67 protein-coding genes (1 of these 67 running past the window's edge) are annotated in these 53,996 nt (G+C 49.3%); 32 read left to right on the top strand and 35 right to left on the bottom strand.

Annotated features, from left to right (window positions below; translation table 11 throughout):
- Together ACO0LL_RS25955 and ACO0LL_RS25950 are read right to left on the bottom strand one after the other, a co-directional pair.
- Positions 1-681, bottom strand: partial view of a tetratricopeptide repeat protein gene (locus tag ACO0LL_RS25955; RefSeq protein WP_422953709.1) — the 5' end (the start) only. It extends 957 nt beyond the left edge of the window; only the first 681 of its 1,638 coding nucleotides appear in the window; its start codon is at positions 679-681; its stop codon lies beyond the left edge, outside the window.
- Between the two features lie 13 nt (positions 682-694).
- The gene (locus tag ACO0LL_RS25950; protein WP_422953708.1) at positions 695-2,257 is read right to left on the bottom strand and encodes a methyl-accepting chemotaxis protein; all 1,563 of its coding nucleotides are present in this window, start codon (positions 2,255-2,257) and stop codon (positions 695-697) included.
- A gap of 262 nt (positions 2,258-2,519) precedes the next feature.
- Between ACO0LL_RS25950 and ACO0LL_RS25945 the strand changes: the two genes are divergently transcribed.
- The gene (locus ACO0LL_RS25945; RefSeq protein WP_422953707.1) at positions 2,520-3,152 is read left to right on the top strand and encodes a hypothetical protein; all 633 of its coding nucleotides are present in this window, start codon (positions 2,520-2,522) and stop codon (positions 3,150-3,152) included.
- Between the two features lie 53 nt (positions 3,153-3,205).
- Here ACO0LL_RS25945 and ACO0LL_RS25940 read toward each other — a convergent pair whose 3' ends face one another.
- The 4 genes from ACO0LL_RS25940 to ACO0LL_RS25925 form a co-directional block, all read right to left on the bottom strand.
- On the bottom strand, positions 3,206-3,949 hold the full coding sequence (locus ACO0LL_RS25940; protein ID WP_422953706.1) for a carbon-nitrogen hydrolase family protein: 744 nt from the start codon (positions 3,947-3,949) through the stop codon (positions 3,206-3,208).
- A 104-nt stretch (positions 3,950-4,053) separates the two neighbouring features.
- Entirely contained in the window at positions 4,054-4,914 is an 861-nt protein-coding gene (locus ACO0LL_RS25935; RefSeq protein WP_422953705.1) for a hypothetical protein, read from the bottom strand.
- Positions 4,915-5,186: 272 nt separating this feature from the next.
- Positions 5,187-6,029, bottom strand: coding sequence for a hypothetical protein (locus tag ACO0LL_RS25930; protein ID WP_422953704.1), 843 nt, complete (start codon positions 6,027-6,029; stop codon positions 5,187-5,189).
- Positions 6,030-6,070: 41 nt separating this feature from the next.
- Positions 6,071-6,700 carry a hypothetical protein gene (locus ACO0LL_RS25925; protein WP_422953703.1) on the bottom strand — a complete coding sequence of 210 codons (630 nt, stop codon included), beginning with the start codon at positions 6,698-6,700 and terminating at the stop codon, positions 6,071-6,073.
- 918 nt (positions 6,701-7,618) lie between these two features.
- Between ACO0LL_RS25925 and ACO0LL_RS25920 the strand changes: the two genes are divergently transcribed.
- The 3 genes from ACO0LL_RS25920 (at position 7,619) to ACO0LL_RS25910 (ending at position 10,030) form a co-directional block, all read left to right on the top strand.
- Positions 7,619-7,975, top strand: coding sequence for a hypothetical protein (locus ACO0LL_RS25920; protein ID WP_422953702.1), 357 nt, complete (start codon positions 7,619-7,621; stop codon positions 7,973-7,975).
- Between the two features lie 668 nt (positions 7,976-8,643).
- Positions 8,644-9,267 carry a hypothetical protein gene (locus ACO0LL_RS25915; protein ID WP_422953701.1) on the top strand — a complete coding sequence of 208 codons (624 nt, stop codon included), beginning with the start codon at positions 8,644-8,646 and terminating at the stop codon, positions 9,265-9,267.
- Between the two features lie 328 nt (positions 9,268-9,595).
- The gene (locus ACO0LL_RS25910) at positions 9,596-10,030 is read left to right on the top strand and encodes a hypothetical protein (protein ID WP_422953700.1); all 435 of its coding nucleotides are present in this window, start codon (positions 9,596-9,598) and stop codon (positions 10,028-10,030) included.
- A 322-nt stretch (positions 10,031-10,352) separates the two neighbouring features.
- Here ACO0LL_RS25910 and ACO0LL_RS25905 read toward each other — a convergent pair whose 3' ends face one another.
- On the bottom strand, positions 10,353-10,637 hold the full coding sequence (locus ACO0LL_RS25905; RefSeq protein WP_422953699.1) for a DUF4148 domain-containing protein: 285 nt from the start codon (positions 10,635-10,637) through the stop codon (positions 10,353-10,355).
- A 244-nt stretch (positions 10,638-10,881) separates the two neighbouring features.
- Here ACO0LL_RS25905 and ACO0LL_RS25900 point away from each other — a divergent pair, with 244 nt between their 5' ends.
- Positions 10,882-11,880, top strand: coding sequence for a LysR family transcriptional regulator (locus tag ACO0LL_RS25900; RefSeq protein ID WP_422953698.1), 999 nt, complete (start codon positions 10,882-10,884; stop codon positions 11,878-11,880).
- A 256-nt stretch (positions 11,881-12,136) separates the two neighbouring features.
- Positions 12,137-12,595 carry a hypothetical protein gene (locus tag ACO0LL_RS25895; protein WP_422953697.1) on the top strand — a complete coding sequence of 153 codons (459 nt, stop codon included), beginning with the start codon at positions 12,137-12,139 and terminating at the stop codon, positions 12,593-12,595.
- 262 nt (positions 12,596-12,857) lie between these two features.
- Here ACO0LL_RS25895 and ACO0LL_RS25890 read toward each other — a convergent pair whose 3' ends face one another.
- Together ACO0LL_RS25890 and ACO0LL_RS25885 are read right to left on the bottom strand one after the other, a co-directional pair.
- Positions 12,858-13,463, bottom strand: coding sequence for a DUF4240 domain-containing protein (locus ACO0LL_RS25890; RefSeq protein WP_422953696.1), 606 nt, complete (start codon positions 13,461-13,463; stop codon positions 12,858-12,860).
- Positions 13,464-14,165: 702 nt separating this feature from the next.
- Positions 14,166-14,630 carry a hypothetical protein gene (locus ACO0LL_RS25885; protein WP_422953695.1) on the bottom strand — a complete coding sequence of 155 codons (465 nt, stop codon included), beginning with the start codon at positions 14,628-14,630 and terminating at the stop codon, positions 14,166-14,168.
- Between the two features lie 396 nt (positions 14,631-15,026).
- Between ACO0LL_RS25885 and ACO0LL_RS25880 the strand changes: the two genes are divergently transcribed.
- From ACO0LL_RS25880 to ACO0LL_RS25860, 5 genes are all read left to right on the top strand, one after another.
- Positions 15,027-15,452 (top strand): ExbD/TolR family protein, encoded by a 426-nt coding sequence (locus tag ACO0LL_RS25880; protein ID WP_422953694.1) that lies wholly within the window; start codon positions 15,027-15,029, stop codon positions 15,450-15,452.
- A gap of 65 nt (positions 15,453-15,517) precedes the next feature.
- On the top strand, positions 15,518-15,895 hold the full coding sequence (locus ACO0LL_RS25875) for a hypothetical protein (RefSeq protein WP_422953693.1): 378 nt from the start codon (positions 15,518-15,520) through the stop codon (positions 15,893-15,895).
- A gap of 205 nt (positions 15,896-16,100) precedes the next feature.
- Positions 16,101-16,595, top strand: coding sequence for a hypothetical protein (locus ACO0LL_RS25870; protein ID WP_422953692.1), 495 nt, complete (start codon positions 16,101-16,103; stop codon positions 16,593-16,595).
- 78 nt (positions 16,596-16,673) lie between these two features.
- Entirely contained in the window at positions 16,674-17,066 is a 393-nt protein-coding gene (locus tag ACO0LL_RS25865; protein ID WP_422953691.1) for a hypothetical protein, read from the top strand.
- 239 nt (positions 17,067-17,305) lie between these two features.
- On the top strand, positions 17,306-18,040 hold the full coding sequence (locus ACO0LL_RS25860; protein WP_422953690.1) for a lysozyme inhibitor LprI family protein: 735 nt from the start codon (positions 17,306-17,308) through the stop codon (positions 18,038-18,040).
- A gap of 811 nt (positions 18,041-18,851) precedes the next feature.
- On the opposite strand, the gene ACO0LL_RS25855 is transcribed toward ACO0LL_RS25860, so the two are convergent.
- Together ACO0LL_RS25855 and ACO0LL_RS25850 are read right to left on the bottom strand one after the other, a co-directional pair.
- Complete coding sequence (locus ACO0LL_RS25855; RefSeq protein WP_422953689.1) at positions 18,852-19,268, bottom strand: pilus assembly protein PilP; 417 nt, start codon at positions 19,266-19,268, stop codon at positions 18,852-18,854.
- 16 nt (positions 19,269-19,284) lie between these two features.
- Positions 19,285-19,851: an NUDIX hydrolase gene (locus ACO0LL_RS25850; RefSeq protein ID WP_422953688.1), complete on the bottom strand. Its 567-nt coding sequence runs from the start codon at positions 19,849-19,851 to the stop codon at positions 19,285-19,287.
- 166 nt (positions 19,852-20,017) lie between these two features.
- On the opposite strand from ACO0LL_RS25850, the gene ACO0LL_RS25845 reads away from it, so the two are divergent.
- Positions 20,018-20,401, top strand: coding sequence for a DUF3592 domain-containing protein (locus tag ACO0LL_RS25845; RefSeq protein WP_422953687.1), 384 nt, complete (start codon positions 20,018-20,020; stop codon positions 20,399-20,401).
- An 80-nt stretch (positions 20,402-20,481) separates the two neighbouring features.
- Here the strand turns inward: ACO0LL_RS25845 and ACO0LL_RS25840 are convergent, their stop codons facing one another.
- The 12 genes from ACO0LL_RS25840 to ACO0LL_RS25785 form a co-directional block, all read right to left on the bottom strand.
- A complete protein-coding gene (locus ACO0LL_RS25840) occupies positions 20,482-21,255 on the bottom strand; it encodes a hypothetical protein (protein WP_422953686.1) in 774 nt (257 codons plus the stop codon).
- A 280-nt stretch (positions 21,256-21,535) separates the two neighbouring features.
- Entirely contained in the window at positions 21,536-22,315 is a 780-nt protein-coding gene (locus ACO0LL_RS25835) for a hypothetical protein (RefSeq protein WP_422953685.1), read from the bottom strand.
- Between the two features lie 110 nt (positions 22,316-22,425).
- On the bottom strand, positions 22,426-22,848 hold the full coding sequence (locus ACO0LL_RS25830) for a hypothetical protein (RefSeq protein ID WP_422953684.1): 423 nt from the start codon (positions 22,846-22,848) through the stop codon (positions 22,426-22,428).
- Between the two features lie 16 nt (positions 22,849-22,864).
- Entirely contained in the window at positions 22,865-23,257 is a 393-nt protein-coding gene (locus tag ACO0LL_RS25825; protein ID WP_422953683.1) for a hypothetical protein, read from the bottom strand.
- Positions 23,238-24,854 (bottom strand): hypothetical protein, encoded by a 1,617-nt coding sequence (locus ACO0LL_RS25820; protein ID WP_422953682.1) that lies wholly within the window; start codon positions 24,852-24,854, stop codon positions 23,238-23,240. Before ACO0LL_RS25820 ends, ACO0LL_RS25825 begins: the two co-directional genes overlap by 20 nt.
- A 303-nt stretch (positions 24,855-25,157) precedes the next feature.
- Complete coding sequence (locus tag ACO0LL_RS25815; protein ID WP_422953681.1) at positions 25,158-25,469, bottom strand: hypothetical protein; 312 nt, start codon at positions 25,467-25,469, stop codon at positions 25,158-25,160.
- On the bottom strand, positions 25,466-25,618 hold the full coding sequence (locus tag ACO0LL_RS25810; protein WP_422953680.1) for a hypothetical protein: 153 nt from the start codon (positions 25,616-25,618) through the stop codon (positions 25,466-25,468). The genes ACO0LL_RS25815 and ACO0LL_RS25810 overlap by 4 nt, the downstream gene beginning before the upstream one ends.
- A 107-nt stretch (positions 25,619-25,725) precedes the next feature.
- Positions 25,726-26,163 carry a single-stranded DNA-binding protein gene (gene ssb, locus ACO0LL_RS25805; protein ID WP_422953679.1) on the bottom strand — a complete coding sequence of 146 codons (438 nt, stop codon included), beginning with the start codon at positions 26,161-26,163 and terminating at the stop codon, positions 25,726-25,728.
- A gap of 43 nt (positions 26,164-26,206) precedes the next feature.
- On the bottom strand, positions 26,207-26,335 hold the full coding sequence (locus tag ACO0LL_RS25800; protein ID WP_255431517.1) for a hypothetical protein: 129 nt from the start codon (positions 26,333-26,335) through the stop codon (positions 26,207-26,209).
- Positions 26,332-26,646 (bottom strand): hypothetical protein, encoded by a 315-nt coding sequence (locus ACO0LL_RS25795; RefSeq protein WP_162060350.1) that lies wholly within the window; start codon positions 26,644-26,646, stop codon positions 26,332-26,334. Before ACO0LL_RS25795 ends, ACO0LL_RS25800 begins: the two co-directional genes overlap by 4 nt.
- Positions 26,643-26,990 (bottom strand): hypothetical protein, encoded by a 348-nt coding sequence (locus ACO0LL_RS25790; protein ID WP_422953678.1) that lies wholly within the window; start codon positions 26,988-26,990, stop codon positions 26,643-26,645. The genes ACO0LL_RS25795 and ACO0LL_RS25790 overlap by 4 nt, the downstream gene beginning before the upstream one ends.
- Before the next feature lie 550 nt (positions 26,991-27,540).
- Entirely contained in the window at positions 27,541-27,756 is a 216-nt protein-coding gene (locus ACO0LL_RS25785) for a hypothetical protein (protein WP_422953677.1), read from the bottom strand.
- Between the two features lie 267 nt (positions 27,757-28,023).
- On the opposite strand from ACO0LL_RS25785, the gene ACO0LL_RS25780 reads away from it, so the two are divergent.
- Together ACO0LL_RS25780 and ACO0LL_RS25775 are read left to right on the top strand one after the other, a co-directional pair.
- Positions 28,024-28,302 carry a DUF1778 domain-containing protein gene (locus tag ACO0LL_RS25780; RefSeq protein ID WP_422953676.1) on the top strand — a complete coding sequence of 93 codons (279 nt, stop codon included), beginning with the start codon at positions 28,024-28,026 and terminating at the stop codon, positions 28,300-28,302.
- A 15-nt stretch (positions 28,303-28,317) separates the two neighbouring features.
- On the top strand, positions 28,318-28,818 hold the full coding sequence (locus ACO0LL_RS25775; RefSeq protein ID WP_422953675.1) for a GNAT family N-acetyltransferase: 501 nt from the start codon (positions 28,318-28,320) through the stop codon (positions 28,816-28,818).
- A 379-nt stretch (positions 28,819-29,197) separates the two neighbouring features.
- Here ACO0LL_RS25775 and ACO0LL_RS25770 read toward each other — a convergent pair whose 3' ends face one another.
- Together ACO0LL_RS25770 and ACO0LL_RS25765 are read right to left on the bottom strand one after the other, a co-directional pair.
- Positions 29,198-29,764 (bottom strand): GNAT family N-acetyltransferase, encoded by a 567-nt coding sequence (locus ACO0LL_RS25770; RefSeq protein WP_422953674.1) that lies wholly within the window; start codon positions 29,762-29,764, stop codon positions 29,198-29,200.
- A 208-nt stretch (positions 29,765-29,972) separates the two neighbouring features.
- Positions 29,973-30,665, bottom strand: coding sequence for a S24 family peptidase (locus ACO0LL_RS25765; RefSeq protein ID WP_422953673.1), 693 nt, complete (start codon positions 30,663-30,665; stop codon positions 29,973-29,975).
- A 1,121-nt stretch (positions 30,666-31,786) separates the two neighbouring features.
- On the opposite strand from ACO0LL_RS25765, the gene ACO0LL_RS25760 reads away from it, so the two are divergent.
- The 10 genes from ACO0LL_RS25760 to ACO0LL_RS25715 all read left to right on the top strand — a co-directional run bounded on the left by ACO0LL_RS25760 (position 31,787) and on the right by ACO0LL_RS25715 (position 40,060).
- Entirely contained in the window at positions 31,787-32,641 is an 855-nt protein-coding gene (locus ACO0LL_RS25760) for a hypothetical protein (RefSeq protein ID WP_422953672.1), read from the top strand.
- Positions 32,628-33,416: an ATP-binding protein gene (locus ACO0LL_RS25755; protein WP_422953671.1), complete on the top strand. Its 789-nt coding sequence runs from the start codon at positions 32,628-32,630 to the stop codon at positions 33,414-33,416. The genes ACO0LL_RS25760 and ACO0LL_RS25755 overlap by 14 nt, the downstream gene beginning before the upstream one ends.
- A 461-nt stretch (positions 33,417-33,877) precedes the next feature.
- Positions 33,878-34,303 (top strand): hypothetical protein, encoded by a 426-nt coding sequence (locus ACO0LL_RS25750; RefSeq protein WP_422953670.1) that lies wholly within the window; start codon positions 33,878-33,880, stop codon positions 34,301-34,303.
- 401 nt (positions 34,304-34,704) lie between these two features.
- Complete coding sequence (locus tag ACO0LL_RS25745) at positions 34,705-36,384, top strand: hypothetical protein (protein ID WP_422953669.1); 1,680 nt, start codon at positions 34,705-34,707, stop codon at positions 36,382-36,384.
- A gap of 210 nt (positions 36,385-36,594) precedes the next feature.
- The gene (locus ACO0LL_RS25740) at positions 36,595-37,026 is read left to right on the top strand and encodes a hypothetical protein (protein WP_422953668.1); all 432 of its coding nucleotides are present in this window, start codon (positions 36,595-36,597) and stop codon (positions 37,024-37,026) included.
- Positions 37,027-37,053: 27 nt separating this feature from the next.
- Positions 37,054-37,485: a hypothetical protein gene (locus tag ACO0LL_RS25735; RefSeq protein ID WP_422953667.1), complete on the top strand. Its 432-nt coding sequence runs from the start codon at positions 37,054-37,056 to the stop codon at positions 37,483-37,485.
- A gap of 26 nt (positions 37,486-37,511) precedes the next feature.
- The gene (locus ACO0LL_RS25730; protein WP_422953666.1) at positions 37,512-37,655 is read left to right on the top strand and encodes a hypothetical protein; all 144 of its coding nucleotides are present in this window, start codon (positions 37,512-37,514) and stop codon (positions 37,653-37,655) included.
- 884 nt (positions 37,656-38,539) lie between these two features.
- Positions 38,540-39,166: a hypothetical protein gene (locus ACO0LL_RS25725; protein WP_422953665.1), complete on the top strand. Its 627-nt coding sequence runs from the start codon at positions 38,540-38,542 to the stop codon at positions 39,164-39,166.
- Between the two features lie 76 nt (positions 39,167-39,242).
- Entirely contained in the window at positions 39,243-39,647 is a 405-nt protein-coding gene (locus ACO0LL_RS25720; protein ID WP_422953664.1) for a hypothetical protein, read from the top strand.
- 116 nt (positions 39,648-39,763) lie between these two features.
- Positions 39,764-40,060, top strand: coding sequence for a hypothetical protein (locus ACO0LL_RS25715; protein ID WP_422953663.1), 297 nt, complete (start codon positions 39,764-39,766; stop codon positions 40,058-40,060).
- Positions 40,061-40,115: 55 nt separating this feature from the next.
- Here ACO0LL_RS25715 and ACO0LL_RS25710 read toward each other — a convergent pair whose 3' ends face one another.
- The 3 genes from ACO0LL_RS25710 to ACO0LL_RS25700 all read right to left on the bottom strand — a co-directional run bounded on the left by ACO0LL_RS25710 (position 40,116) and on the right by ACO0LL_RS25700 (position 42,250).
- A complete protein-coding gene (locus tag ACO0LL_RS25710) occupies positions 40,116-40,766 on the bottom strand; it encodes a DUF6624 domain-containing protein (RefSeq protein WP_422953662.1) in 651 nt (216 codons plus the stop codon).
- A gap of 11 nt (positions 40,767-40,777) precedes the next feature.
- Positions 40,778-41,290 (bottom strand): hypothetical protein, encoded by a 513-nt coding sequence (locus tag ACO0LL_RS25705; RefSeq protein WP_422953661.1) that lies wholly within the window; start codon positions 41,288-41,290, stop codon positions 40,778-40,780.
- 246 nt (positions 41,291-41,536) lie between these two features.
- Positions 41,537-42,250 carry a GNAT family N-acetyltransferase gene (locus ACO0LL_RS25700; protein ID WP_422953660.1) on the bottom strand — a complete coding sequence of 238 codons (714 nt, stop codon included), beginning with the start codon at positions 42,248-42,250 and terminating at the stop codon, positions 41,537-41,539.
- A 649-nt stretch (positions 42,251-42,899) separates the two neighbouring features.
- Here ACO0LL_RS25700 and ACO0LL_RS25695 point away from each other — a divergent pair.
- The 3 genes from ACO0LL_RS25695 to ACO0LL_RS25685 all read left to right on the top strand — a co-directional run bounded on the left by ACO0LL_RS25695 (position 42,900) and on the right by ACO0LL_RS25685 (position 44,291).
- A complete protein-coding gene (locus tag ACO0LL_RS25695; RefSeq protein ID WP_422953659.1) occupies positions 42,900-43,235 on the top strand; it encodes a hypothetical protein in 336 nt (111 codons plus the stop codon).
- Between the two features lie 127 nt (positions 43,236-43,362).
- The gene (locus ACO0LL_RS25690; protein WP_422953658.1) at positions 43,363-43,698 is read left to right on the top strand and encodes a hypothetical protein; all 336 of its coding nucleotides are present in this window, start codon (positions 43,363-43,365) and stop codon (positions 43,696-43,698) included.
- A 266-nt stretch (positions 43,699-43,964) separates the two neighbouring features.
- Entirely contained in the window at positions 43,965-44,291 is a 327-nt protein-coding gene (locus tag ACO0LL_RS25685; protein WP_422953657.1) for a phage tail protein, read from the top strand.
- 102 nt (positions 44,292-44,393) lie between these two features.
- Here ACO0LL_RS25685 and ACO0LL_RS25680 read toward each other — a convergent pair whose 3' ends face one another.
- The gene (locus ACO0LL_RS25680; protein WP_422953656.1) at positions 44,394-44,933 is read right to left on the bottom strand and encodes a DUF4399 domain-containing protein; all 540 of its coding nucleotides are present in this window, start codon (positions 44,931-44,933) and stop codon (positions 44,394-44,396) included.
- A gap of 294 nt (positions 44,934-45,227) precedes the next feature.
- Here ACO0LL_RS25680 and ACO0LL_RS25675 point away from each other — a divergent pair, with 294 nt between their 5' ends.
- The 3 genes from ACO0LL_RS25675 (at position 45,228) to ACO0LL_RS25665 (ending at position 47,406) form a co-directional block, all read left to right on the top strand.
- A complete protein-coding gene (locus ACO0LL_RS25675) occupies positions 45,228-45,767 on the top strand; it encodes a MolR family transcriptional regulator (RefSeq protein WP_422953655.1) in 540 nt (179 codons plus the stop codon).
- A gap of 95 nt (positions 45,768-45,862) precedes the next feature.
- Entirely contained in the window at positions 45,863-46,327 is a 465-nt protein-coding gene (locus ACO0LL_RS25670; RefSeq protein ID WP_422953654.1) for a hypothetical protein, read from the top strand.
- Positions 46,328-46,365: 38 nt separating this feature from the next.
- Complete coding sequence (locus ACO0LL_RS25665; protein ID WP_422953653.1) at positions 46,366-47,406, top strand: hypothetical protein; 1,041 nt, start codon at positions 46,366-46,368, stop codon at positions 47,404-47,406.
- 300 nt (positions 47,407-47,706) lie between these two features.
- Here the strand turns inward: ACO0LL_RS25665 and ACO0LL_RS25660 are convergent, their stop codons facing one another.
- Positions 47,707-48,480 (bottom strand): hypothetical protein, encoded by a 774-nt coding sequence (locus ACO0LL_RS25660; protein WP_422953652.1) that lies wholly within the window; start codon positions 48,478-48,480, stop codon positions 47,707-47,709.
- A gap of 170 nt (positions 48,481-48,650) precedes the next feature.
- Between ACO0LL_RS25660 and ACO0LL_RS25655 the strand changes: the two genes are divergently transcribed.
- Positions 48,651-49,139, top strand: coding sequence for a hypothetical protein (locus ACO0LL_RS25655; protein ID WP_422953651.1), 489 nt, complete (start codon positions 48,651-48,653; stop codon positions 49,137-49,139).
- Between the two features lie 87 nt (positions 49,140-49,226).
- Here ACO0LL_RS25655 and ACO0LL_RS25650 read toward each other — a convergent pair whose 3' ends face one another.
- Positions 49,227-49,898 carry a hypothetical protein gene (locus tag ACO0LL_RS25650; protein WP_422953650.1) on the bottom strand — a complete coding sequence of 224 codons (672 nt, stop codon included), beginning with the start codon at positions 49,896-49,898 and terminating at the stop codon, positions 49,227-49,229.
- A 399-nt stretch (positions 49,899-50,297) separates the two neighbouring features.
- On the opposite strand from ACO0LL_RS25650, the gene ACO0LL_RS25645 reads away from it, so the two are divergent.
- The gene (locus ACO0LL_RS25645; RefSeq protein ID WP_422953649.1) at positions 50,298-50,927 is read left to right on the top strand and encodes a hypothetical protein; all 630 of its coding nucleotides are present in this window, start codon (positions 50,298-50,300) and stop codon (positions 50,925-50,927) included.
- 44 nt (positions 50,928-50,971) lie between these two features.
- On the opposite strand, the gene ACO0LL_RS25640 is transcribed toward ACO0LL_RS25645, so the two are convergent.
- The 4 genes from ACO0LL_RS25640 to ACO0LL_RS25625 all read right to left on the bottom strand — a co-directional run bounded on the left by ACO0LL_RS25640 (position 50,972) and on the right by ACO0LL_RS25625 (position 53,785).
- Entirely contained in the window at positions 50,972-51,169 is a 198-nt protein-coding gene (locus ACO0LL_RS25640; RefSeq protein ID WP_422953648.1) for a hypothetical protein, read from the bottom strand.
- A gap of 149 nt (positions 51,170-51,318) precedes the next feature.
- Positions 51,319-52,443: a hypothetical protein gene (locus ACO0LL_RS25635; protein WP_422953647.1), complete on the bottom strand. Its 1,125-nt coding sequence runs from the start codon at positions 52,441-52,443 to the stop codon at positions 51,319-51,321.
- Positions 52,444-52,729: 286 nt separating this feature from the next.
- The gene (locus tag ACO0LL_RS25630; protein ID WP_422953646.1) at positions 52,730-53,095 is read right to left on the bottom strand and encodes a hypothetical protein; all 366 of its coding nucleotides are present in this window, start codon (positions 53,093-53,095) and stop codon (positions 52,730-52,732) included.
- Positions 53,096-53,254: 159 nt separating this feature from the next.
- Positions 53,255-53,785, bottom strand: coding sequence for an REP-associated tyrosine transposase (locus ACO0LL_RS25625; protein WP_422953645.1), 531 nt, complete (start codon positions 53,783-53,785; stop codon positions 53,255-53,257).
- Positions 53,786-53,996 lie beyond the last annotated feature (211 nt).

Below are 53,996 nucleotides of genomic sequence, written 5' to 3'. Positions count from 1 at the left end.
ATAGACACTGCCCAAACCTAAAACTGCGGTGGTTAATGTTGCATTATTTTCCGTCAGGGATTGCTCGCCGATAGCGATAGCGCGCTGGTAAGTCTCTTGTGCCTGCTGGAATTTAAATTGCAAGACATAGACCTTACCCAGATCATTGAGCTTGCCGACAAGCATAACAGGAAGCCCTTTGTGTGTTTTTTCCAGGATAGCCAGAGTGCGGGCGTAGTTTATCTCTGCCTGCAGGTATTTCTTGGCGCCTTTAAAAAATTCTCCCTGCATGTCTAAAGTCTGCAGCACATCGCGATGCTGGGGACCAGGCATTTTTTCTTGTATTTCCAGAGCCCGCTCAAAAAGCGTTTCAGCCAGCGCATATTTGCCCAGTTTGTAATAGACCCGGGCCAATTCGCGCATTAAATAGCTCACATTCAAAGGTTCAGGCGGGGATGCTTGCTCTGCCAGTGACAAAGCTTTTTCCAGATTGCTCCCGGCCTGATCGAATTTACCTTGAATGAACAGGCGGAAGCTTTCATTTCTCAAAGTTTGCCAGGTTTCATTGTCCGCTACTGCGACATTGCTGCCCAACAAAAGAGTGCTGATGAACAGGCTTGATAACAGCTTTAACAACAACTTCGATAGCAGCTTTGATACCAGGCCTGAATGCAATTTCAATTTAGTTCTTTCTTTATCCATTTTTCTCTTGTTTTTATCTTCGCGTTGCCGCATAAATCCCGTTCGCCCCGCCACTTTGCCGCGTCCTGAACACTGACACCGCATTCATCAATTCACCCGACTGGTCATTGAGGCTGGCTGCTGCTGCGGCCATTTGTTCTACCAGGGCGGCGTTTTGCTGGGTGGTCTGGTCCATCAGGGTCACGGCCTGGCCGACCTGGCCTACGCCTGTTGATTGCTCTGCACTTGATGCGCTGATCTGGGCGACGATTTCACTGACCTTGCGGATAGAGCTGACTACTTCGGCCATGGTGCTGCCTGCCAGATCGACCTGCTGCGTGCCTTTGCCCACGGCTTCTACGCTGGTACCGATCAGTGACTTGATCTCTTTGGCGGCCTCGGCACTGCGGCCTGCCAGTGAACGCACTTCGCTGGCGACCACGGCAAAGCCACGCCCCTGTTCACCGGCGCGAGCGGCTTCTACTGCCGCATTCAGGGCCAGGATATTGGTCTGGAAGGCGATGCCATCGATAACGCCGATGATGTCCTGGATTTTTTTGGATGATTCATTAATGCCGCGCATGGTACCCACGACTTGCTCGACCACGTCACCACCTCGGCTGGCAACTTCAGATGCCTGGGCGGCCAGCTGGTTGGCCATCTTGGCGCTGTCGGCATTGTGATTGACGGTGGAATTCAACTCATCCATAGCCGCCGAGGTTTCTTCCAGCGAGCTGGCCTGGCTCTCGGTGCGGTTACTTAGGTCCATGCTGCCAGAGGCAATTTCATTGGTGGCCTGGGCTATGCCACTGGCCGAGCCGCGCACGCCATTGACGAGCGATTCAAGCGAGGTCTGCATCTCTTGCAACACACCCATGAGGCTGTCGTCACCGGCATTATTGTCTATGTTTTGCGCGAGGTTGCCCCTGGCGATATTTGACAGCGCATTCCTGGCTTGCGACGGGTCACCACCGAGTTCTTTGTGCAGGGTTTTCTGGCAATAGAATGTCAGGAACACCGCCACCAGGCTGGCCAGCACCGCCAGGATCAGTGACAGCGTGACGGTGAAGCTGACCTTGCTGTTGACATTCGCATGTTCTTGCGCCGAGCGCTTGCCCGCCTCATCGCGCTGTTTTAATAATTCTGAACGCAGGTTGCGCCAGGCCGGGGTTTCTTCGGCATTCAAGACCGGGGCAGCATCGCCTTTTTCTTTGAGGATGGCGACGATTTTTTCCTGCGCCTGTGCATGGGCTGCGCGCAGCTTGGGCAGCTCTGTCAGGCTTTGTGTGGTGTTATTGCTGGCCGATATTTTTTTTGCCTCTTCAAAGGCCTTGTCATAGGCAGTTTGTGCGGCCTGGAAGTTCTCTACGCCTTTTTTGTTCGATGGATCAAGCACCACATTCCGCAATGCCTGCCCCATCTGCAAACCCTGGGCATACATCTCAGAAATACTACGCTCCCGCGCCTGTTCAGTTGAAATATAGTTATCAAACTGGCTGCGCGTCGCCATCAGCGAAGTGATGGCAGTGGCCAGGCCTATAGCAAACAGGACAGCAGGGATGGCAGAGCAGAGGACGATCTTGGCTGAGAATTTCATGCTGACTCCATTATCTTGCCCGTTTTTGGCAGGCAAACTTTAAGTTTGTATGGTATTACAGCTAATGTGCGTGCCCAATGAACGGCAGACGTTTGCTGAGTGTAACTGATGAATGTGACAAGAGGTGTTGCGGAGATGTGAAATATTTTTCCAGGGTAATAGTAAATAGTAGGTCATTATTGTCTCTGGCCCCACGTTGTCCGTGTTGGGCATTTGGTACAATCAAACTTCTCCAGACAAGGATTTTTGCGAAAGACCAGGCATGCGTTCAGACGACTATACCGCCCATCATATTTGCCAGGCCATGGGTATGCCAGGTTTTGCTGTGGACCCTGTCCTGCAGTCCGCTGCAGAGGCATTGCGCTTATTACTGAAGCCCTCTTTTGATCCAGAAATCTGCATCACCATCATCAGCGATGGGCAGCGTGTTGAGGCAAGGGTAGTCGCTGCCCGATGGATGATATGGCACCTGTTCGAAATGGCTCCCATGATGACGTATAGAGATCAGTGTGAATTACCTATGGCGTGCTTTCAGGAATGGGTAAAAAGTGCAATTGTCTCTGGCAAGAGTGCCGACGCCTCAGGCATAGCTATAGACGGGATGTCAGTCGAATCCATCCTGATAAAAAATGGAGAGCTTGTCGCACAAACGGGGCGTGATTTAGGAGAACCCTATTTTTCGCGTAAGCTCACTGGCCAGATCATTCAGACATTGTGGGCGGCCTTGCAAGATGCAAACTGTAAAAATGCGTTGGCCCTGGCAGCAAGGTATGAGCAAGTCAGCTTGCCCAGCTTGACTGCTCCAGCACCTAAAATGCCGATTCAAACTGCCATAATTGGGACAGAACAAGACAGAATAGAATTACTGAAGGCGATGAAAAGGCAATTTGGTTGATGGGCGATACATTTGCCTGAAAGATAGGGGCTCGCAAAATTCAGAGACTGCATTCAGCCTATATCGAATACCACAACCCCGGCTTGCCCTTCTGCCACACGGGCAACAATACTGCCATCCGGTGCGATGATGCAGGTACAGCCATGGCTGATCTTGTCTTCATTCTCACCCAGGACCGTGCCAACCACGTCCGCTGATACTACCCAGCAGCCGGTTTCGATGGCCCGCTGGCGCAGGTTATCGAGGCTCTTGCTGCGCCACTTTTCTGCGGTGGCCGGGGCCAGCATATTGTTCAGGGGGTAGCACAGCAGGCGCGCACCTTGCTGGCTGAGCTCTGCCGCGCAAGCAGGGTAATTGGCATCATTGCAGATATTGATGCCGTAAGTGTATCCAGATTTTTCAAATACCGGCGAGGCATTGCCAGCCACTACGCCGCGTTCATTGGGGTACTGCTTTGCATATACACCCATGAGCTGACCTTGCCTTAGCACGGCGGCAGAATTGTAGATGCCTGCCACTCGCTGCTCAAAAAATCCCAGAATGAAGTCGGTGTTGAAGACGGATAATTGCTGTCGTGCTTGTTTGAAAACCGGGCTGTCAGTGGCGATGGCACGTCGTGCAACCACCTGCGCATCGGTCGAATAACCCGGCAGATAGCATTCCGGGAAGAGGGCGAGTTCAACGCCTTGTTCCTGGCACCATTGCAGATCAGTATGTAACTGAGCTATTGTTGCTTGCAGATCGTCAAATACAGGGTAGCGCTGGAAGGCGGCGATGCGTAATTTAGTGTTGGTCATTGTGCATGTATTAGTAGGGTGCGCCGTGCGCACCAGTTTGATCACGTCAGACGGTGCGCACGGCGCACCCTACTTCACGGTGATGTTCACACTTGGGCGCATCTTCATTCACCCGGGCTCAATATCGTTACCGTCGCATCATCGGCCTTCTTCACCGTCATGCCACCTGCCTTGCTCGCTTCATGCAAGCGCAATTCCTGCATCATCGCCTCCAGCCCACGTGTTGAGCAAGCCTGCATCAGGCTTTGATCGTCGTAGAGATGGTAGCTATCAACCAGCCGGTAAAAACCATCCGTCATCATGAACAGGCGCTCTTTGGCAGCCAGGCTAAACCTGTATTCACGCGCCGCAAAGCGGCCCTGTGGGTGCAGGCAAAGTATCGATGGCTGCGGGCTGTTGTTCTGTGCCACACGGCGCTCGCGCAGCATGGGCAAGAGCCTGGCCCAGCGTGCCTGTTCATCGAGACCTTCCTGTTTTAATTCTTCTATCACCGTCTTGAGTATGCCTTCCTGTGGATTTTCATATGGGTCAAGGTCGCGTGCCTTACCCTGCGCATCCAGTAAAAAACTCTTGCAATCACCCAGTGCATACAGGCTGCACTCTTCACCATTCGCCTGCACGCGCAGCCAGCTCAGAGCGGCAACCGGCCAGGCATAGGCGGGCATGGCTGCGGTTTGCAACAGGCTGCTGTGCTGTGTGCACAAGGTTTGCAAGGCCAGCATGATGCAGTCTGCCTGGGTGTGTGCCGGGTTGGCCGTTTGTTGCAGCGCCAGCGCAAATTGCTGCACAAACCAGGCCGGGTCACCTAGCTCGGTATCAAGATAATGCTGGTCCGATACTGAACTGGCACCATCAAAAATCAACACATCGAGGGTGCCGTCAGCGTGTGTGAAGTGACAGGCCAGGTCTTCGTTTGTTTTGTCAGGTTTATTGCCAGCGGCGGTGGAGAGGGTATTGATCTGCATAATTGTGGAGCCTGGTTTCTGCATGTTTATTGATGGCAGAATATAGCATTGGTATGGCGTGGGTGTGGCAAATTGTGAGAATGCGCCTCACATGCAGCTTCTGCGCAAAAACGTCCGTTTTAAAGCGATGCCGCCAAAATCGTCATGCCGGACTTGATCCGGCATCCAGCGGCGTTGGCTGCGTACGGTCAGCGAAAAAAGGGGAGACAGTCCGAATAGATACTGGCGATCTATTAGCACGCGACAAGTATTGGAGACAACACTTGTATATGTCAAGGTCGTAACCGCATCTCCGCAACCCATACCAGCATTTTATTTATGGTGGCTTTAATCTTGGCTTCTTCCTGCCGGTTCAACATATCGTAAGCGAGTCTTTCTTCAGCTTTGGCCACCGTAACGCGCTGTATTCTGGGACGTAAATTTGCCAGCTCGTCTTCATTGAGCAGGGCTTTGTATTCGGCAATTTTATCGCACGTATACTCATTTAAGGGCTGGTTTTTGCGTTCATAATAAATCAGCATTTCGGCAGCATGCCATTTTTCCCTGGCCCATGCGCGGGACTCATCGTCAAGTATTGACTTCCATGCAGCGCGTCTCGCAAATAATTGTCGGATCAAGTCTATGTCTGGGTGGGATACATCTTCAATTTCTTTGCCGCTCCCCTGAAGAGCTTCAACGACATCTTCGTTCCTGTACCAGATCAGATTATGCGCGACTGACTGGTTTGATAAATATGGATAGCACCTGACCTTTCCAAGCTCTTGCAATATGGCTGGAATATTATCAGCATCCATATTCGAATCGAGACCGAAGCGATAGTCCAGATAACCGAACATTTGCAAGTACCCCGCAGACCTCAGAAAATCTTGTCGATTCAAAGGTATATTGCCATTGGTACCTGGTCCAAGTTCTGGATTCAGAAAGAAAATAAAATTTTTCCCGCGCAAAATGGAGCCTTTATACCAGCTATGGTCGCGCATTACGTAGTAGCAGAATTGATCAATCTGCTCATCACTTGGCATGGGCAGCGACGCAATTTGAGCCAGATAGTCATCGAGTGGCCGTATATTGCGGTAAATAGGATCGGCACTAGAAAAATTCGGGGGAAGGCTCATTTTGTAAACTCATTTTTTCTCAGTTATTTTATTTACGCATGCTATCCGAATCCGAAAACAAAACGTACTTTACCGTGAAGTGTTTTCATACGGCGGACTTCATCAACGAAATAGGCAAAATCTTGAGTGAAATCATAATCCCATTCAATGACAACAAATTTTGTATCTGCATCAACTTTGTCTGGCCTGGCAAAGCCTTCTTTATCCCAATCACTACACCATGCCTGCCATTCTTCTGGCAATGACTTTCGATCCCATCGACTGAATATGCCAATTGGCACACTTATACAGCGCATGCATCGGGGTGTGGTGTTCAGAATTTCATCAGCATATAGCCATGAAAAGCTATGAAATCCCATGAAAATTTTCAAGTACCAAAGGGAACTGGGATTAGCAAACGATGCATGGGCTCTTTTCCAGGGAGGGTGTATGTCATTGTGTAATATGGGATGTGTATTTTCAAATTCATCGTTGTTGAGAATTTCAAAATCATCAGGGAAGCCGCGTAGCTCATGCAATGGCTTTATAAAGAATGTCCCGGCCCTATCTCCTGAACCAAGTGCGAGCCAAGCGAAAAGAGCTGAGTCACGATTTTCGTTATACTCACTTGAGATATCAATCCACCGTCCATTTTCATTTTTCTGAAATACTCCTGAGATGTCAGTTCCCAATATTTCTCCCAATGTTATCAAGGCCGCTAGGTTGCAGATGAATGAATATTATATTTTGCACCGTTCCATTGTTTTAATAATCCCTACCTGATTTTACCGGACTATTGTGGTGGTAAAGATCACGAGCCCGCGGAGGTGCATAGTGTAATCGTACGCATGATAAACCTGAAATAATGATAGATGCCAGAAATATCCAGGCAACATTCCCCGCTTATTTCAGCACGCAGGTGCCCTGTACCTGATGCTTGATTGGCTGCTCTACTTTAGCAATACTTTTCAAGAAAGACGATAGTGACGGCTGACATGCGTACGATTACGCTGACGCTAATCGTACCTCCGCTTGCTGAATTCAGGAACAGAAGCGCGTAGCACCAGGCGGCCTGGCGAGCAGCGATCAAGCATCGCAACTGCCCATCCTTATTTTTCTCTGGTCAGCATTTTGGTTATTGTCTTTTAATATAACTATTTATGCAATATTGAATGAGCACCTCCACAAAAAAACAACCGAAGGCTTTTCGGTATGAGAGCTGGAGCCGACGTGGCGAAGCAGGCGGTCTTATAAGGAAGTATGGAGTTTTTTGGGCGGAGTGAGGTGTTACATGCTGAAATTGAATAAATGTAGCGATATCGGACCTGACTCTGCCTTCAATGCAGATAAGATAAGAGTTCAGTTTGGGATGTTATTATTCATACTGGAGGACCTAAGGGGAATCGAATAAGTGAGTAAAGATACCTGTTCCGTCCGCAATTAATTTGAATTTATTCATTCAGGCTTACATAAGCCTACGTACACTTAAAATTACATGGGCCCCAAGCTAGACCGTAGCTTTAGAACCAGGCTCAGAAAAATTATCAAAATACCTATTTACTATGTCGCTAAAAAACAGAATACAAGTTATTTCAGCTGGATTCCTGATTATGGGGTTGTTCGAGGGTATAGATGGATTTTTCGAAAACTATGCTTTCAACAATCATGGAAAAACCGGTCTGGTCGAACCACTTAAAAAAATATCTGAACCAGCGAACAATGAAACTGGCGTCCGTTTGACTTTCACTACTGAACAGGGGCGGAAAGTAACTATAACCACAAACATTGATCAGGCAACATCCCAAACACTGCACGGTGGGCAAGGAATGAAGATCATTTATTTAGAGGATGATCCTTCACGTACTAGATGGCCATGGGAATCCAGGAGCGTGAAAACGGGGCTATTACTTGCTTTGTTGGGTTTTTTCGTTTTGGGCGGTGCCCGGATATTTACGTTTAGTCGGTAAAACTAAATTAGCAATGCGCAGAAAAGTGATTGGAACTCATTTCATCAATTGGTGTGTTATGACGCACCCTGCACATAGCGCTGAGAAGTCTTCCTTTTTAAGATCAACTTTTGAAAAAACAAAACCCGGCTGATCATCGATCACCGGGTTTTATCATTTCTGCTGCCAGCCAGTTATTACCTGGCCTTCGCATCAGCACATGGCCAACACAATTAGTTTTGTGTCGATTTTTGTGTTTTGGATGTCGCTACTTTGTCGCTATTGGCTTTGTCAGCAGCCAGGCGTGTTTCATTGGCTTTGACGAGAGCTGCTTTCTTCCGGGGGCCACTCAAGATACCATTCTGTGCCGCATTCTTTACATACAAAAATATTGCCCGTTGTGTCAATGAAATCGTCTTCAGTTGTTTCCAACAGAGCAGATGAAAAAATGGTCGGGTATTTTTCACTGTTCGCCTGGACTAGACTACGTAGTGTCGAGTCACAACGATATGTCGGATCAGCGAAGCTTGGCGAGGATTCAAGGCAATGGCACATAGCAGCATGATGTGTTTTGAGGAATGGGTGAATATAATCCTTATATATTGGTATGACAACATGCGTACGAATACGCTGGGCTATTCGTACCTACATTTGCGAAAATTCTAGACGCAAACATATTTGAGGTATACATGCGCACATCGCTTATAGCAATTTATTGGATGGATTTGGGCCTATCGACGGAGATTAAAAAAAATGAAGAGTTTCATGTTTTTCAATCTATGTTGCAAATAATATTTCCCAACTTGAAAGCTGAGTCATTATTCGAAAAGCCCTCAAAAAGACGTTTTCAGTTTATATCGAAAGATTGGTGTGATACTGTCAGTATAGAGTGTGAAGAAACTTCTATTCCAACTCTAGCGCTCTATTTATGGGAGAGATGCTCGATTATCAAAGATGAAATACAGTGCGATATATCGGAAGATATGTTGACGGATTTAAGAAAGATAATAAGTTCTGTTTCTGGTCGTATTGCGATTTTACCGAGACGAGCATTCGACCAAATTAAGGTCGATAAAAAAAAACGTGCATGGGAAAATATGATTTTTTTGGGGACGGAGGCGAACATCTACATATTTCTTCAATCGGAGACGCGAAAATTGTTCGATACAGAGATTAAGCAATTTGATGAAAATAATCGTCATGCGCAATTGTTTTATCTGAATACTATTCAAAAAAATCTTGATAATCAAATGCTAGTTGAAATTTTATTTGCTGATGAAGAAAAATTTATTGAAAATTGCAAAAAAAAGTGAGGCGGTAATTGAGTGTACGAAAAATAGGGTTGCTGCCCTGTGAGCTTCCCTCTGTAATTAGTTCACCATCAGGTGAATGTTATGCAGCCCGCGTCGGTGCGATTAGCGCAGCGTAATCGTACGCATGATAAGTCTGAAATGACGGTAGATACCCGGAATATCGGGGGCACTATTTTTCCAAGGAAAATGATGGTGACGGCTGACATGCGTACGATTACGCTCGCGCTAATCGTACCTTGCTGCTTAGGTGAAATTTTTACCCGATGTGATTTAGATGGCCAGAGAACCAAATCGAGGTAGTATGTGCTGATATTTATAAGGAGTGTCAATGACGGATCTTGTTTTTGAACCTTTCGTTGGAGTAGGGGCGCTGAAATTTGGCATGTCGAAGTCGGAGGTTGAGCATGTGCAAACGACGATTGATGGTATTGATGGTTGCAAGTATCAGGAAGGAAAGCTTGTCTCGTTTTGGATTTATCCAAGTAAGGTAAGACACTTATTTTTTTCTGGCGAAGATGTTCTACAAATGGGTAAGCTTGCTGCCGCGCTCTATGTTGCAGGCCACAGTTCTTACTATGGGCAAGCCCAGGGCGGATCGCTGTATTTTATGGATTTGGGCTGCGCAATTCTGCAGTATGAGTCTGACATTAGAATGTTCTCTTTTTTTGCGCGCGAGTATGATCCAAGTGAGCCTTTAATGGGAATGACACTAGAAGATATCGAGTCCTACTATAAAGTGCAAACTTCTGGACGATCAGACTAAGCGTTTTTGCATGATTGCAGAACCACTGGATGCCAGATCAAGTCTGGTTTGACCTAGAAAAGGGCAGAGTAATTGCAGGAGCGGCTCCAGCTGCGAATGGTCGATACGGTGTAAATGTTCGCGGCTGAAGCCGCTCCTACAGGAGTTTGCATGGCATCTTAGGTTTTCTCTGTGCCCCCTCTGTGACTCTGTGCCTCTGTGTTGAGAGGTCTTCCAAAAGAACCGTAACATCAAAAAAACAAAACCCGGCTGATCACTGATCACCGGGTTTCATCATTCCAAAGACTAGCCAGTTAATGACTTTGCCAGCCGAACCGACAAATTAGTTTTGTGTCGATTTTTGTGCTTTGGATGTCGCTACTTTGTCGCTATTGGCTTTGTCAGCAGCCAGGCGTGTTTCATTGGCTTTGACGAGAGCTGCTTTCTGGGCTGGGTACCAGGAGAAACCTTCCAAGCCGATTTCTTCGCCGTTAGCGCGGGCTTCTTGCAGTTCTGCCAGAACCTGGGAGCGGGTTTTTGGGGCTGTAGTATCTGTATCTGCAGCAAAAGCGGCTGTAGCTGTCAAAAATGTCAGGCTAGTTGCCAAAAAGAGTTGTTTCGCATTCATGATCGTTCCTATCAATAAGTAAGTTTAAGAGATAGCCGCCTCGGTGATCTTGCTCAATTGTCATGAGAAGTGAAATTTCACTTCCGATAACAACTGAAACAATTCGTCGCCAGCGGCGCGGTGTAGAGCTTGATTTATGTTGCACTGCACCGATGGAAAGAAGTGTAGGCTTTTCGGATTCAACAATAAAGTATGAAAATGGGAATATACTATTGCTGAATCAGGAACAATAAGGGGCTTGAAAATGGACAGATTGCAATCAATGCGTACTTTTGCCAAGGTGGTGGAGCTGGGCAATTTTGCCAAGGCAGCTACGGCACTGGACATGTCTAACGCAGTTGTGACCCGTTATATCGCAGATCTGGAGACCCATCTGGGCACGCGATTGCTGAACCGCTCTACCCGTAAATTGTCGCTGACGGAGACGGGTCTGGTGTATCTGGACAGGGTGCGTGCCATCCTGAGCGATATCGACGACGCTGATGCCATCGCCTCCTATGCGGCCAAAAAACCCAGCGGCACCTTGCGCATCTATTCTGTACCGCATTTCGGCAAAGCGCAACTGGCGCAGCTGTTGCCCGAATTTGCCAGGGATTATCCCGACGTCATGCTCGATATCAAAATCACTGACCACCAGGTTGACCTGGTCGAAGAGGGGATTGATGTCGGCTTTTACCTGGACTTGCAAAAAATAGACGGCAGCATGATCTCACGCAAGCTGGCCACGTCTGAAGTACTGCTGTGTGCCTCGCCCAGCTACCTGAAGGAACATGGCACACCCACCACGCCTGAGGATATCTCTGGCCACCGCTGCCTCAATTTCAATTACGACTTTTTACGCGATAACTGGATGGCCTTTGACAAACGTGTAGGCCGCGATTCTTACCGCAGCATCCCTATACAGAGCAAAGTCATCAGCAATAATGCCGACGTGCTGCGCGCCTGCGCCCTGGCGGGCATGGGCCTGGTCTTGCGCACGTCTTTCCAGATTGATGATGACCTGGCGCAGGGCCGGCTGGTCAGGCTGTTTCCTGAACACTGCTTTGGTGCGGTGTCGATTTCCATGGTCTATCCCAGCCGCCGCCAGTTGTCGGCCAAGGTCAGGCGCTTTGTCGATTTTGTCGCCAGCAAGTTCCCGCGTCCAGACGAAGACATGTGGCTGGGCACTTGCCCTTTCCGCATCCATGAAGAAAAACTCAGGGAACTGGGCATACCGCATCCGGGCAAGATGCGGATTGGTTGAGATGACTATACGCGGCCTTGCAGCAGAGATGCATTGAGCAGCAGACACAGACAGGCTTAATTACATGCTTGTGAGCAATTGTAAAATATCGTCGTCATACTTGTGTAACATTAATCCGATATCCTATGATTGTTGTGTCTCCTTAGGTATTTTGCCGCCACGGAAATCCCCCTTCCGTGGCGGTTTTTTATTTGGGGAAGTGATTCGTGCGCGTTATCATGCAGGCATGATCAATTGCTGATTTGCAGGGTGCGCCATGCGCACCGAAGAATGTCTATCGCCAGACTCCAGAACGGTGCGCACGGCGCACCCTACTCATCCACATTTTTACAAGATGAAATTCTTTGAATCACAGCAGGTAGGGGAATATGACTTTGATTTCTCGTCTTATCAACGATACTTGCAAGAGCATCGTGATCTTTTTCCGCCAGACGTGTATGCCTTCGCTATTGACACGGGCAATTATGACCTCCGCAGCCACCAAAGCCTGCATGATGCCTGGCTGGAGCGATTCTGTATCTCTGAACCGGCAACTGGTGAACGTTCAGAAATTCGCGCTATCCAGATAGAGGCAAGTTTTCTGGGGCCGTACCATGATCTGAAAATCCACCTTGTTTATTCGGGCGTGATTGAATACAGCATCATGACACCGCAAGACTTTGCTCATCCCCATTTGCGACAATTGGCCACGGCGATTTATGGATACACGAAGTGAGCCTGACAGACGATCATCAGGCTGTGGTTCATGAATGGTATTTTTCACGCGGCAGCGTGTTCAGGATAGTCTGCGAAACTTTCAGGCATTCGGTTGAGATAATCTAGCAGCAGGGATATTTACATGCCTGGGCAAACTGCCTATACCGTGCAAGATACCTGCATGCTGCGCATTACAATGCGCCCTACGAGCTGGCGCTTACCAAATGTAGGAGCGGCTTCAGCCGCGAACAGGTGCGCCGTAGCAGCCAAACTCAAGCGGTTTAACCCTCACCGCTGATGCCTTCGCTGCTTACGGTAAATACCTTGCGGGCTGCGGCCTTGTCAGGCTGACTGGACAGATAATTTTGCCAGAGCGTGGGGAATTTTTCTGCCATCACTTCATGGGTGTAATAACCCCAGTCAAACCAGGCGGGTTCTACACAGTTTTTTTGTGATTCGCGCAGGCGCAGATCATCGTAAATCTCTTTACCTGCAACTTTTTCATAGGCCTTGTAGATGGCGTAACAATAGTCTTCATCATTAACAAGTGGATAGCCATCGCGATCATGAACAATGTCCAGTTTTGCCATGCTGCCCGGATTGCGTAATGCCTCTTCATAGGCAGCCTGGCCCATGGAAACCAGCCAGTAGCGGAAGTATAAGAATCCATCATCGCTCATGTAGTCCCAGTTCAACAGACAGCCAGCGCCATAGACATCACCTGTTTCAGCCTGATAGACCAGTCTGCGGAAGTGAAGTTCAAATTCAATGATTTGTTCAGGCGAAAGTCTGCAGAGTTGGTATTCCAGACTGTCCGCTACGTCACGCTGGGTGCGCGCAGTTTGTCTGGCAAGGGCAACGATGGCCCAGAAATATGCTTCGTTCATGAACATGCGCTTTGTTGATCTGGCCGTTATTGTAAAGCACGCGGGGACGGCAATACATTCTGCATCGCGGCTTTGTGCAAACAAGCGAAGATTTTTAAGATGGCATGCCCCAAACCCGTCATGCCGGACTCGATCCGGCATCCAGCGGCGTTGCTAGCATGCTGATACAGCTTATTTGGAGGCAGATCAAGAAATCATTGTTTTGCTGCGAACATGGAGTAGCGCACTAGCACGGCTCAAAGACTCTGGATGCCAGATCAAGTCTGGCATGACGATGTTGGGCTGGTAGCTACAGGTGGAGGATTGCTGTGTGCCAAGTGACAGAAGTGACAGATATGAATCAGCCAGTCATGTAGGGTAGGCTATCACGCACCATCTATCGTCAAAAATAATTTACATCTTGTTTGCGAATGAGAATGCGATACTCATCGTCATGCAGCATGATGTATCGCACAGGGTTCAATTCCAAAGCCGGTGCGTTATACAGCACCCTACGCATCCTGCCGGGCTGCTGCTTGCATATCGTATTGCGATTGTAAAGCAGCTTTGATATTGTGAGATGAAGCATGCGGTAGCATAACGAAGCCCATGGAACCAGCAGTAGGGTGCGCCGTGCGCACCGTTTTTATCTTTCGTGACTTATGGACATTGGGACACGGGGACATGGACGAACATGGTGCGCACGGCGCACCCTACAAAACATCAATCCACAAATTCCGTCTTGAAATCCCATGCATCAAAGCCGCCCACATTGGCAGCGATGCCGCCTGTGTGTTCCAGGAAAAAATGCACAGTGCGTAAAAATTCGCGGTAGTCTTCCAGCGATGCAGCCTTGATTTCAAACGAGGCTACGCACAGGTTTTTGGCTTCTTGCACATTCTTTTTTTCTTTGTACTGGCCATCATTGCGGTATTGAAAATAGCGGGCTAGCTCATGTGCGGCATCGCCAGTTTTTTCGCGATGTACATACAAATGAAAGTCACTATTGCGGCCATTCGCATAATGCTTGGTCAGCTTTAGCGTGGTCCATTCCTTCGATTCATCATCGCCATAAAAATCGCCATCTGAATCAAATTCTTCTGCCTGCCAGAACGCCGGACAAAAATCATCTTCGCCAGGCATGGCGACGTGGTCATACAGAACGATGATTTCAGAATAGATTTTCATGCTTCTCGCCTTTACCGGGATCAGACTGACTTATTGACTTCAGGGCTACTTGTATTTTGTTTCTGGTTTGCTTAGTGTTTGCTTATTGCTTGCTTCGGCTTACTCTGCATTACTTCTAAAATATAATGCCACAGTCCCCAGAACTTGTCTTAGAACATCAAGATGAATTTCTTTTGCCTGCCGGGCTGATGCTAAAAACGGACAGGCACGGGCAGGTTTATTGCCCGATAGTACAATGGTCTTTGGTGCTGGCAGTCAGGCTACCCTTGCCCTGCACTTGAGCTTGCCCACTTTGCAACAGCTTTACAAAATGTGTAATATGACTGCAGCAGCAAATCCGGCAGTAATCCGGTAGTAATCCGGCAGTAATCCAGCATTAATAATCAGGATAAAGACATGATGCACGCACAGGCAACCCAGGGCAGGCAAAGAGAAGATGAAGTCTTGCTGACTATGGACAGCACGCCCATGATAGGTATCATGCTGGCGCTGATTGCCATGCTGGTCATGACTGTACCGCCAGCAAGACATTTCCTTGACTATGGCGCAAGCGGCTGCGCCTTTTTTGACCCGAATGCGAATGCCCATTTCGTTGACATTGATTTCGATGGCAGCCTGCAATTGAATGGCGAGGTGCTCACGAAGACACAGTTGGAGCAGCGTTTTAAGGCACTCGCGCTGCGCCACGACCATCGTCAGTTTATCTTTCTGCGTGCCAGCCATGCTACCACTTACCAGCAAGTGACTTCAGTGCTGGCATCGACCCGGCGTCATGGGCTGGACTACGTCCACATCGTCAACGATGGCCTGCTGCCTTCCTGAATGAAGACAAAATTTCAGACAAAAATTTCAGATAAAAATTTCACCTGGCACGGAGAAACCAAATCATGAGCATGGTTTTGCGGATACAGCTTGAAAGCGACAGCGACGACGTCGCACCAGACGACCTCGGTTATTTGCTCGACGAGCTTGAAGACATCGACGCCCACTGCCAAGAACTGGGCGTGCAAGCCTTGAGCGAGTTTGTCGATTATTCTGACGTTGAATACAACATCAGCGAAGAAGACCTCGATGAAAACTGGCCTGCCGAAAACGCCAAATGGGTCAGCCCCACCGAGCTGCTGATCAGCATACGCGCACTCGAAGCGGCGCTGAGCGAATCAGGCGACAACAACGAAGTACTCGAAGAATTGCAGATTATTGGCCAACGTTGCAAAGAAGCAGAAGAAAACGCAGTGCAAGTGCGGCTGATTGCGGTGATGTAAATACGACGGTGCTAGCTCGCAGAGGGCGCCATGCGCACCGGCTTTTATCACGCAGGCACTCTCGTTATTCAACGTTGGTGCGCTCGGCGCACCTTACGCAATGGCAAACATCGCCGTGAACGACGCACACATGCGGCGCACTATAATGCGCCCTGTGACTGACCCTGCTAACTGATACAAGCAATTTTTTAAATGCCAAACAGCCATGCATGTCTTTAAACACGCCCTGCAACCCATGATATGCCTGCTTGCCGGCGCTGCCCTGCTGTATTCAACATCAGTACTGGCCAGTGAGGTGCAGCTGTCGCTGCAAGAAGAATACAAAGACCAGAAAACCAATTACACCGTTAGCATACCCGACATTAGGCTGCATAAAATTGACTCGATTACCGGTGCTGAATTACCCCAGATAGCAAAGTATGTGTCAAAGAACAGAAAATTAATGCTTGATGATGCCGTTCTCGCTGATGCTGACAATGTCTTGTTTCAATGTGAATCGGATGGAATGGATATTGTCGTTATCCGTGAAGAATATAATTCATTTTTCGGCCCGCTAAAACTGTTGAGTGCCATGAGTGGGCACCCGATACAAGTGAGCAAAATTTTTCTGATCGTCATAAAAGACAAGGTCGTTGTCGATAAAAAAGAAATCAAAAGAAAAGAGTCGGCATATACTTGGTTAGTACTTATTTACAAATAAAAATTGATAACGCCCTGGTGAATTTAAGGTTATTGATCAAGATTTTTACCACAACGCTGACGAAGCGATGAGAAATGTATGCTTAAATTTATAGTTGCCGTGAGTGTTCTCTTTTGTACCAGCATTTGTCATGCAGGGCCAGCGCCTTTTTATGTCAGTGGAAAATACAATTTCTGGATAGGTAACCGCCTCATGCCTGAGTATGGCGACGGCGATGCTAATCGCACTGTACTTAACGAAGTCATGGTGCAGAATAGGGGAGAAGAAAAACCGCTTCCAGCATGCTTTGCCATCAGTGAACGTAGCACCGTCGTTCTAATTTATTGCGGTGAACATTCAACATCTGAACTCAATGGTGCTGTGTGGGCTAGCCGGAAAGATATCAGCAAAACCAATAGCAACAGCGCATTGTATTGCGTAAAGTCTTGCCGCAAAGGCGTTCCTAAAGTCCTCACTGTTGACTATGACTAAACGGTGTTAATGCCCGCCCCAACTCATGACCGGCCTGGGTCTTGCACGGATATCCCACAATTCTATCAAGATACCATCGATGGCAATGTCGGTCAGTATCATGGGTATGTCACTGCCATCATGATCAATAGATAGTCATGATGATTATCTGGTTGATTTTATGGTTTAAAAATAAGTGACAGATAGTACATGAATTGACATAAAATTAGTTTTTTAGTCACATCTTGCTCCTCCAGTCTATGCGCCTACTTTTCATTCTCGCTTTATTCTCCACCCTGGCAAGCACCACGCAAGCCGCCAGCTTTGATTGCAGCAAGGCCGCCAAACCGGTGGAGCGCATGATATGTGACACGGGAAGTCTCTCGACGCTTGATGAGCAGCTTGCTGGTGCCTACAAGGCCATGATGAAAGCGGCCAGCCCGGCCACAGGTACTGATACCAGTGAGTTACTCAAATCCAGCCAGCAACGCTGGTTGCGCACTACCCGCGATGCCTGCAAGACTGTGCAATGCCTGGAAAATGCCTATGTCGGGCGTATCGCATTTCTTGTGCAATGGAATGAGGACGCACAGGCAAACAGCAAGATCGACGGCAAGCTGGATGGCAACTACGAATTCAGCCATGACATGGAGTTTGCCAACGGTAGCCATACGACAGTGCAGGATTGCCTGACTATCAAAAGCACAGGCAATGCCCAGGCACAGGTGAATACCATACTCGTACAATCAAATGGCCACAATTGCAGCCTCAATGGCAAGTTCGCGCTGGCTGGTAATGTGTATAGCTATCTGCCAGGCAAAGGCGAAAACGATATCCAGAATTGCCAGATCAAGCTGACTGTCAAACAACACCAGCTCGTCTTGTCAGCCGCGGGTGATGGATGCAGTTCACACTGCGGTGCCCGCGCCAGTTTTGCGAACGGCGCCAGCTTTTTGCGCACAGACAAGACTAAGCGGGCTTGTGTGGCGAATTGAGATTTGTATGGCGGATTGAGATTTGTGTGGCAACTGAGTGTAATGCGGATAGGCTGAAGTAGGGTGCGCCGTGCGCACCACATGTATCACTAATTGCAGGTTTCGCAAATCATGTCATACATCTGCTGTTGAATTGTATTGTAGAGTAATGCCGGACAACATTGGCAACGCGCATAACCCCACCACCCGTCATGCCGGACTCGATCCGGCATCCAGTGTCGTTAGTCTTCAAGCCGTGCGGTGTTTATCTGCAAGGATAGCGGCAGGGCAGCGCATTGCGGCACGGTGAATAAATGCGCCATCAGTACGCAAACAAAGCCTCTGGATGCCGGATCAAGTCCGGCATGACGGGGTGGGGGGCGCCACTTAAAATGGACATACGGAGATGTGACGCAGCAAAGTAGGGTGCGCTGTGCGCACCACATGTATCACTAATTGCAGGTTTCGCAAATCATGTCATACATCTGCTGTTGAATTGTATTGTAGAGTAATGCCGGACAACATTGGCAACGCGTATAGCCACCACCCGTCATGCCGGACTCGATCCCGCATCCGGTGTCGTTAGTCTTCAAGCCATGCGGTGTTTATCTGCGAGGACAGCGGCAGGGCCGCGCATTGCGGCACGTTGAATAAACGCGCCATCAGTACGCAAACAAAGCCGCTGGATGCCGGATCAAGTCCGGCATGACGGAATGGGAGCCGCTTCCTAAAATAGACTTACTGGAATTTTGAAGTAAAGGATAGCGTGCGTTGCAACGCACCGCATGACCCATGTTCGGTTTAATGGGCAGGATACAAGGCAGCAAGCGCGCTAATCCTGAAGGTGAGAAGGATAGTGCCACCTCTTGTCAGGCGCAGCTATCCATTTACATTCTGCACTCAGTGTCTTGTCACTCACCACAGGCCAAAACAATTTTCTTTCAAACCACTCGCTAACATTGAGTTGCACCGTTTCTGCCAGATAGATACCTTTGGCATCAATTTTCAGGATGCGGCCAAGCTGTGGGCCTAGCGTATCTCCTTTTTTGACTGTGACTTGTTTACCGTCACTGGTTTTTATACAGGCTATCCATGCTTTCCCGGGTTGTGCGGTGCCCGTCAACAGCATCTTGTCGTACGTGAGCAGTTCAAGTTCACTGATGGGGAAGGTCGCACTCGATGGTGCCGCCATAACCAGTAAGGTCAGTGGCAGCACGAAGCGCAATGCAAGCCTGATTTTCATTGCCATGCCTTTACCTGCACCTTCATTTGACCGTCGCTACATCCATCAACCCTGACACCCCCAAACTTTTCCTTGCCATCCTGGCGACCGACGCATTGCCATCCTCTGCCGCCAGCGTTGCCAGCGGCACCCAGGCCAGGGCATGTGACTCTTCGCTGACATTAAAATCCACTTGCTGCGCCTGGAATAAAAATCGAACGTCGTAATGATAGTGTGCAGGCTCGCTGCCTCTGGCAGGGATGGGATGTACATCGACATCAAACAGGGCATCGCTCAGCAGGCGCAAGTCAGCCATGCCGCTTTCTTCCCGCGCTTCGCGGGCGGCAGCGGCTTGTACGCTGGTGTCGGCATCGTCGGTATGCCCGCCGAGTTGCAGCCAGCGATTGAGTTTCTTGTGATGCGTCAGCAGAGCAGACTTGCCATCGGGGTGCAGTATCCAGGCGGATGCGGTGACATGCCCGGCCAGGGTAGCACGGTTGGCGCAGTCGGTGGTGCTGCGCACGAAGTCCAGCGCGGTTGTCAAGTGCATGGCTTCTGTGGCGTCGCTGGCCGTATGTGCCTGTAGCAGGGCGGTGAGCTGGTCTTGCATGATGTGATGTGCGTTTCAAAACGCAGATTATAGCCGAGGGCTGCCCACCTGCATCTTTGCACTGCCCTTGCGCAGCATAGCGGCATGGCACAATGCAGATGTTGTTGCCATCCTCATCATGATGCTACACTGGCATGATCATTGTGGATTAGGCATGGATTTGAGCATGGCAAAAAAGAGCATAGTCTTCAAAATCCTGGGCGTGGTCGCTGGTCTTGCATTCATGGCGGCGGGTTTCTCTGAGCGCTCATCCCTGGCACATATGAAGGCCATAGGCAAAACTGCCGTGGTTGATCCTATCAAGGACTACACCAGGCGCAAATCGATTTACACTGCCGAGTTCAGCTTCACCACTGAAAAGGGTGAAAAAATCACCGCTAAACATTCTTTCCCTTCTGAACTGATCGCCGATTTTGAAGCAGGCAGACCAGTCAGCGTCTTGTATGACCCCAATCGTCCACATGAGTTTGTCTTTGAAAAAGAAAAAGCATCCTGGTATATGGTCATTGGTGGAATTGTCTTTGCGATTGCCGCCTTACTGTTTGCGTGAGTGGCAGTATTATGTTTTAGAGATGACGAATCAGCCAGTCAAGCTGCTGCAAAAAAACTGACTGGGACAAGTAAAGAAATTCATGTCCCCCATTGTTGCTGCAGTAAGCGTATCGCCGCCAGGTGCCTGTCTGTCAGCCCGGTATAGCGTGATGTGATCCCCTCAGTTTCATCACCGTCGGCCAGGCGACTCTTGATGAAATGGACGCTGACCTCGCTCCCTGAAAACATGGGATTGCCATACTGGTTAATCTCTATCGCATCACCAAGCTGATGTGGCCCCAGCATGTACTGGTAATATTTTCGCTGCACCTCGCTTTTAACCTGTAAGACGGATGCCTGAATCGCCGCCGTTGTCTGTACTTGTGAGGGCAACTCCTTACCATTGAGCATGACAATTCTTTTCGCGCCTTTGCCATTTTGCCTGGCAGATGATGCCGTCAATTGCAGATCTGCATACCGCTTGGATAATAAGCTCAATAATTTCTTGGGCATAGCCAGCGATAGTTCAAAAATAATGTCTGTGTGCTCGTCCGCAACGGCGATCACGGCGTCACAAACATCTTCACTGATTCCCCAGTATTGCTTGCACCAGGTACTGGCATGCCCATGCCCATAGTGATCAAGGTTGGATTTGAATAATTCTCCAAGCGATAGCCTGGTCTCACCAAATTCACCCAGGGACTTGATGCAGTTCAACACTTGTTCTTGCGTTGCAAGAGGGAATGGGTAGCCATAGCTTGCCGCTGCATCTTTGAACATCCACCGGCCCGTCAGGGTATGCCAATCCCCATATAGGGCAGCGTAACCATCATCGACAAAGTTATTGAGCTCGAAATTCAATTCAGCTGGCATGTGTACAATTGATGCAAATGAAAAGTTATTCTCCGTTAGGTGATTTTGAAAAAACAATTTCATTGATGCGGCTGGCCCTTCTACCCGCAAGTGCACATCATAAAAATCTATATAGGCCATATGGTCATTCTCTATTTTTTCGAGGTTGTTGCAAAAATTAAAAACATCAATCATATGCGTATCAACCCGCCATTTTCTAGCGGGTGGAGTGGACAGGGTATGTTTTTGCAACTTACTCTGCGTAGGCTGTTACTAAACCTCAAGGGCACTAAGCAACATCTCACTTACCCCGGCCAGCAATATATACCAGCGTTTTAAGGTCGTTTTCACTGGCAATGGTTCTTTCAAAAATACTGTCACTGCCAATGACACAGCTGGTATTTCTATTGTAGTAAAGCATGAGGTTGATTTCACCTTGTGCAGGACATTCTGGCGCAGAGTCATATCTCCTGCCCAGCAGGGTAGATGTACCTGCATGTCCCCAGGACCATGTTGCGCCAAATGCATGCGTCAATAGTGGATGGCCAACTTCATGCGCCGCTGTCATGGCATACGAGCGCTCAGGGTCTGGTCCGTCATTCTCATCGTAATATAAAGTGCCGGTAAAAAACGGGTATGGATTGCGCGAGCGCCTGCTCAGGTTGCCAAGCAGGCGGCTGCCCGGGTTTGCCAGTGTCAGGGGCATGCCTTGCGCGGATCTTTCCGGCCTTACCCTGACATCCCATGCTTCACCCTTGAGCGTGATGGTTCTGCTCCAGTATTTTGCTATACCCTCATCGGCCAGCCTCGCATAGTATTCAAACTGCGCGTCGCCGGGCTTTTTGGCGAGTCCCAACAGACAGGTTACCAGTGATGGCTTGCCATAGTTCATGCATAAGCGGATGTGGATGATTTTATGCTCGTCATCCATGCTCGCAGTGGCATAAGTCAATGCACGCTTGTTGCCATTGCGTATCTGCTCATCGTTCACTGCGCCGATAGGCTGTGGCCTGGCTCGATATGGGGCAGGCAGGATAGCGCCAGGATAGTTGTTCTTGCCATTGCGGGAATTATTTGCCATATCTTTGATTATCTACACTGGAATATCTGCAGTCGGTCGTCAAATCAATGTCAGCATTCTTGTATATGGAAGTCCCGATGGGGGAAGTTCGCTCAACAAATATGGCCTGTTCAGAGATGTTTGCCTGCTGGCTTTTTTTCATCGCTACATACGCGCTGATAGCCTTCATCATTGATTGCCATTCTATAATAGATCATACTTCGACCATTATTTTCCTGTACAGGAGGCGTGCCAATCCTGCTCAGGGGCACTTTTTTTCCACAAATCTCGATGGTAGTACCATATAACCAGCGGTAAAAATTGGGAACTTGTTCCCCGTTTGTGATGTACCCATTTTGATAGGTATCTCCCGGGATTATTTTTTTGCATTCTGTCGGATTATGGTCGCATATCTCGACTACCTGGGCAGTGGAGTTAACTACAGTGAAGAGAAGGTCGAATTTTTTCTCCAAAGCTTGCGCTTCCGGCGTGGTGAGCAGCAGATTACTTGCAGCGGCCAGCAAGATGAATGAGTGTCTTAACGTCGTTTTCACTGCCGATACTCCAAATTCAAAGGGGCTTTCCTGTAGTCTGCCTGGTATCCCGGCATAGTTGCTGAGTGCTTTCTTCAGTGATGCTCATTCTGTAAAAGACAATGTCGCTGTCGTTTTTTTTCGGCACGGGTGTCGTGACCACCCTGCTTAGCGGCACAATTTTTCCACAGATTTTGATGGTCGTGCCATATAACCAATAATAAAAATAGTTAATTTGCTTTCCGTTTGTGATTTGTCCATTTTCATAGGTATCTTCTGCAGCGATAGTTTTGCAATCTGATGAATGAGTGTCGCAAAAATCAATGGTGTGTTTTGTTGAATTGAGTACCCTGAATTCGAGATCGAACTTTTGCTCCCACGCTTGTGCTTCCGGCGCGATGAATAGCAGCTTACTTGCGGCGGCCAGCAATATGTATAAGTGTCTTAACGTCGTTTTCACTGGCGATACTCCTATTTATATATTGGCCTAGTTTTACTTGTGGATGATCATTGTAGTACTGCATGAGATTGATTTCTCCCGTTGCCGGATACATGGGCGCTTTTTCGTAGGTGTCACCATAGAAAGTTGATGTGCCTTCATGACCCCATGAATAATCTTTGCTGAGTGCATCTGTTAATACAGCATGCCCAAATTCATGTCCCGCAGTTCTCTTAAGTATGGCATCAGCATCTTTACCATAATCTGTGTCGTAATACAATTTTCCTGATCCGGTCGGATACGGATTGCTTGAGCGCTTGCTCAAATCACCATAGATCGTCTTGCTTCCAGGATTGGCCAGGGTGAAAGGCATGCCATCTTTTGATCTTTCAGGCCTGACATTGACTTTCCAGTCTTCTCCATTGAGATTGACTTTCCTGCTCCAGTGGTTTGCTATGCCTTCATCGGCCAGTTTCGCATATTTTTCAAACTCCTGGTCATTGACCTGTTTGTTCAAACCAATAAAGCGACTGAATAAGGATGGCTTTTGATAATCCGTGAGGACCTTGACGTTGATGATTTTATTTTTTTCGTCAATCTCTGCGTTGGAGTAACTGACGGGTCTGTCTCTTCCCTTGAGTATTTGATGCCCATTGTATGGCGTGATCGGATGTGCATTCCCACCAAATGGCAAAGTCCATGAGCCATCTGAATTCTGTACTTCCGGTATAGACGGATCATTACCCGGAATTTGTTCCATAGGATTGCGGAATCGGGCATCCTGTCCTTTGGCGCTAAATCCATTACCCTCTTTTCTCGCAAGAGTATCGGTAAACTGACTTAACAGACCTGTTTTCTTTGCCTGATTTTTCTCACCAGTTGATTGTCCCGAATAAGCACTGGTCTGATAGCCTTGAGTCGCTGGCGACTCAGCAGTGTCGTCAATGCCGCGGTCCGGCGAATCTTCCCATCCCTCGTCGTCTTCTCTGTCAGAGTAGGTATCGCCTTCATTGTCAACTTGCGGGGACCGTTCAGTATCGTCACCTGCATCATCGCCAGCCGCCATGGCGCGCAAGAGCAAGCCTCTGACTGGTGTGGCCGCTTGCATATTAACCCCACTGTCCTCTAGCGCGGCCAGCTTTTGCTCATAATCCGGGTTTGGCCTTTTGGAAAATTGGAGGCCGGAAAATGGATCTGCGTCTGCGCTAATAGTGCCTGGTAATAATTGTATATATTTGTCTTTTTCTTCGGGACTTAGCCCTCTTTGGATATAAGGGAGTATCTCGGACGCTGCCAGGCCTGGCATGTCGGAAGGGAATCTATACACGGCATGGTCAATAAACTGTTCATTGTCTTCGCTGCTTGTGGTCCTGTCTGTGGCCCCGTTCATTGCAACCGGAAAGTATCTCATGAGATTGTCGAGCTTCGCGCTGCTACGGGGTATGCCAGAGAATGGGGCCAAACTGCTTGCATCCTCCATGGCTGGCTGAAAACCGGGGCTGCCCCAGTTATTCGATTGCTCGTCGTCTTCCTGTGTATCGATGAGGTAGGGCAGGCCGTCCGGGTCGGTGATGCGTTTCATTGGCATGATGTCCCTGTGGTGATTTTTATTGGTTGGTGTTTTTGCTGCATCTTCCAGGCAGGTTTGGGCATGCAGTAGGGGGCGCCGTGTGCACCGCATTTTTTCAGAAATGATTGCAAAGATAGCGATGAGAAATGGTGCGCATGGCGCACCCTACTTGCTGATGCAGCCCGTAGGGGGCGTTGCAACGCACCGCATGCAAGCGTCGATGATGACAATGCGCATAGACCTGGGGAGCACAGAAATTACATGCGGCGTACAGCAGTGAGCCCTGCATTCCCGCCTTGAGCAAAGCGCACGAGGTGATCGTCAGGCTTCACCATACAAGGCGATCATCAGCGGATCGGTGCGGCGGATTTTATCGGCGGCAGGCCTGATCTGGCGGGTATAGATGGTGGGCGCGGGCTTGCCGCTGTGCCAGCCAAACTGCAGCTTGCTGCGGCCACGGGGCGTGGGCGTGGCGCGTTGTACGACGTGACCTGAGAAGCACAGGTCAGCAATCAGCTTTCGCGCATAATTTTCTGATGTGCGCAGCTCGCGCATGATGTCTTCGATGAACAGGAATTTGTCACTCAGGATTTGCGCCACCTGGGCATAGCGTACGGCGATGTCGTTTCTCATATTGTGTCCTTTCGGCGGTTGTTTGGTTTGTTACTTCTTTCCCTGGCAAGGGTGATCGTTGCGGTTTCGCAAAGCATGCTTTGCTCTATCCATTTCCAGGCCGCCTGCTGGCAGCGCGTTGAAATGGCGGGGATGGCGATGGTTTCCATTTGATTGACTCATCATCGCATTGCACAAGAAACCTATCCTCACCCTGGCCCTCTTCTTGAAGGAGAGGGAATTACTACATTGTTATCCAGGCGGTTTTTAATGCTGATTAAAACGGTAAATCATCATCCATGTTGTCCCAGGTCTCAGGTGCGCGGGCTGGCTGGCGGGGTTTTTGCGGTGTGCCATCCGTGCCATCTGCCTGGGCTGCTGATCTGCTGCTGAGCATCTGCATGGTGTCGCCGCGCACTTCAGTGATGAATTTTTCCTGGCCATCCTTGTCTGTGTATTTGCGGGTGCGCAAGCTGCCTTCTACATACACGGATGCGCCTTTCTTGAGATGCATGGCGACCACTTCTGCCAGGCGGCCAAAGAAGCTGATGCGGTGCCATTCAGTGCGCTCCTTGCGTTCACCAGTTGTTCTGTCTTTCCAGTTGTCGGTGGTGGCAATGGTGATGTTGCTTACGACTTCGCCACTGGGGGCATAGCGGGTTTCAGGGTCGCGGCCCAGGTTGCCAACGAGGATCACTTTATTGACGGATGCCATTCGTGTTATCGCCTTGTGTGAAAATTTTTAAAAATTTCAAAAATCAATGTTGCAACGCTGTCTTGCATGCTGCCAGGCGGCTGTAACCGAGGTCGCGTATCATGCGATATACAGCGCACTTGATGCGCACACGCATGTGCAGGTGGTTGATGAGGGCATGTGTATCGTTCATGTTGTGGCTTTCTCTAAAGACAGGCAAAGTTCGCGCAGGGCTTGCGCTTCATGGGCAGCAAACCAGTGATCATCTTGTGGCAGCCTCGCTGCCAGGGCCTGCGCCTTGTCCAGCAGCTCGGGTGCCTTGGCCCACAGGCGGGCGTTGGCAATGGCTTCGTCAGACGGTTGCAGGGCATCCGGGTTGCAGATCTTGCCGCTGGCATCGTAATGCGCCTCGGCCTGCCAGCCGTAAGCGATCGCCATGCACTGGCTGCTGCGTGTATCGAACAGGGCATTTCCCACGGCATGTAACTGGCGGCTATGCTTCATTGCACCCTCGCACCAAAGCCGGTCATGCGTTCTGCTTCTTGCGCCAGCAGGCTCAGCTCGCTACGTGCAGTGCCTTGCTCAGGTATTTTTTTGGCGAGCTGTGTATTCATTGATGCATTCGCAGATGCAGCCGCTGAGGTAGCCGCTGAGGTAGCCGTTGAGGCAGCCACTGAGGCATGCAGTCTCGCCGCAGCCCGGCTGGCAGGTGCTGCCTGTTTTTCAGGTTGCTCAAGCTGTTCAGCGCCTGGTATTTTGTCTTCTTCATTATTGATGATGCTGAGCACAGTGCAGATGACGATATACGCCAGGGCAGTGACCAGCCAGTCTGTCAGGGATGTTTTCATACTAGTCCTCACAAAATTTTGGGCGAGCGCGTACGCACAAAAAAACGCACTCGTTCTCGTGTTAATCAATGTAGTTTTTGGGTGATACTGTAAGAGTGATGCTTGAGGGTGATGCTAGGTGATGCCGGGTGATACTTTGTTGTTGATGCTGTACTGCTGATACTGTGTTGCTCATGCTGTGCTGCTTTAGCTGGCCATTGCGGCTGGCTGTTGATGCCGGAAAAAAACAGGTGACAATGTGATGCGCTGGCCTTGCCCGCCGCGGGTGAACGCGGCAGCAGAAGGTGCAAGGCCAGCGCAGACAAGGTGCCGGACGCCACTCCGGCAAGTGTGAAATGGGCCGCGAACCGATTTCACCAGCGTATTCTTTTTTGCGTGCTGTGCGCTCAGATGCAGAGCGCTTCGGTGTTATATTGAATATCGAAATTCAGTGTTGAACTTAGCGTTCAACTCAGTGCCGCACTCGGTGTTGAAACTCAGTGCTGAAACTCTGTATTCAGATTTCAAAACCCAGATTTCATCGTCCAGCTTTCAAACACAGTACAGCGATTTATTGCTGCCAGTCCTGCATGACCTTCGCCATCATCCTGCCAAAGTTTTCATACCGCCCCTGGTCCAGCATGCTGGCCATTTTATTGCATTGTTCCATGCTGCATTCAGCAAAGGCGTCGATCAGGTTTTGCCCGTTGATCAGCACCGCAGTGGATGCAGTGGCCGGTTGGGCGTAATAGGTTTTGGGTAATCCAAAATAAGTTTGCGTGCTCATGTGTCGCTTTCTTTGTTTGTCTGACCATGAGTAGAACTATACGCTTTTGTATTAATCGAGTCAATACGAAAATGCATTAAAAAGTATGATTTCGTATGGAATTGTTGGTTATATGTAAACGTGGAAAGTGCTGGAATTGGTATAAGGCGGTTTGATTCATGTCACTTAAAGGTATTTTTATTGAATCTGACGGCAGTTAGCCGTACAATTCTTATGCAGGGAAGTATGTAGAAAATGATGCAAGAAACTATGCAAGGAAAATGACTGATGACCACAACCAAAGCCAGAATAGAAGCCAGGATACTGCCTGACAGCTATGCGCTGATCAAGCGCGCGGCTGAGTTGCAGGGCCGTACCGTGACTGATTTTGTCACCAGCGTCAGCTTGAAGTTTGCCCAGGAGGTCATTAACGAGGCAGAAGTGATGCGTCTTTCAGTTGCCGATCAGGCGAGTTTTGCCGATGCCCTGATCAATCCCCCACCTGCCAACGCAGCCTTGCAAAAGGCCTTCGCCAGGAAAAAGCAAATCATCAACGACCAGCACTGATGGGGCTCCGCAAACATGGATGAGCCATTCCTGAACATCGTTCAGCTTGACCAGACGCATGATCGCAAGCAGTTCAATTGCCAGTCTGAAGCACTTAACCGCTATTTCAAACAGCAGCTCATGCAGGACGTTAAACGAAGAGTGACGGCCTGCTTTGTAGCGACAGATGGCGAGGGGAAGATTGCTGGATATTACACACTGGCATCATCAAGCGTGGTGCTGACATCCTTGCCTGCCGGGGTGCAAAAGAAATTGCCACGCTATCCCAGCGTGCCCGTGGTTCGTCTGGGGCGCCTGGCAGTCGATAGCAGTTTTGCGGGCAAGGGCTTGGGCGGTGTTTTGCTGGCAGATGCACTGGAACGCTCAGTCAACGCACAAATTGCCGCCTATGCTCTGGTCGTGGATGCCAAAGATGATACTGCAGCAGGTTTTTATGAGCATTTTGGCTTCATTCCCTTGCCGGATACGCCCTTGTCCCTGTTCTTGCCGCTTGAAAGCGTGCGTGCTTTGATCTAAGTGATACCGACAGCAATTTGCAGGAGTAGGGTGTGCCATGCGCACCAAATGGCAGGTTGCGCTTCTCAAGCGATATCACCATCCGTATCAGAAGCAATATCACAAGCAATGTTACAAGCAATATCGCAATCCATATTGCCAAGCGATGGTGCGCACGGCGCACCCTGCTTGCCTGGTATTGCTTATCGCTGGTAAATTAAATTGCCGCGTGCGCCCTTGCCATACGGCACATTGCAACGCGCTCTGCAATTAGAAAATCACATCCGGTAGGAGCGGCTTCAGCCGCGAACAGCGCACCGTAGCGGCTATTCGCGGCTAACGCCGCCCCCACGCGTGAGCATGCATCATTTCAGGTTTGCCCTGTCCGCCAATGGCAAAATCAGCCTGGCCGGTTCGCCGCCTGCCATTCATCGCGCAAGAGGCTAAACATCCAGGTGTCCTTGATCTCGCCCTTCATCTTCCAGCGCTGGCGTAGCAAGCCTTCCTGGGTAAAGCCCAGTTTGCGCAAGAGCTGCGCAGAGGCGGGGTTGCGGGGATCGACTTCTGCCTCGATGCGGTTGATGCCCATCTCGCCAAAGGCGTGCGTCAGCAGGGCACGCAGGGCTTCGGCCATGTAGCCACCACCCCAGTGCGATTGCGCCAGGGCATAGCCCAGCTCACAGCGTTCACTATCAGTATCAAAGCGAAACAGCAGGCAAGAACCAATGACCTGGCTGCTTTCTTTATCGACCATCACGCATTGCACCGCTGACGCCTGCGCCGCCATTTCCTTGACGCGCGCATACCAGCTATGTGCAGCGAGGGTGTCTTCCCAGGTGATATACGGTAAAAAGCGGGTGACGGTGTCGTCAGAAAATACCTTGAACAAGTCAGGCAGGTCGTCTTCTTGTATGGTGCGCACGATCAGGCGCGGGGTGTGGAGGGCTTGCGAGAGTACAGTTTGCATGAAGCTTGATCATCCATCATGGTGGAATTACAGAGAGCAGGGGGCGGGGCGCCGGGCGCATCCCCCTGCATACAAGCAGCTATCATAGCAAATTGGCATGGGCCGGTGTACAGATATGCCGCCATGTCAGGGTCTGTGCACCGTCACAAACCCATCACGCAACCATCCTGCAACTACCCAGCAACCATCCTGCAACCAACACGACGGATCAGCCGCCCTGCCTGTAAACAAAGCGCCCGATGATTTTCAGCAAGCCCACATTTTCAGGCGTGATGCGCTCATCGGGATAAGTGCGTTTGTCGGGGTTGCGGCTTTCCAGCACCCAGGTGCCATCGATTTCGCGGCGTAATTGCTTGATGCGCAGGCCGTCAGGATGCTGGATGGCAAAGATCTTGCCGCTTTGTGGCTCAGTCTTGGTCTGGTCGATGATGACCATGTCGCCATCAACGATAAAGTCAGCCATCGAGCTGCCATCAGCATAGATGGCCGCCAGGTTCTCAGGCTTGACGCCATATTTCTTGAAAAAGCCCAGCTCTTTAATTAACTGGCCCTTGGGTTCGGCATCTTCATTATGTGCGCCGCCGCCGCAAGAACCCTTGGCCGCATAGTAATTAATAGTGGCGATGCTGATCTGTTCATCATTGGCAGCGACAGGTTGGCTGCTCTCATGCCCACGCAAATCCTTGCTGCGCAAGTCAGACAGGGTGACATTAAAGAACTTGGCAATCGGCGCCAGCGACGAGGTGCGCGGGTCCTTGGTGATGCCCTCTACGATACGAAATATCGTCGCCTGCGGCACCCTGACTTCATCAGGGAACATTTTTTCCAGGGCAGTTGCCAACGAAGTCGGGTTCATGCCCGACTTATCCATGAGATATTTGATATTAGTTTTAGCGTCCATGGCTGCATTATGCATTATTGCATTAAAAATGCCAAGAATTAGTGAAAAAAACTTGGATGGCAATACGAAAGCGTATATAATTGAACTTGTGGGGAGGCGCTCGCTTACTTTAATCAGGTATGCATCTGGCAATCAAGCGATGCTATCAATCCACCTATCCTTCAACCTTAAACATACTAGCCGTTCGCCTGCCTTGATCTGTTACCGCGCGAATACTGTTTAACCATCTACTTACTCCACCAGGATTCCCTGGTCACCATCAGCCGCCTGTGGTTTTGGCAATCCGGCTGATGATTTTGTCGTCTTTCTGGCGACCGAAGCCCCGCATGCATGGGGCATAAATTTGACGATGAAGACCTCTCGACATTGACGTAGAGGGTACAGAAAGAAGCCGAGAGGGCAGATTCTGTAGGTTGGGCTACGTTTTACCAGCCCAACACTCGGCTTTGAAATAACGTAATCGTTTATCAAAGGCTGAGTGTTGGGCTGATGAAGCGTAGCCCAACCTACGCACTTGCCAACACTTTCGTTTTTCCAATACTTCGCTTTTCTCGGTGCTCCTCCGTGCCCTCTGTGCCTCTGTGTTGAGAAGTCTTCCGGTTTTAAAAAACACAAACCAAGCTGCCCACGCAGCCACACGACAACAACATGACAATACAAAATGACATCCTGCGTCAGGTGTCCGCACGCGCATGCCTGATGGGGCAAGCCTGTGGGGAAAATCAAGTAACACCACAAACAAGGGCCTGCCCATGCTGAGCCAGTCGCCCGCAACCACAGACTGGCAGCATCTGGACAACCGGGTGATTTCACCCACTCACACCATTACCGCCCGTCGTCTGTGCAAAGGCCCGCGCTGCCGTCACGGGCGTGGGCAGATGCGATCAATACGGCAGTTTTGTAATGCGCAGAATCAGCCTGTGTATACGTATTGCAAATTGTGCCGTGGTGGGTAGTTGGCTTGCGAATGGCTGGCCGTCCTGCGCGGTTCGTTCCAAACCCTTGCGACACCACAGAAAAATCCAGGAAACGGAAAAAGATTTTCAGCTTGCCTTGAGCTGTGATGCTGCTGCAGTGGCTTGCGAATAAATGATCAAAAAATGAAAAAAGGAAAATGAAATATGGCACGTTCAAGAAATATCAAACCAGGTTTTTTTACCAATGACGCGCTGGCTGAATTGCCAGCACTGGGTCGCTTGCTGTTTGCAGGTCTCTGGACCATTGTTGACAGAGAAGGGCGCGTGGAAGACCGCATCAAAAAAATCAAGGCCAAGGTTTTGCCTTATGATGATTGCGATATTGATGCATTGCTTGAGTCATTGCATGAACGTGGCTTCATCCAGCGTTATATCGTAGATGGAAATCGCTACATTCAAATCTGTAAATGGGATGTGCATCAGAATCCGCATTTCAAAGAAATGGAAAGCATCATTCCATCCCCGGTTGAACCCCAGACAAGTATAGGGTCGGGCACTGACAAGGTCGAAAATATAACCAGAACTAGCCCGGCTGATTCCCTTAACCTGATTCCTGATTCCCTTGACTTGATTCCTAATTCCCTCACCCCTGACATGGCTGCGCCTTATCACGAGAGCGACGACAAAAAAATACGATCTGCCAAAGCAAAAAAACTGACCAGGGCTGACGAAGATACTGCGCAATTCGAAGCAGCCTGGAAAGGCTATCCACGCCGACCCGGTGCCAGCAAAAAAGAAGCCTGGCAAGCCTGGCTGGCAAGACGGCGTCAAGGCGTCGATGCGACTCTCATGCTCGAAGGTGTCAAACGCTATGCGGCTTACATTGCCGCTTCCGGGGAATCACCCAAGTTCATCAAGCATGCGGCGACCTTCTTTGGCCCTAACGAACATTACAAAGCGGACTGGAGTGCGCCCGCCAGACTGGCATCAAAATCTCATGGAAAAGACCTTGCCAACACCAACTACGCACAGGGAATAGCCCAGGATGGTTCATTCTGACAGCAGCAGTTTTGTCCGCGTCGGCGGCATGCAGCTTAGCAGCCAGCAGCAACACTGCACGCAGCATGGCAGTTACACCGCCTACTCGCACAAGTCCGGCATCTGGTCTGCCTGCCAGCAATGCCAGGAAGCCAGCGATGCGCAACAACGCCAGGTCAGCATGCAGCAGCAACGGCAAGAACAGCAAGCCGCACTCTGGCAAAAACGCCTGGGCCGTGCCGCCATACCGGCACGCTTTGCAGAACGCAACCTGCAAAATTATCGCCCCACTTGCGCTGCAGCAGAGCAGGCATTGCGCACTTGCCAGGCCTATGCGCAAGAGTTTGATGCTGTTCTCAAGTCTGGCCGCAGTCTGATTTTTTGCGGCAGTGTAGGCACTGGCAAAACCCATCTGGCGGTGGGCATTGCCAGGCACATCATGGATGCAGGCAAACAAGCCGTGATGAGTTCCGTTTTAAAAGCAGTACGCCGCATCAAAGAAAGCTACCGCCGCGACAGCCCTCACACCGAGGCGGAACTGATACAGGAATTTGTAGAACCAGACTTGCTGATACTCGACGAAGTCGGCGTCCAGTTCGGCAGCGAGACAGAAAAAATGCTGCTGTTCGACATCATCAACGGCCGCTACGAAGTCATGAAACCCAGCATCCTCATCAGCAATCTGGGGCTGGCAGAACTCGAACACTACATCGGCACCCGCGCCATGGACAGGCTACGTGAAGGTGGTGGCAAGGCCGTGGTGTTTGATTGGGAATCTTATCGGCGGGTGGTTTAGTTTTGATCAAAACCTCTCAACACAGAGGAAGGAAAGACTGCTTGCAAGCAGTCTTCGTTACGCAGGCGAGGAGCATGCTCCCCTACGCGGGCCGCACGAAACCCCTGCTGCACCACAGAGTATTCACAGAGGAGCACAGAGAAAAGCGAGAAAGACAGTTAAACGGAAGTGTTGGCATTCTCGTAGGTTGGGCTACGGTGTATCAGCCCAACACTCAGCCTTTGATAGACGATTACGTTGTTTTTAAGCCGAGTGTTGGGCTGGTAAGGCGTAGCCTAGCGAGGCCCGGCCCAACCTACAAGCCCGGCCCAACCTACGCGCCCAACTAGAATATGCTTCCAGCCTTTCTCTGTGTCCCTCTATGAATACTCTGCGCCTCTGTGTTAGGAGGTCTTAAAGTTTTAAAGTTTAAAAAATACGCAAGCAACACCTCTACAGCCCATGCACAACAAGGAGCAAGCATGAACGCACGTCAGAATTTTGCACACACAGTCACCAACAACAATGACCCACAAAAGCAGCAAAAAGACCTGCTGACCTATTGGCTCGACCAATGGGCCATGTGGATGAACAACAACCACGCAGAAATCGCCCGCGACACTGGCATCGGTGGCGGCATCATCGGCAAGAATGCCCTCAGCAATTATTCTGTTGCTGCCGATGATTGCCACGCCGTCTGGGATATAGAAAGGGATAAAAAAGTCAAAGAGATCGATGCCCTCATCAACGACCTGCGCCTCGAACAACCCTGGACTTACTGGGCCATCTGCAAACACCTGGGTCTCATGAACTTCTGGAAATACCCCAAGCTCGACCCGCAAGAAGCTTTTATCAACGCACTCGATGAATTGCTTTACCTGGTCGAAGAACGCAAGCTGGTTTTGTAACCGCAGCACAATAAACTGCACGCCACGCACACCCTGCACATTACCGTGCTGTGTAGGGTGCGCCATGCGCACCGCTTTTCACGCATTATTCTGCAATTTCCCACATCAAAACCCGGTGCGCACGGCGCACCCTACAGCTTAACAAGCATCGCCGCACGCGGCGCGCCTTACAAGTCAGCAAACATCGCCATATTAAGCTCGTGATGCAGGAGACGATTTTTCTGCAGGAGCGGCTTTAGCCGCGAATGACTGCATAAAGTCGCTCTCAAGAGGAAGCAATCGCCGCGGTGCAGAGAGCATTGCCACGCACAAGATGGCGTTTTACCTGTGCTGTAGCAACAACTAAGCAACAACCAAGCAACATGCCTATACCTCTATTCAAAAACACCTAAGGAACATACATGCCAAACAGAAGCCGCATACGCGGCCGTGACGGCCTGTACTACCGCATCCTCGATTTTGACGAGCTTGACGGCGACGATAATTTCAATGCGCAAGACCTTGGCAGTAACATGGCAGATGATTTGCAACTCTCAGACCTTGACCCCAGCATCCGTCTCTTACCATCTGGCACCACCATGGGAAGAGGCGGCAATGATGAAGACAGCTACAGGGCTCAAACATTCGATGGAATGGGTGGCATGAGCACAAGCGTCGGGCCAGCTAATGATGAAAACAGGGATCCTATATCAGCTACTCCACTAGTCCGTCGCTTTGAAAATGATGCTTACTATACCTCTGCTCCGGATGCATATGGAAATGCGATTACTGCGGCAGAAAAAAACAGGCGGAGCACGCGCTCCGCATCTTCAGATTCATCGGGATCTGGCTGGGCCGCCCCACAAACCAGCAGTGGCAGGCTGGCTGATTATGCAGCACAAACATACGGCCGCGCAGCAGGCTGTTCGACCATTGACGAATGCAAACTTCTCAGCGACCAGCTTCGCACGCATGCAGACACCTATGGCAGTGCATATGCCGCCCTTAAAGACAGCGATCAAAAAGCAGCGGCGGAGGAGTATTTGCGCATGGCAACGATTGCCACGCGTGCGGCAGGCTTGACAGAGTCCAGGGGGACCTATTTAGCGCGCCCGCCAAAGAGTGTCGTGCCCAGTGTAATCGATCCAGATACTTACCAAGGATCAAGCTATGGAGGTCCCAGGGGCTATCCTGTGCTGGACGATTTTAGGCAATACAGAGATGGAGTCACTGGTGCAGGAGTTGCTTATATTTCGCCCGCTGCAATCAGTCCATGGAGTAGCCCCTTGATACAGGATGATCCGGGAACGAAAGATTATCTTGCCGATCTGGATTACCGAACCTGGCGTTTTCTGGCCACTGGTGGGGCACAACTCGCATCGGATGGCATATTAAGTGCCGCCTTCAATACAGTGCCGAGAGCTGCAGCTTATGCAACAAGAGCACGAACAGCTATTCCTGATCACATAGTTCCAGGCCGCACGAGTGTTGCAAACACAAAATACCATGCTTTGCCAGAAATCACTCCACAATCGCTTAGCAGATCAGAAGCGGTTCGCGATATCATGTTACCCGAGAGCGAGCTTCACTCTGAGGGCTTATTCAAAGTCCGGCACCCTTACGCACTGGATTCCTTGCCACCTGACTGGACGAACAGGCTCAATGACTTCAGGATGTTCCCCAGCCAAAATAATGCAGAGGGTATGGCACAACAGGCTGTGAAAGAAGCGCAAAATAAAGCAAAAAGAGGAATGGCAGCTGCCTTCATTGACCGGGAAGGTAAAGTGACTCTTGGATATAGCAAGTATACTCGTAAAGACTTGGAATTATCTTCAATAGAAAATTCTCTCGTACAAGACCTGATCAACAAAAACAATTTAAATCCAGATACCGCAGGATATCGTGGCGTTTGCGCAGAACCTCAGGTTTTTTCACAGATTTTGAATAATAATGAAAAACCGTGGGGTTTCATGGGGGCAGCACAGATACATGATCCGACCGGCAATATCAGGGCAGCCTGCCGGAATTGTGGTTCGGTCAATCGCTATTTTGGGGTTGGTTATCGTGACGAGAGTTTGGGAGTCGTACCTCCGCAAAAATAGAAGAGCTTTGCGTCAATTTACGCTGTGAAGTGGCAGCAATCCTCATCATTATTGTTTGTCACAATAAAATTTTCAATTTTAAGATATAGTCGAAATATCATTGAAAATTTTCATGCATTGAAAACTGGCAACTGTATCTGCACCTGTATTAAATGGACGCAAAAGATAAATCAAAAGACTATTTACACATTCACTCATCAGAAAAATAATATGTCCGATCAACGTAAATACCCGCCTTCCCGCTGGGAACCCGAGCTACATGAACATCTTTTATTTGGAGAATATAAACGCTGGCAACAAGGTGACTGGAGTGCCGATACGATTGTGAATGGTCTTGATTACCCCATCACAATAAAAGCAATGGGAACCGAACCAGTCAAAGCTCAAATCGACAGATTTGCAGAACTGATAGCACGGCTGCCAGAAATCATTGTTGCTTCTAATTTGCCAGACGCACCAACAGATGAGTGGAGAACCAAGCATCCCGATTACCGCCTCCTCAACGCGCACATATCTTCCTTGATTTTGTACGAGAACGGCAGTTTTTTTGTCAGGCTTGATGCTTATCCTGAAGACGACTGGGCTCCGGGGTTTGATATCTCATCCGATTTCAAAGTCACCCTGGCTGAATGGGCTGTCTGATCTGGAAAAAATATTTTGGAGAAATAAATGAACGAAAAAAAACAAGTGCCACAAGCCAAAGAACCGGAATGGATCAGCCATCCTCTTGTTGGACAATACAAATACCGCGTTGAACAGAACAGTTGGATTGCAAAAGCACCTGTACGCGGGATTGATTACTCCGTCTCATTAAATGCAAAGGGAACCGAGCCCATCCAGGCGCAAATGGACACATTTGCAGAGTTGATTGTACGGCTGCCCGGAATCATTAGCTCATCCAATTTGCCTGATGCACCCACGGATGAATGGAGGACAAAACACCCCGAATATCGCTTGCTTAATGCAAAAATTAGCTATTTGTCGATCCGTAAAGACGGCAATTTTCTTATTTATCTTGATGCTTTTCCAGAAGATGACTGGTCTCCAAGCATCGAGACATCGTCAGACTTCATCGTGATTGAAGCTGAGTGGATAGTCTGACCAGAGAAAATATTCTGGAAAAGAAAATGAATGAACAAAATGAAGTGCAGCAAGTTAAAGTACCTGAATGGATAGATCATCCGCTTGTTGGTCAATATATATACCGAGTCAGAGCAAATGACCTGGTGGCTGACACACCGTGCGCGGCATTGACTACCCAATCAATATAAGCGTGGCCAGCATAAGGCGCATTGCAATGCGCCGTATGTGATCACTGCATTCTCTGGGAAAACACCTTTTCCGTAAACAATACGCAAATGCGGCGCAATACATTGCGCCCTACATCACGGCAATGTGCAACAAATAGGATATGCCAAAAACTGCGTCATGCGGTCAGTAGCGCACGCCGTGATCACCATATTTCACCAATATTTTTGCAGACATTCACATCAAAAAAACTGGTGCGCCTGACGCACGCCGGTCAACAAACATCGCTGTATCAAGCTCTTGCCGTACATGAGAAGATCAAAATAATGGGAGCAAAGAGCCTGTCTGCGACGTAGGAAAAAAGTGTAGTGTGATCGTAAGCATGGCTATCGTCGACCTCATGATAAAAAACATGTTGCACGTATTTGCGCTACATTGATTGCAACGGCAAAATGAATGCAGTCAGAAAGGGATATTGATTAAATATCAAAAAAAGTCAGGTCTTCTTCTTGACAGCATCATTGATGCGGAAGGGGCGAATATATGATGGGGGAATGGGTCTTGAACTCGTTTATGTGGGATTTTTTTTCTATGTTTCTGGGCGGCGGCTTACCTAGCATCAGGGTTTGGTGTTGTCTATGCCTACAAAAGGCGCAGAACCAATCTTCGCAAGGCGCTCATTGTTGTGGTTTTGTCGCTTTGCGTCTTTGTGCCTACAAGTATTTCCCTGGATTTCAAATTCGCAGTGGGGACATGCTGCGCCTTGCGATATACCGCTTGTCATCGCTACATTTCCATCAAGATGACATGTTCCATCTGCTGAGCATGCAAAACTGCCAGCCGCCCCCTAAGATGCTCAGCTATAATGTGCAAAAACTACTCAGGCACACTTACTCAGGCACACTTTATGCGCATCACTAGCATCCTCATCTCATTCATTATCCTTGTCAGCGGCCCTGCATGGTCCGCGGAGTTCAGCAAAAAAGAAAAAGAAGCATTGTTTGGTCCCAATGGCGAACTGATGAGCGTTTGTCAGCATGAGATGCAGACATTGGAAAAAACGCTTCTTGCGCCAGGCAAGTTTTCATCCCAGATGGTGGAATTATTGAAATGGACCTCCGGCATTGTTAATCCGTCTGAATATTGCACTTGCGTTGTTGCGCGCGCCAGCGCCAAGCTGACCCCGGATACAATCAAAAATATGTCGGAAGAAGATGGCAGGACTTTGGGAAAACTGATGGGGCAGGAATGCGTGCTGGCAAAAATGCAGACACAGAAATCCGGTTTTTGTCATGCCGTCATGAGTGACGTCATCTCGATCAGCCCGCCAGGTGCATGGGATGAATCAAAAATGCCCGAAGTTTGTAGCTGCATGCAAGACCGCTTTAATCAATTGACCCCGGAAAAATTTGAAAAATTCTTCAAATATACCCCTGTCGATTACAACGCCTACATCAACTCCGGGCTATCACCAGACACCGATACCCTTAATGGCAGCATGATACAGTGCGGGTTTTTGAAAATGAAAAGATAAGCTAGTGGATGCTATTTTCGTCAACGCTGTTTTGAAAGGCAATAAAATGAAATTTTTATGGGCACTGTTTTTGTTCATGGCATCGGGCTGGGCTTGCGCCGGTGATCTCGATAAAATCACAGGCAAATATAATTATGAGCAATACCGACTCACGATGGCCAACGGTAAGACTTTGTCGATGAGTGATATCGGTGCAAAAAGCATGAGCATAGAAGTAAAAAAAGATTCGACCATCTCAATGAAAATGTTCATGATCGATGGAAAAATCATTGCATCGGATGCGCTCATCAAAGAAATCAAGATCGACGGAAATAAAGGATACTGGATCGCACAGTGGCCTGAAATGAACTATCCGGTCAAAAAGCTTTTTTCAATCAATGGCAGCCAGATTGAATATGACATCAAATTTGAAAATGCACAGGATTTGTCACGCTACGGCATGCATGAACATGCTGTTCTCAGAAAAACCAATGCTTCCTGATCAGGTTTAAAACTGTACCGGGAATATGTTCATTTATGTCCATTTAAGTCCATTTAAGTCCATCTATGGTTGCTCTTGATGCACCCATACTTAACCTGGAATGAAAGACACTTGCCATGGATATACTGAACAATAACAACGGTAATTCAAAAAAATCATTTACCCAATTCGTACTACTTGTGGTTTCGATGGCCTGCCTGGCTTGGTCTTTGTATTATTTTTTTGAGTTTTCCCCATCAAGTGACCGGCCTTTTCGCCTGACTGCTTTTATACTGTTATGGCTCAAGGAAATCATAGTGCTGGTCCTGGGTTTGCTCGTGCTTGTTTTCTGGCTTGTGGATCGTGCTGTCAAATTCATCAGGCTATCAAAAGATGGACACACAAGTCTTGCTAAACGCAGCCATGAAAATTAAACACCTCTGGCAGTGACAAGGCCATCCTCTTCAATTTGAATGCAACCGGCTACGGTCAGCGTCTGCCGCACATTTTTGCTTCGTAGGTCTTGAGGTCTGGTGTCAAGCCTACGTCCTGCCGATAGATATCGACTTTCCCGGCATCTTCCAGTTGATAGACGCCACAGCCATCGCTATTGTTGACGATCTGGGTGCCATATTTTTGCGGCTTCCCATGCAGCATGTTGATGCGGTCATACATCAGCGCGTAGTTGTTGCCCGTGCTCTTGCCGGCACGGTAATCGGCCTCAACATGTATCAGCGCAAATTCCATGAGTGGCCAGTCAGTGACTGCATGCTGGGCAATGAAAAAAGCCCCCTCGCTTGCCTTTGCCCCTACTTTGTCCACCGAGGGCCAGCCTATGGCCTTGATGATTTCCTTGAACCTGGCCAGGTTGTTTTTATCCGTCTCTATCAGATTGTCTATGCTCCTGGGGTCATCCCTGTCAAAATTCTTCCTGGCGTCCTGGTCTTTTTTGAACATTGCAATAAGTTCTTCGCTGTAAGCGCTGACATCTTCAAGCGCTAAGGCCAGTGAAGGCAGTGCACATACCAGCAGCGCCAGACCAGCCAGTCTGCGCAAGCTCTGTCGCGTGCCAGGTCGCTTCAGTAGTGTAAATCCATGCATGGCATTCTTACTCCAGTTGTTGGACAATGCTTTACTCATGTTGCTGCAGCTTAGTCTTTTTTCTTTATCGTAGGCAGGTCATAACCCAGTTCATTCAGAACAGAACATTTCAATTTGCCGCTTTGATACAGGGCCAGCATGTCATTTTGTATGTTCAACTCTTGTGCAGTTTCTAGATTCACGCAAAAACCGTTGCGGGCGAAATTCCACCACATAGTTTGTAATTTACCTTCCTGATCCTGGCGCGCGAGTAAGTAAAAATCATTCTTTTCCCAGTGACGCTCCATAGGCATGTGCCATGCCGTCAGCAAAGCCGGGCCGCGAGTATTGCTGACATGGCCGACGAGGTTTTCTTGCAGCATGAAATCGACCCAGAAAAAACTGGTCATGTCCACCACGTTGGGTTTGGTCGATCGGGGATAAGGCGGCCCTGGGCGGATGTCATAAATCGCCGCCTTGAATAACACCACAGGAGTAGGTGGAATGCTGGTGCAAGCACTCAGGCAGGCCAGTATCAGGCTGACGGGCAGGTATGTTGAGCAGAATCTGATGAGATTTTTCATGCGCCTATGTTACCTAAAACAGGTTTGGCGGGATAGGGTGTATTTCAATGCGCCCTAGGTCACGGCATTTTAAAAAAATACGATTTGCCAAAAATGATGCCATGCCGCCAGTAGGGTGGCCATGCGCACCGCTTCACACGCAAAATTCTGCAATCATCCAATTCAAAGCATTCACTTCAAAACCCGGTGCGCACGTCGCACATTTATATTTGCACAGGGCCGTTTGCCCCATCACCTGCGATGGCTTCAGGCTGGTACCTGGATGACGGCGGTGCTGTACAGTGAATGCAATTCCCAGCCCAGGCTGGCATACAGTGCCCGGCCCTGGGGAGTTGCCACCAGTGCGCCGCCGTGGATGCCGTGCTCTGCCGCGATGGTTTCCAGTCGCTTCATAAGCACACGCCCCAGGCCGCGCCGTTGGTGTGCCGGCTGCGTTTCTATGCTGTCATAGATGGCAAGCCCATCGACCAGCACGATGCGCCCGGAGGCGGCTACTTCGTCCTCTGTCGTCAGCACCCGCACCACTGAGATGGACTGTGCCAGCGCGATATCGAGTTTATACCCCGCTGGTAATTCCGGCGCTTCTGGCATGCTGGCCGCCAGCGTCATCATGTAACCGGGGCGCTGTATGATCCAGTGCGCAGGCAGCATGGACTGTAGTGCGGCAGCGGACGTGCAGGTTTTCAAGAAAATCCAGGGTTCGCTGATGCTGCGGGCCAGCTCTGCAATGTCTGGCAACAAGCCAGGAAAAACATAACGTGCCTTTTGCTCAGGCCAGCCTACATCAACACGCCAGCCACCATGCGCAGCGACAGGCGGGGCAGTGTCTCGCGCCAGCGCCCAGCCCTTGAGCCAGCGCCCGACCAGCTCAGGGTTTGCCTGTAGCGAGGCTGCATGGACATCCTCTGGATAACTCAGATACTGATGGCCCTGGTGTTGTGCATTGAGGTGTGTGCTCATTGATTCGTCCCTGAGTGTGGGTTGTTTATTATACCCAGCTCGTATTGCTCATGTTTGTTTTCTGGCTTGTGGGCGGCGCTGAAAAATTCATCAGACCATCAAAAAATGAACGCACAAATCTTGTGAAACCCGGCCATGAAAATTGTACACTTCAGGCTTGACGTAGCCGTAACGTAGGGTGCGCCATGCGCACCGCTTTATGCGCAATATTTTGCAAGTACCCAATTCAAAACCCGGTGCGCATGGCGCACCCTGCTGGGCGTCGAATGCACATATCAGGATTAGCGCCACTCCTACAGTTGATAGCAAACCAGTAGGGTGCGTCTTGAAGCACCGTCTTTCTACGCTTTCCCTGATCATTGACCATATGGTGCGTCAAGACGCACCCTACAAAAAAACGACGCTATGCAGCAAGCAGGCGTCGTTTTTTGTATTCCTACGCGCGTAACGCATGGGCCTGGCTTTCGGTTGACAAGTGGCATGCCGTTTAGAACAACAACACTAAGCCCTGTGTTCTGTGGTTTTTTGCGTCAACGCAATGTAGCCGGGCGGCGTTTTTGGCTTACGTAGCGACACTACGAAACGAAAAAACAAGCAAAACGAAGTACCAAACTTAACAAGCAACCCAAAACATAAAGAGGGAAATATCATGAACAAACTGATCACCGCCATCATCGCTTCCACAGTTGTTATGGGTAGCGCCTTTGCACAAACTCCAGCTTCTGCAGCTTCTGCATCTACTACTGCTGCCTCCAAGCCAGCAACAGCCGCAGCAGCGAGCGTAGCGAAATCTGCCCCAGCCGCTAAAGTGGTCGCCGCTTCAGCTTCAACATCTGCCAGCGCAGCAACGCCAGCAGCAGAAAGCAAACCAGCAGCTTCTACACCAGAAGCCAAGCCAGCCAAACATGAAAAACATGTCAAGCATGGTAAAAAAGAAGTGAAAGCAGCAGGCGCCTCTGCCGCAGCCAGCGCAGCATCGAAATAAGTCTTAAATAAGCATCAAATAAGCATCAAATAAGTATAGCTTCAGATTGCATGCCGGCAGCCAGACGCTGCCGGTGAATCAAGTAAAAACAAACAAATCGCTCACAGACATATTAAGGATTATCACCATGAACAAGCTCATTACCGCCCTGATCGCTTCTACTGTTTTGATGGGTAGCGCATTTGCACAAACGCCTGCTGCACCAGCCAAGGCAGCCTCTGCCTCTGCTGTTGCCAGCACACCGGCACCAGCTGTAAAAGTTGCATCTGCATCGGCCATGGCTTCAACGCCAGCAACAGCGGCAACAGCAACGCCAGCAGCAGAAACCAAAGCAGAAGTCAAACCTGCGGCAGAGAAAAAAACAAAGCATGTGAAGCATGCCAAGAAAGAACATACGGACAAGAAAGCGGACGATGCCAAGGCAGCTGCACCAGCAGCATCCACCCCGGCAGCATCGAAGTAAGCCGCTAAGACTGCATCCGGGTGGGCTGTCATAGCCACGCGGGATGCAATTAAAAAAATCGACGTGCTATTCATATTGGATAGCGCGTCGTTTTTTTTGCTACGCCGAATTACCCTGGGCAAAAAATTAGTTTATTATTCAATAATAAAGCTCAGCGAGCATGTCCCCTGATACGATGGACCAATTGTGGATGGGGCACCTGGCCGGGTGCCAGATTTGCCGACTCAAACTCAACAGATAAAGGATGCACGATGGAAGCACATGGCATGAATAATCCATTCCCTATGCGGATACCGTCCAACGATATTCCGGTGGGATCAGTGCTTGCCTTTGCTGGTGAGATCAGTTCACCTGAAGGTGCCCAGCAATATGTTTCGCCGATGGAAGCATGGGGCTGGATGCTCTGCGATGGCCGTATGCTCACGGTAAGCCAGTATCCTGCATTGTTCGCGACACTTGGCTACCGCTACGGTGGTCAGAATGATCAATTTCGTATCCCTGACTATCGCCCTGAGCCCGCGTCCGGCACAGGTACCGGACCGTCGAAAGTCAATGATATACGAGATGCGGCTTACATCATCAAGTTTAGCTAAGGTAGTGCTGCACTTGCCCCTTAGTGCCCCTTAGTGCCCTTTAGTGCCCCTTAGTCGGCAGCATCATCGCAGGCAAGCCCCGCCCGTATCTATCCTCTCTGCTTAACCCTTGCTCGCCAGCACCTCGATATTGACTTCTTTGCTGGCGATGTAATAAGGCACATGCTGGTGATTGGCAAACATCAGGCGCAGTTTGTGTTTGCCCGGTGGCAGGTTCAGCACAGTCTCGGTTTCGCCCTTGCCAAAATGCTTGTAATGCTGGTGCTGGAATTCTTCTGCACTGTCAAACGGGATAGGTTTCTTGATGTCCTGCGGCAAATCCAGGTCAATCAAGATGTGATGATGGCCGGTACCGTCAATATTGCCCGCCTGCACAGGTGCGACACCCATGCCAGAAACAGAGAATGCCACCCTGAAAGGCGAGCGCACCTTGTCACCATCGCGCAGGTTCAGGAAATATAATGCTTTGTCACCGACCGGGAATGGCAAGGTACGTTCCACCGCATTGCTGCTGCAAACCGTGTTGTCCGGCGTATTGATGACAGGCGCAGGTTTGGCCTTATCCGCAGAAAATGTCAGGCAGGGCAGGGCTAACAAGGCAATCGCATAAGGCGCATAGTTCTTTTTGAGCTGAAGTTTCATCTGCGTGTCTCTCTCAGGATGGGTGGTAAGGCACATTTTATTATAGAAATGACCAAAGATATGCTAATGTTTTTTATGCTGTTGTTGTCAATGTAAGCGCAGGCCTGGAAGTAAGCGATTGAGAGCCAGTGAGCCAGCCAGGACGATGGCGGCGTTGCATGCAAGTCTTGCAAGCCAGGCCATGTGCAGCGACTGCAGCGATTGCCTTAGCATTGTTGCCGCACAAAAAATGGTGACAAAGAATGCTGACAAAAAAATGCTGACAAAAAACCGAAAATAAACGAAGACAAAGAGATGAAAACAATTTATTACTTTGACGATGAAGAAGAAGGCCCCGCCCGCGAAACGAGCCATCCAAGATTTGTGGAGCTAGCCCCAGAAGATTTTTATTACGACTGCACGGATGACTTCAGCCCTTTTGGCAGTGACGACGGCTACGATACCCTTGCTGGGCTTGAGGAATGGTATCGCGATCATGGTAAAAAGAAACCAGTCGTATCCGCGTTTTTAGAAGAGTTGCTGGACGACTGGGATTTTGGCCTGCCTGACAAGCTGATACGCGCAGACGCACAGGTCATCACTGAATGGCTGGATGAAGACAAGATGCATGAGACTTACCTTCACTCAGAATGCCGTGCGCGAGTTGCCACTGCATTCGGGCAGTTAAAAATTGCCGGGCAGGTAGATGCAGACATTCTCGACGAAGCACTGGCAGCACTGCGTTGCCAGTTATGGCTCAATCAGCGTGCCCGCATCCATTACCCGCAATGGCAATATGCAGATCAGGAACTGTCACGGTTGACGCAAATGCAAAGCGTGTTGAAACAGCTTTGAGGTTTAAATCGGGAAGCGGCGTAGGCAACGGCAGAGATGCATGCCAGTTGCATCTGACAAATTCATGTATATCAGCCGCCGGAAAATCACAGACCATGAAAATTTTCAACAGGATTCTTTGCCTCATCGCCACGATGGCAGTATTAAGCGGCTGTAATAGCCTGGCTGGCCTTGAACACCCCAATATCATTCTGATGGAAGCGCGCATGAATGATATTAAGTGGGGCAGGCCGAATATACCCAGGCCAAACGTCATCGATTTCTATACTGACGTGATATTGTTCATTGGTGTTGAAGAGGTATTGATAGGCCATCTTAAAAAAGATCCGGCTACTGTCGTCACCAGGATGCATGGCGAACCAAGCGTTAGTAACATATACCTTCTTGCCCGGCAAAATCAGGAGGGTGATTTAAAAATCATTGACTGGTGGCTAGGTACGGATCGCCTTTGCATGAACCGCAAGCTGGCACAGAATCTGGACATAGAAAAGCAAATGCTGGCGCTGTACGGCAATGCCAAAATCAAGTGCAAGCACTGGAAAAAAGGGGTATGGGAATAGCAGGAATAATGTCAATCTTGATTTGAAACGCATCTACAATGAAAAAAGCTATTGTCATCATCTCGCTGTCAATCATCTGCGCCGTGTTTTTTGCAAAACACCAATTAGGCCATGTTTATTGGTGGGCTCAAGTAAGTGTACCAGTAAATCGTGAAAATGAAGTGATCGTATTCTGGGACTATTTACGAGATTATGGGGGGCATGTTAACGGATTTGATAATCATCCAATGCTAACAGACGTCCTGGGTCATGACGCGAGCATACAGTTCTCAACCACACAAAAAAAGAGGGATGTGATACCCACAGCGGTGACTATGCCTTTTGCGCAGACTCAAAATTTTACTTCCCGTTTGGATTTGTGGATTTCCAAAGACACTATTCATCCTGTTGGATGCAATAGCGTCGATGTAGGCTCAAAGGCTCCAGACGATTGTGTTGCAGCACATCCTGGAATGCGCCCTTTGAGACAGGTGGGATATAGAAGTGAAGAAGTCTGGCTTAAAGGGCGGCAGATAATTACACCTGTAGAAAACCAGGCTGATTGTGCAGTGTCTTTGCCGGACAAAGTAGTGCTGGATAATAGTAATTACAGAAGCGTTGCTTATTTCCTCAAGAGCCAAACCTTGTATTTGGTTGGTATCAGTCAGGAGCCAGGCGTTTTGTATGTATCCAGAGGGTGTCAGAATTTTGAGCGAGTTGATTACACGGCGTACATACAAGCCGCAAACGAAAGTTGCCAGGATAAACGGCATGTATACGATGTCGTACCAGGGAAAAATACAATAAGGCCTACTTTGTTAGTCGAAAGCTGTCGTGATACCAGAGGTGTTTTAGATCTGGATACCGGTCAGTTTAAGCGCATCACTCACCCTGATTCATTATTTTTTTTGGGTACATCTGGCGATAGGGTGGTGCTCGATGTGAAGCGAGTAACTGAAGGGCATGAAAAAGATAAAACCAAGCTCTATGTTGTCGCTAACGTACTGGATGTTGATACCGGTAAGGAAGAACTACTGAAATCCAGTTATCAACCGAAGATGCAAATGTCATTTGGTTTTTTGGGCTGGTTATTCAACTGATAGCGAGGCTGTATGTACAACAGGCTTGTTCCTGAAGCACGTAGGTACGATTAGCGCAGCGTAATCGTACGCATGCCGGTCGTCAATGTCTATGGAGATCGCAGGTCACCGTGACTTCAATATAGTGTTTTCAGCAAAGACTGCAATGTTGTTGAAGCAGATGTTTTGAGATGCTCAGATTTTCTTGGGGCTGTGATTATTTTGGCGCACATCATGTGTACGATTACGCTGGGCTAATCGTACCTACGAGAGTATGGCTGTTGTGCCTGTCGTGTGTGTGCAATGGTAGTGCAATCGCGCTTACTCCCCGCCCTGACAAGTCTGCGCCGCGCTTTCTTTTGGCCACGCATCCGGCTTGCTGGCAAGTGTGAATTCATGCAAGGGCAGAGGGGCGGGTAGTTGGGCAAAAGCGTGGGCAAAAGCGGCAGACTTTTCTTCTACACGGCGCTTGCCATTGTATGACCAGCGCACCTGGCTGTTGTCGAGATAGTTGATACTGCATCCGGCCAGCTCTTGCAGGATGCGCTCTATCTTGTCATCTGTCCTGATCTGCTTTGCCTTCATGCCGGCGAGCATCAGCTTTTCTCCCTTTTTTCTGAACTGATAAGAATAGGTAATTTGCTCGCAGCAATCCTGAAAATCGATGGCGTCGATAAACACACTGCCATTGTCTATCCTCGCATACGTGCTGGAACTGTTGATGCCCCGTCTTGCGCCGAACAGGTCTGGCCATAGCTTTGACCTGCCCAACAGGCTGACATCGCTATTCCGGTTAAGGTCAGTGTCTTTCGCACGCTTGTCTGTGTTTTGCAATACCACCAGGGCAGAATGACGCAGCAGTTGATCATCCCTGAAGCTGACAATCAGGGCATGGGTATAATTGCCCGCCACCTTGCCTTCACCCCGGTACCGCTCAAAAATTGGCCTGGCATCTCGCCACTGCTGCGTCTCAGGAAAAGCCGCGCGGATCAGCTGGATGATATTTTCTGGCAGGCTCTGCTCGTACAAAACCGTGTCTGCCCAGCTTGCAAGCGGCAGCAGGGTGCAGATCAATAACAACAGTACCCGTTTCATCCTGCTCCCCTTTTTATGTTTTGATCGCTTATTTTTAATCGATTATTTCTGATGGTTTTTTTGAGAGTGCAGATCAGACGTAACAAAAAATCCTCCAGATCGTGCCAAGTTAAAGCCCTGTTATCATGTGCTGATTTTATCCCTCATTTGAGTAAAACGGAGTACATCGCATGAAAATTCCTTATCTCCTGTCGCGCCATCTGTTGTCTGCATGCCTGCTGGCGACGATCACCTTGTTTGCAACTGCTGCTGCGGCTAAAACGAAACTTAAGGCGCCTGAGCAGGCGCTGGATCTGTCCCTGATCAATCTGATTGCGACGCCAGAGCGCTATCACGGCAAGCTGGTGAACGTCACAGGCTATATTTTCGTCGGCCCGGAAAACATGTCCATCTGCCCTTACCCGGTCGAAGTGTCCAGCAAGGACTGCGTCTGGATCAATATCGATTCTGGCCCCACGGCCAGTGATGCTGATCAGGAGAGAATCTTCAAGAAGCTGGCAGCGCTTGAAAAATTCAATAAAAAAACTGCGACCATCATCGCCAGATTTAATAAGAACCATCAAGGCCAATTCGGCGGCTGGTCTGGTGAGCTGACAAAGATAGTTGATATCTATGACTACAGAGATCAGTCAGCGCGGGAAATCAATGTGTGGAAATAAGCGTGCGGAAATATCTCTTGCAAGGAAATGAAATCACCGCCCACGTTCACCGACATTGGATGCAGCAAGTAACAAGTAGGTACGGGCTTACTGCTTGGAAAACCGGCATCCCAATAACTCTTGCCTGTTGGCGCGCAAAGATTTTTCAGAAAAAACTTTCATCAGTTTTTTCGATGTCAACGCGACCCGGAAACCAAGAATCTGCCCCATATTGGCACAGGACGAATGCGGTGGTACTTCGGCAAGGAGAAGTAAATCTTGTTTCACCCAGGCCAGTGCGGCGAAATTGGCTACTTCCTGTGGTTTGCAGCGCAGGGTTTTTTTTGAGATTTTTTGGGTGATATCCGATAAGTCAATGGCGGCAGGCTGACCCTGCGCATCGACTGCAAACAGCTTCGCCTCCCAGGTGCCAACTGCTCCACCATCGCTGGTGTTGATGGCAAGATACCTGGAGTCTGCACTCCACAACACTTCGGTCAGATCAGGTTGGGCCATCACACCCAGTTTAGCGGTTTTCCCGTCGTGATTTTGCAAGACCAGCTCACCTGCTTGTGCCCTGATAGTCAGATTGCCGTCGGGTGACGCCAGTTGCCAGCCTGCCTGCATATTGCTGGCCTCGAGCTGGCTGGCTTTCCCTGAAAATATTCCTTTGCAGGATGCTGGCGCAGGGGCAGCTGCCGCTGCTGCAGCGGCGCAGATCAGCATGCCTAGTGCCAGGCTGATGCCAGCGGTGATGTGCAAACGAGGTATGATCTTCATGGGATATTTTTTGCGAATTTACGATGGATATGGAGCCGCGCAAATCGTACCTTGTATTATGACGCTTTCGGTAGTTATTCGTTAATATAGCTACCAACAAGTTCTTGGTAGGCATACCAATATCGAGTGACTGGATGCCGGATCGTACCTTAGGTTTGAAACCTGCGACGTAGATTTCTGCACCAGTCACTTACCCCTCGTTTTAAATCGAACAGTATCTACGCAGGTTACGCGGGCTGGCAAGCAGACTTTGCTACAATGCCATCGATAATCTACTGAACCAGGCTTTTCATGAACATAAGTCAAAGTTGTATGCTGATCTTGTGCACAACAATGAGCATCGCGAACCTCTCTGCACAGGAAGTGGATACGCCTGTCCAGCAAGTCACGATTGCCACAATGCGTGACCCGCAATGGATGTCCTACCGGGACGCCTACAAGGCGCTGAGATGGCACGACGACTACAAGAAAGATAAAAATTTTGTCCGCTTGACTTTTGATCTCAAACCCAAAGATCGCCAGGCATCGTTAAAAGACCTGCGCCTTGAATTGATCGGTAAAACCACACGGATGGAATTGCCTTTGGATGAAGGTTTGACGACCTCCATCCCCGATATAAAGCAGGCTTATGAAGAAGACGCCGAATTCAGGTTGAATCGTCAAGCTGGCACTTTTGATTTTCAATATACAGGATCGATCAAGCTAAATCCCAACGGCGTTTATCCACTAGCTGACCTGCACCAGGCATGTGATCAGTTGCTAAACTACCTGCGCGATGCGCGGTTGAGTATTCGACTCAAAACCGCAGGCAAAAAATGCATCGCTGTCAAATTCCATTACCCTGAACGTATTGCCAAACCACGACTTTTTTATAAAAATGAATCAGGCGAAATGCTGGCAATTAGCCTGATGAAGCCATTAGAAAATATCCCTGGAAATGCTGTCGCGTTCCGCTTCCCTGAACAACAGAAAAATGGTGAAATCATTGCAGAAGACTTGCCCTTGTCTATACACGGCATTTACGATTAAAGAAAGATGCAGCGACGACGAGCGCCGTATCGTCTTATGCCTGTTTACTTTTCATCATTTTGTTTTTTTTCGTCTCTTAATTCTTCAAGATATGGCCCTACCCAATACAGGGCAACAAACAAGACCAGGCTAAAACAGGTATTAAATAAGGGCTTTACAGGCCTGTCGTCCAAATAGTTCCCGAAGGCGACTATCCAGGGCAAGGCGGCACAATACAAGGCCACTGAAAGCCGGCTTTTCATATTCAATTTCATCTCTTATATGCCCTTTTTGTCATGCTGGTGTTGATCGGCACATTGTGGTGCTTCGCCATTGCGCCAATTAAGTGGCGCGTAGATACGATTAGCGCAGCGTCATCGTGCGCATGTCAGCATGTGGGTTGCACAATCTTTTACTTCATTCCCCCACCAGCTTGCGCCTGATCACATAGCCGCAGCAAGTCTGTATCCTTCCATATTTCTATAAACGGGCGTGCCGCCGAGAAAAGCGGGGCGGCATCTTGGTGACGCTGGCAGGCGCACAAGGCCAGGGCGAGATGTACCTGGATTTCAACCACAATAGACTTCATGGTCGGTGAACCAAAGTCTTTGCTCAGCTCCAGTGAGAGTGTGAGTAAATCCAGCGCTTCTTTGGCTTCGTTATTCTTGAGACGGATCAAGCCCTGGCAATACAGCACGAAGACGCGCTGCAAATCCGACTGTTTGGCGCCTTCAATCTCTTCCATCAGTAAGGCTGCGCCTTCGGTATTGTCCAGCCTGCGCACTAGCGTCGTGGCGAGATCAACCGTATTGGCCAAGTTAGGTTTGAGCTTGTAGGCAGCTTGCTGAGCTATTGCCACTTGTTGAAATTGACCTGTCACAAAATAGACCGAAGCGAGCTTTCGCTCATATAAGCCAGGTTCCAGAGTGTGGTCGCCTTTTAGTGGCTCAAGACGGGCCAGGGCCGCATCAAGTCGGCCTTGGCCGGCTTCTGCCGATGCTAGGCGAAAAATGATTTCATGATTGGAGATAGGTGTCTTGAACCAAGACTTCCAGCGCGCCATAAAATGCATCGTACGCTCGACCTCTTTCCAGCGCAACATTGTGCGGGCATCCAGTGCACGATGATATAAAACCGTTGGAGTAATCGCCCAGATAAACCAGAGCAGGTGGATGACAAACAGCAGCGCGGGTATTAGTGCCCCTACACTCTGGCCGCCAAGTATCGCAGTGGCGATCACCCACCACACCAATATAGGACCCCAGATGCCCGCATTGTTCGCATATAGCATGGCGAGTGTGACAACCAGACTGGATTTTTTTTGTAACTGCAGCTCATGGTAGGCACTTGTTCTCAGTCGCAACCTGGAGTTGACGTTGTCAAGATTAACAGCAGTTTTTTGGCTGTCTATAACCCGGATATCACGGTAAGCCTGCTTCTCCAGCTTGTCGTAGGCAGCTTCAATGGAGCTGGCTTCTACCCGATCTGTGACAATGCGGTCTTGACTGTCTTTGGCGGTGAATTTGAATGCGTACATCGATTATTTCTTTCGTTTTTTTTTTTGAGTGTCCGTAGGTACGATTAGCGTAGCGTAATCGTACGCATGTCATTCATCACCATCATTTTTCTTGAAAAGCATAGTCGCAATACGGCGGGCTATACGGCAGTCTGGTAAGTATAAAGTATAGGCCACACCCGCGTTGAAATGGACAGGAAATGATGTCTGGATATTTTTGGGGTTATCGTTATTTTCGGGCTCAGCATGCGTACGATTACGCTGCGCTGATCGTAGCTACGATGCAGTTTTTGAGCTTGCAATCTGCTCAGTTTAGCTGGCCTGGCACATCACGCGCAACGTCAATCAGCATATTCCACGGACATGAGTTGATGAATTCAGCCAGGTCGTTTTGTGCTTCTGTACTACGGAGCTCATCATTTATCCACATCAATTTCATCAGCCGCTGATTCCATTGTCGATAATTAAGTCGCAAGACTTTGATGATTTCAGAAAAATCTTGTGCATTGTCGATGTCAGGCAAGTTATAGTGATTCATTTCTCTAACCACAAAATTTTGAAGAAATGCCAGGTTCTCCTGGCTCCATGCCTTTACACGCTCATGCTCAGGTAATTCAAAAAGGGCGTCGAAACTGTTCCAGTCTGATTGGCGGTTTTTATCATTGGATGTCATTTTGATCTGTCAGCTCGTGTAGCATGGTCAGCAATAACTTCCCATGCTGATTAATGAATCAAGTATACAAAAACACTCGCGCAAAGAAGGACAGACAGCGATCATGGGATTTGCTTGAGGTCTATAGCTATTTCAAGTATCGCACATGGCACACGCATATCAGTCGCCACCACCAATCTCCGCCACCACGTCGCCACACCAATTTACAGGATACACGCCTGCATGCACATAGTGATGAAAAGTGGAATAGGGCCAGTCGCAAACGCGCTGGACCAGGCCGTGTTTGAATGGATTGACATGCACGTAATCGACATGTCTTTGAAAATCCAGCTCGTCGCGTATCAGATGTTCCCAATAGTGGCGCTGCCAGATACCGCTCTCACCTGCTGCCAGCCGTGCAGCGGAGAGGGATTCTGTTTTGGGCAGGGCGCGTGAGAAACCACTCTTGATGAGCCGCCAGCGCAGGCTGAAATTGCTGTCACCTTCGGGCAGGGTGAAGATGCAATGCATGTGTTCTGGCAAAACTACCCAGGCATCGATATGAAAGGGGTATTTACTGCGCACATCTTTGATCACCTTCCGCAAGAGTTCAATTTCGCGTACCAGCAGATCATTGCCGTGCCTTTGCAGCAGATTGACAGTGAAAAACCATGTGGCTCCCGGGACGAATGCGCGACGGTAATTGGGCATGGTATTTTTTTGTGGGCTCAGGTGATTTTGCGGGGGTCATGCGTACGATTACGCTGCGCTAATCGTACCTTGTATTATGACGCTTTCGGTAGTTATTCGTTAATATAGCTACCAACAAGTTCTTGGTAGGCATATCAAGATCGAGTGACTGGATGCCGGATCGTACCTTAGGTTTGAAACCTGCGACGTAGATTTCTGCACCAGTCACTCA

The organism is Undibacterium sp. TC4M20W, from assembly GCF_049340245.1.
Lineage (GTDB): Bacteria > Pseudomonadota > Gammaproteobacteria > Burkholderiales > Burkholderiaceae_D > Undibacterium.
The sequence above is the reverse complement of the archived record's forward strand: the minus strand, read 5'-3'. Positions and strand labels throughout refer to the sequence as shown.

Bases quoted from the DNA above. Each gene is read 5' to 3' on its own strand.
- ACO0LL_RS25645 (WP_422953649.1), top strand. From the start codon at position 50,298: ATGCGTGACCCGCAATGGATGTCCTACCGGGACGCCTACAAGGCGCTG.
- ACO0LL_RS25685 (WP_422953657.1), top strand. From the start codon at position 43,965: ATGAATAATCCATTCCCTATGCGGATACCGTCCAACGATATTCCGGTG.
- ACO0LL_RS25860 (WP_422953690.1), top strand. From the start codon at position 17,306: ATGCGCCTACTTTTCATTCTCGCTTTATTCTCCACCCTGGCAAGCACC.
- ACO0LL_RS25750 (WP_422953670.1), top strand. From the start codon at position 33,878: ATGAACGCACGTCAGAATTTTGCACACACAGTCACCAACAACAATGAC.
- ACO0LL_RS25730 (WP_422953666.1), top strand. From the start codon at position 37,512: ATGAATGAACAAAATGAAGTGCAGCAAGTTAAAGTACCTGAATGGATA.
- ACO0LL_RS25770 (WP_422953674.1), bottom strand. From the start codon at position 29,764: ATGCAAACTGTACTCTCGCAAGCCCTCCACACCCCGCGCCTGATCGTG.
- ACO0LL_RS25820 (WP_422953682.1), bottom strand. From the start codon at position 24,854: ATGCCAATGAAACGCATCACCGACCCGGACGGCCTGCCCTACCTCATC.
- ACO0LL_RS25910 (WP_422953700.1), top strand. From the start codon at position 9,596: ATGACGGATCTTGTTTTTGAACCTTTCGTTGGAGTAGGGGCGCTGAAA.
- ACO0LL_RS25870 (WP_422953692.1), top strand. From the start codon at position 16,101: ATGCATGTCTTTAAACACGCCCTGCAACCCATGATATGCCTGCTTGCC.
- ACO0LL_RS25690 (WP_422953658.1), top strand. From the start codon at position 43,363: ATGAACAAGCTCATTACCGCCCTGATCGCTTCTACTGTTTTGATGGGT.
- ACO0LL_RS25720 (WP_422953664.1), top strand. From the start codon at position 39,243: ATGGCATCGGGCTGGGCTTGCGCCGGTGATCTCGATAAAATCACAGGC.
- ACO0LL_RS25950 (WP_422953708.1), bottom strand. From the start codon at position 2,257: ATGAAATTCTCAGCCAAGATCGTCCTCTGCTCTGCCATCCCTGCTGTC.
- ACO0LL_RS25845 (WP_422953687.1), top strand. From the start codon at position 20,018: ATGGCAAAAAAGAGCATAGTCTTCAAAATCCTGGGCGTGGTCGCTGGT.
- ACO0LL_RS25790 (WP_422953678.1), bottom strand. From the start codon at position 26,990: ATGAAAACATCCCTGACAGACTGGCTGGTCACTGCCCTGGCGTATATC.
- ACO0LL_RS25930 (WP_422953704.1), bottom strand. From the start codon at position 6,029: ATGAGCCTTCCCCCGAATTTTTCTAGTGCCGATCCTATTTACCGCAAT.
- ACO0LL_RS25815 (WP_422953681.1), bottom strand. From the start codon at position 25,469: ATGAGAAACGACATCGCCGTACGCTATGCCCAGGTGGCGCAAATCCTG.
- ssb (WP_422953679.1), bottom strand. From the start codon at position 26,163: ATGGCATCCGTCAATAAAGTGATCCTCGTTGGCAACCTGGGCCGCGAC.
- ACO0LL_RS25650 (WP_422953650.1), bottom strand. From the start codon at position 49,898: ATGAAGATCATACCTCGTTTGCACATCACCGCTGGCATCAGCCTGGCA.
- ACO0LL_RS25630 (WP_422953646.1), bottom strand. From the start codon at position 53,095: ATGACATCCAATGATAAAAACCGCCAATCAGACTGGAACAGTTTCGAC.
- ACO0LL_RS25780 (WP_422953676.1), top strand. From the start codon at position 28,024: ATGACCACAACCAAAGCCAGAATAGAAGCCAGGATACTGCCTGACAGC.
- ACO0LL_RS25905 (WP_422953699.1), bottom strand. From the start codon at position 10,637: ATGAATGCGAAACAACTCTTTTTGGCAACTAGCCTGACATTTTTGACA.
- ACO0LL_RS25715 (WP_422953663.1), top strand. From the start codon at position 39,764: ATGGATATACTGAACAATAACAACGGTAATTCAAAAAAATCATTTACC.
- ACO0LL_RS25775 (WP_422953675.1), top strand. From the start codon at position 28,318: ATGGATGAGCCATTCCTGAACATCGTTCAGCTTGACCAGACGCATGAT.
- ACO0LL_RS25670 (WP_422953654.1), top strand. From the start codon at position 45,863: ATGAAAATTTTCAACAGGATTCTTTGCCTCATCGCCACGATGGCAGTA.
- ACO0LL_RS25655 (WP_422953651.1), top strand. From the start codon at position 48,651: ATGAAAATTCCTTATCTCCTGTCGCGCCATCTGTTGTCTGCATGCCTG.
- ACO0LL_RS25695 (WP_422953659.1), top strand. From the start codon at position 42,900: ATGAACAAACTGATCACCGCCATCATCGCTTCCACAGTTGTTATGGGT.
- ACO0LL_RS25735 (WP_422953667.1), top strand. From the start codon at position 37,054: ATGAACGAAAAAAAACAAGTGCCACAAGCCAAAGAACCGGAATGGATC.
- ACO0LL_RS25625 (WP_422953645.1), bottom strand. From the start codon at position 53,785: ATGCCCAATTACCGTCGCGCATTCGTCCCGGGAGCCACATGGTTTTTC.
- ACO0LL_RS25810 (WP_422953680.1), bottom strand. From the start codon at position 25,618: ATGGAAACCATCGCCATCCCCGCCATTTCAACGCGCTGCCAGCAGGCG.
- ACO0LL_RS25895 (WP_422953697.1), top strand. From the start codon at position 12,137: ATGCGCACCGAAGAATGTCTATCGCCAGACTCCAGAACGGTGCGCACG.
- ACO0LL_RS25745 (WP_422953669.1), top strand. From the start codon at position 34,705: ATGCCAAACAGAAGCCGCATACGCGGCCGTGACGGCCTGTACTACCGC.
- ACO0LL_RS25935 (WP_422953705.1), bottom strand. From the start codon at position 4,914: ATGCAGATCAATACCCTCTCCACCGCCGCTGGCAATAAACCTGACAAA.
- ACO0LL_RS25900 (WP_422953698.1), top strand. From the start codon at position 10,882: ATGGACAGATTGCAATCAATGCGTACTTTTGCCAAGGTGGTGGAGCTG.
- ACO0LL_RS25850 (WP_422953688.1), bottom strand. From the start codon at position 19,851: ATGCAAGACCAGCTCACCGCCCTGCTACAGGCACATACGGCCAGCGAC.
- ACO0LL_RS25660 (WP_422953652.1), bottom strand. From the start codon at position 48,480: ATGAAACGGGTACTGTTGTTATTGATCTGCACCCTGCTGCCGCTTGCA.
- ACO0LL_RS25880 (WP_422953694.1), top strand. From the start codon at position 15,027: ATGATGCACGCACAGGCAACCCAGGGCAGGCAAAGAGAAGATGAAGTC.
- ACO0LL_RS25705 (WP_422953661.1), bottom strand. From the start codon at position 41,290: ATGAAAAATCTCATCAGATTCTGCTCAACATACCTGCCCGTCAGCCTG.
- ACO0LL_RS25795 (WP_162060350.1), bottom strand. From the start codon at position 26,646: ATGAAGCATAGCCGCCAGTTACATGCCGTGGGAAATGCCCTGTTCGAT.
- ACO0LL_RS25665 (WP_422953653.1), top strand. From the start codon at position 46,366: ATGAAAAAAGCTATTGTCATCATCTCGCTGTCAATCATCTGCGCCGTG.
- ACO0LL_RS25840 (WP_422953686.1), bottom strand. From the start codon at position 21,255: ATGCCAGCTGAATTGAATTTCGAGCTCAATAACTTTGTCGATGATGGT.
- ACO0LL_RS25940 (WP_422953706.1), bottom strand. From the start codon at position 3,949: ATGACCAACACTAAATTACGCATCGCCGCCTTCCAGCGCTACCCTGTA.
- ACO0LL_RS25765 (WP_422953673.1), bottom strand. From the start codon at position 30,665: ATGGACGCTAAAACTAATATCAAATATCTCATGGATAAGTCGGGCATG.
- ACO0LL_RS25785 (WP_422953677.1), bottom strand. From the start codon at position 27,756: ATGAGCACGCAAACTTATTTTGGATTACCCAAAACCTATTACGCCCAA.
- ACO0LL_RS25755 (WP_422953671.1), top strand. From the start codon at position 32,628: ATGGTTCATTCTGACAGCAGCAGTTTTGTCCGCGTCGGCGGCATGCAG.
- ACO0LL_RS25710 (WP_422953662.1), bottom strand. From the start codon at position 40,766: ATGAGTAAAGCATTGTCCAACAACTGGAGTAAGAATGCCATGCATGGA.
- ACO0LL_RS25875 (WP_422953693.1), top strand. From the start codon at position 15,518: ATGAGCATGGTTTTGCGGATACAGCTTGAAAGCGACAGCGACGACGTC.
- ACO0LL_RS25740 (WP_422953668.1), top strand. From the start codon at position 36,595: ATGTCCGATCAACGTAAATACCCGCCTTCCCGCTGGGAACCCGAGCTA.
- ACO0LL_RS25890 (WP_422953696.1), bottom strand. From the start codon at position 13,463: ATGAACGAAGCATATTTCTGGGCCATCGTTGCCCTTGCCAGACAAACT.
- ACO0LL_RS25865 (WP_422953691.1), top strand. From the start codon at position 16,674: ATGCTTAAATTTATAGTTGCCGTGAGTGTTCTCTTTTGTACCAGCATT.
- ACO0LL_RS25915 (WP_422953701.1), top strand. From the start codon at position 8,644: ATGCGCACATCGCTTATAGCAATTTATTGGATGGATTTGGGCCTATCG.
- ACO0LL_RS25760 (WP_422953672.1), top strand. From the start codon at position 31,787: ATGGCACGTTCAAGAAATATCAAACCAGGTTTTTTTACCAATGACGCG.
- ACO0LL_RS25920 (WP_422953702.1), top strand. From the start codon at position 7,619: ATGGGGTTGTTCGAGGGTATAGATGGATTTTTCGAAAACTATGCTTTC.
- ACO0LL_RS25835 (WP_422953685.1), bottom strand. From the start codon at position 22,315: ATGGCAAATAATTCCCGCAATGGCAAGAACAACTATCCTGGCGCTATC.
- ACO0LL_RS25640 (WP_422953648.1), bottom strand. From the start codon at position 51,169: ATGAAAAGCCGGCTTTCAGTGGCCTTGTATTGTGCCGCCTTGCCCTGG.
- ACO0LL_RS25885 (WP_422953695.1), bottom strand. From the start codon at position 14,630: ATGAAAATCTATTCTGAAATCATCGTTCTGTATGACCACGTCGCCATG.
- ACO0LL_RS25635 (WP_422953647.1), bottom strand. From the start codon at position 52,443: ATGTACGCATTCAAATTCACCGCCAAAGACAGTCAAGACCGCATTGTC.
- ACO0LL_RS25800 (WP_255431517.1), bottom strand. From the start codon at position 26,335: ATGAACGATACACATGCCCTCATCAACCACCTGCACATGCGTGTGCGC.
- ACO0LL_RS25725 (WP_422953665.1), top strand. From the start codon at position 38,540: ATGCGCATCACTAGCATCCTCATCTCATTCATTATCCTTGTCAGCGGC.
- ACO0LL_RS25855 (WP_422953689.1), bottom strand. From the start codon at position 19,268: ATGGCAATGAAAATCAGGCTTGCATTGCGCTTCGTGCTGCCACTGACC.
- ACO0LL_RS25680 (WP_422953656.1), bottom strand. From the start codon at position 44,933: ATGAAACTTCAGCTCAAAAAGAACTATGCGCCTTATGCGATTGCCTTG.
- ACO0LL_RS25700 (WP_422953660.1), bottom strand. From the start codon at position 42,250: ATGAGCACACACCTCAATGCACAACACCAGGGCCATCAGTATCTGAGT.
- ACO0LL_RS25945 (WP_422953707.1), top strand. From the start codon at position 2,520: ATGCGTTCAGACGACTATACCGCCCATCATATTTGCCAGGCCATGGGT.
- ACO0LL_RS25675 (WP_422953655.1), top strand. From the start codon at position 45,228: ATGAAAACAATTTATTACTTTGACGATGAAGAAGAAGGCCCCGCCCGC.